Source organism: Mammaliicoccus sp. F-M27, assembly GCF_022387115.1.
GTDB lineage: Bacteria > Bacillota > Bacilli > Staphylococcales > Staphylococcaceae > Mammaliicoccus > Mammaliicoccus vitulinus.
Map to the genome: position 1 here is coordinate 1 of NZ_JAJNIE010000013.1, position 57,671 is coordinate 57,671.

47 protein-coding genes and 2 pseudogenes are annotated in these 57,671 nt (G+C 32.9%); 32 read left to right on the plus strand and 17 right to left on the minus strand.

The window, feature by feature from the left end; translation table 11 throughout:
- Window positions 1-57 precede the first annotated feature (57 nt).
- The 6 genes from LQ598_RS11365 (at window position 58) to melB (ending at window position 7,053) form a co-directional block, all read left to right on the plus strand.
- Window positions 58-732, plus strand: a complete 675-nt coding sequence (locus LQ598_RS11365) for an IS6-like element IS257 family transposase (protein WP_001105987.1) — start codon at window positions 58-60, stop codon at window positions 730-732.
- A gap of 205 nt (window positions 733-937) precedes the next feature.
- Complete coding sequence (locus LQ598_RS11370; protein WP_107510189.1) at window positions 938-1,792, plus strand: ABC transporter permease family protein; 855 nt, start codon at window positions 938-940, stop codon at window positions 1,790-1,792.
- Entirely contained in the window at window positions 1,789-2,679 is an 891-nt protein-coding gene (locus LQ598_RS11375; RefSeq protein ID WP_107510188.1) for an ABC transporter permease subunit, read from the plus strand. Before LQ598_RS11370 ends, LQ598_RS11375 begins: the two co-directional genes overlap by 4 nt.
- Before the next feature lie 542 nt (window positions 2,680-3,221).
- A complete protein-coding gene (locus LQ598_RS11380; protein ID WP_025904679.1) occupies window positions 3,222-4,106 on the plus strand; it encodes an AraC family transcriptional regulator in 885 nt (294 codons plus the stop codon).
- Between the two features lie 181 nt (window positions 4,107-4,287).
- Window positions 4,288-5,586: an alpha-glucosidase/alpha-galactosidase gene (melA, locus tag LQ598_RS11385; protein ID WP_107573076.1), complete on the plus strand. Its 1,299-nt coding sequence runs from the start codon at window positions 4,288-4,290 to the stop codon at window positions 5,584-5,586.
- A gap of 84 nt (window positions 5,587-5,670) precedes the next feature.
- Complete coding sequence (gene melB / locus LQ598_RS11390; protein ID WP_210142050.1) at window positions 5,671-7,053, plus strand: melibiose:sodium transporter MelB; 1,383 nt, start codon at window positions 5,671-5,673, stop codon at window positions 7,051-7,053.
- A gap of 70 nt (window positions 7,054-7,123) precedes the next feature.
- On the opposite strand, the gene LQ598_RS11395 is transcribed toward melB, so the two are convergent.
- On the minus strand, window positions 7,124-10,144 hold the full coding sequence (locus tag LQ598_RS11395) for a YhgE/Pip domain-containing protein (protein ID WP_218703019.1): 3,021 nt from the start codon (window positions 10,142-10,144) through the stop codon (window positions 7,124-7,126).
- 185 nt (window positions 10,145-10,329) lie between these two features.
- Between LQ598_RS11395 and LQ598_RS11400 the strand changes: the two genes are divergently transcribed.
- Together LQ598_RS11400 and LQ598_RS11405 are read left to right on the plus strand one after the other, a co-directional pair.
- The gene (locus LQ598_RS11400) at window positions 10,330-10,485 is read left to right on the plus strand and encodes a hypothetical protein (RefSeq protein ID WP_158011159.1); all 156 of its coding nucleotides are present in this window, start codon (window positions 10,330-10,332) and stop codon (window positions 10,483-10,485) included.
- A gap of 36 nt (window positions 10,486-10,521) precedes the next feature.
- On the plus strand, window positions 10,522-11,562 hold the full coding sequence (locus LQ598_RS11405) for an NAD(P)-dependent alcohol dehydrogenase (protein ID WP_107509833.1): 1,041 nt from the start codon (window positions 10,522-10,524) through the stop codon (window positions 11,560-11,562).
- 101 nt (window positions 11,563-11,663) lie between these two features.
- On the opposite strand, the gene LQ598_RS11410 is transcribed toward LQ598_RS11405, so the two are convergent.
- Window positions 11,664-12,644, minus strand: coding sequence for a tRNA dihydrouridine synthase (locus tag LQ598_RS11410; RefSeq protein WP_107509822.1), 981 nt, complete (start codon window positions 12,642-12,644; stop codon window positions 11,664-11,666).
- Window positions 12,645-12,742: 98 nt separating this feature from the next.
- Window positions 12,743-12,952, minus strand: coding sequence for a hypothetical protein (locus tag LQ598_RS11415; protein WP_411818328.1), 210 nt, complete (start codon window positions 12,950-12,952; stop codon window positions 12,743-12,745).
- Between the two features lie 898 nt (window positions 12,953-13,850).
- Here LQ598_RS11415 and LQ598_RS11420 point away from each other — a divergent pair.
- Together LQ598_RS11420 and LQ598_RS11425 are read left to right on the plus strand one after the other, a co-directional pair.
- Window positions 13,851-13,994, plus strand: a pseudogene (locus LQ598_RS11420) (IS3 family transposase); the annotation flags it as partial.
- A gap of 59 nt (window positions 13,995-14,053) precedes the next feature.
- Complete coding sequence (locus LQ598_RS11425) at window positions 14,054-14,761, plus strand: histidine kinase (RefSeq protein ID WP_133165630.1); 708 nt, start codon at window positions 14,054-14,056, stop codon at window positions 14,759-14,761.
- 83 nt (window positions 14,762-14,844) lie between these two features.
- On the opposite strand, the gene LQ598_RS11430 is transcribed toward LQ598_RS11425, so the two are convergent.
- Both LQ598_RS11430 and LQ598_RS11435 read right to left on the minus strand, forming a co-directional pair.
- On the minus strand, window positions 14,845-15,096 hold the full coding sequence (locus tag LQ598_RS11430; protein WP_025907174.1) for a precorrin-2 dehydrogenase/sirohydrochlorin ferrochelatase family protein: 252 nt from the start codon (window positions 15,094-15,096) through the stop codon (window positions 14,845-14,847).
- Window positions 15,071-15,817 (minus strand): sirohydrochlorin chelatase, encoded by a 747-nt coding sequence (locus LQ598_RS11435; protein ID WP_107509824.1) that lies wholly within the window; start codon window positions 15,815-15,817, stop codon window positions 15,071-15,073. The genes LQ598_RS11430 and LQ598_RS11435 overlap by 26 nt, the downstream gene beginning before the upstream one ends.
- Before the next feature lie 315 nt (window positions 15,818-16,132).
- Here LQ598_RS11435 and LQ598_RS11440 point away from each other — a divergent pair, with 315 nt between their 5' ends.
- The 4 genes from LQ598_RS11440 to ascB all read left to right on the plus strand — a co-directional run bounded on the left by LQ598_RS11440 (window position 16,133) and on the right by ascB (window position 21,925).
- A complete protein-coding gene (locus tag LQ598_RS11440) occupies window positions 16,133-17,491 on the plus strand; it encodes a YfcC family protein (protein ID WP_239745531.1) in 1,359 nt (452 codons plus the stop codon).
- Between the two features lie 122 nt (window positions 17,492-17,613).
- Window positions 17,614-18,459 (plus strand): BglG family transcription antiterminator LicT, encoded by an 846-nt coding sequence (gene licT, locus LQ598_RS11445; RefSeq protein WP_107509826.1) that lies wholly within the window; start codon window positions 17,614-17,616, stop codon window positions 18,457-18,459.
- Between the two features lie 176 nt (window positions 18,460-18,635).
- Window positions 18,636-20,510, plus strand: coding sequence for a PTS cellobiose/arbutin/salicin transporter subunit IIBC (ascF, locus tag LQ598_RS11450; RefSeq protein ID WP_239720171.1), 1,875 nt, complete (start codon window positions 18,636-18,638; stop codon window positions 20,508-20,510).
- Entirely contained in the window at window positions 20,507-21,925 is a 1,419-nt protein-coding gene (gene ascB / locus LQ598_RS11455; protein ID WP_239745533.1) for a 6-phospho-beta-glucosidase, read from the plus strand. Before ascF ends, ascB begins: the two co-directional genes overlap by 4 nt.
- Before the next feature lie 421 nt (window positions 21,926-22,346).
- Here the strand turns inward: ascB and LQ598_RS11460 are convergent, their stop codons facing one another.
- Both LQ598_RS11460 and LQ598_RS11465 read right to left on the minus strand, forming a co-directional pair.
- A complete protein-coding gene (locus tag LQ598_RS11460; protein ID WP_239732843.1) occupies window positions 22,347-23,327 on the minus strand; it encodes an alpha/beta hydrolase in 981 nt (326 codons plus the stop codon).
- A 14-nt stretch (window positions 23,328-23,341) separates the two neighbouring features.
- The gene (locus LQ598_RS11465) at window positions 23,342-23,911 is read right to left on the minus strand and encodes a sugar O-acetyltransferase (RefSeq protein ID WP_107566097.1); all 570 of its coding nucleotides are present in this window, start codon (window positions 23,909-23,911) and stop codon (window positions 23,342-23,344) included.
- 120 nt (window positions 23,912-24,031) lie between these two features.
- Here LQ598_RS11465 and LQ598_RS11470 point away from each other — a divergent pair, with 120 nt between their 5' ends.
- The 5 genes and pseudogenes from LQ598_RS11470 (at window position 24,032) to LQ598_RS11490 (ending at window position 29,364) form a co-directional block, all read left to right on the plus strand.
- Window positions 24,032-24,901, plus strand: coding sequence for a LysR family transcriptional regulator (locus LQ598_RS11470; protein WP_107566096.1), 870 nt, complete (start codon window positions 24,032-24,034; stop codon window positions 24,899-24,901).
- Window positions 24,902-25,344: 443 nt separating this feature from the next.
- Window positions 25,345-26,097: pseudogene (locus LQ598_RS11475) on the plus strand (YlbE family protein); the annotation flags it as partial.
- A complete protein-coding gene (locus LQ598_RS13900; protein ID WP_107566095.1) occupies window positions 26,094-26,885 on the plus strand; it encodes an oxamate carbamoyltransferase subunit AllH family protein in 792 nt (263 codons plus the stop codon). The pseudogene LQ598_RS11475 and the gene LQ598_RS13900, both read left to right, overlap by 4 nt.
- Window positions 26,878-27,840 (plus strand): carbamate kinase, encoded by a 963-nt coding sequence (arcC, locus tag LQ598_RS11485; RefSeq protein ID WP_204175155.1) that lies wholly within the window; start codon window positions 26,878-26,880, stop codon window positions 27,838-27,840. The genes LQ598_RS13900 and arcC overlap by 8 nt, the downstream gene beginning before the upstream one ends.
- Before the next feature lie 309 nt (window positions 27,841-28,149).
- On the plus strand, window positions 28,150-29,364 hold the full coding sequence (locus LQ598_RS11490; protein WP_239720150.1) for a CynX/NimT family MFS transporter: 1,215 nt from the start codon (window positions 28,150-28,152) through the stop codon (window positions 29,362-29,364).
- A 78-nt stretch (window positions 29,365-29,442) separates the two neighbouring features.
- Here LQ598_RS11490 and LQ598_RS11495 read toward each other — a convergent pair whose 3' ends face one another.
- Together LQ598_RS11495 and LQ598_RS11500 are read right to left on the minus strand one after the other, a co-directional pair.
- Window positions 29,443-30,669 (minus strand): pyridoxal-phosphate-dependent aminotransferase family protein, encoded by a 1,227-nt coding sequence (locus LQ598_RS11495; protein WP_239720147.1) that lies wholly within the window; start codon window positions 30,667-30,669, stop codon window positions 29,443-29,445.
- 183 nt (window positions 30,670-30,852) lie between these two features.
- Entirely contained in the window at window positions 30,853-31,851 is a 999-nt protein-coding gene (locus LQ598_RS11500; protein WP_025907159.1) for a M23 family metallopeptidase, read from the minus strand.
- A 413-nt stretch (window positions 31,852-32,264) separates the two neighbouring features.
- On the opposite strand from LQ598_RS11500, the gene LQ598_RS11505 reads away from it, so the two are divergent.
- A complete protein-coding gene (locus LQ598_RS11505) occupies window positions 32,265-33,203 on the plus strand; it encodes a TDT family transporter (protein ID WP_025907157.1) in 939 nt (312 codons plus the stop codon).
- 160 nt (window positions 33,204-33,363) lie between these two features.
- Window positions 33,364-34,854: an MFS transporter gene (locus LQ598_RS11510; RefSeq protein WP_239720145.1), complete on the plus strand. Its 1,491-nt coding sequence runs from the start codon at window positions 33,364-33,366 to the stop codon at window positions 34,852-34,854.
- Between the two features lie 116 nt (window positions 34,855-34,970).
- On the opposite strand, the gene LQ598_RS11515 is transcribed toward LQ598_RS11510, so the two are convergent.
- A complete protein-coding gene (locus tag LQ598_RS11515; RefSeq protein ID WP_037590263.1) occupies window positions 34,971-35,972 on the minus strand; it encodes a LacI family DNA-binding transcriptional regulator in 1,002 nt (333 codons plus the stop codon).
- Between the two features lie 181 nt (window positions 35,973-36,153).
- Between LQ598_RS11515 and purB the strand changes: the two genes are divergently transcribed.
- Both purB and LQ598_RS11525 read left to right on the plus strand, forming a co-directional pair.
- Complete coding sequence (gene purB / locus LQ598_RS11520) at window positions 36,154-37,512, plus strand: adenylosuccinate lyase (protein WP_119651114.1); 1,359 nt, start codon at window positions 36,154-36,156, stop codon at window positions 37,510-37,512.
- A gap of 18 nt (window positions 37,513-37,530) precedes the next feature.
- Window positions 37,531-38,802: an SLC13 family permease gene (locus tag LQ598_RS11525; RefSeq protein ID WP_119651115.1), complete on the plus strand. Its 1,272-nt coding sequence runs from the start codon at window positions 37,531-37,533 to the stop codon at window positions 38,800-38,802.
- Between the two features lie 85 nt (window positions 38,803-38,887).
- Here LQ598_RS11525 and LQ598_RS11530 read toward each other — a convergent pair whose 3' ends face one another.
- Window positions 38,888-39,637 carry a DeoR/GlpR family DNA-binding transcription regulator gene (locus LQ598_RS11530; RefSeq protein WP_119651116.1) on the minus strand — a complete coding sequence of 250 codons (750 nt, stop codon included), beginning with the start codon at window positions 39,635-39,637 and terminating at the stop codon, window positions 38,888-38,890.
- Between the two features lie 157 nt (window positions 39,638-39,794).
- Between LQ598_RS11530 and LQ598_RS11535 the strand changes: the two genes are divergently transcribed.
- The 4 genes from LQ598_RS11535 to LQ598_RS11550 are packed head-to-tail and all read left to right on the plus strand — an operon-like array spanning window position 39,795 to window position 43,655.
- Window positions 39,795-40,475 (plus strand): ribulose-phosphate 3-epimerase, encoded by a 681-nt coding sequence (locus LQ598_RS11535; protein ID WP_119651117.1) that lies wholly within the window; start codon window positions 39,795-39,797, stop codon window positions 40,473-40,475.
- 14 nt (window positions 40,476-40,489) lie between these two features.
- A complete protein-coding gene (gene hxlB / locus LQ598_RS11540) occupies window positions 40,490-41,047 on the plus strand; it encodes a 6-phospho-3-hexuloisomerase (RefSeq protein ID WP_119651118.1) in 558 nt (185 codons plus the stop codon).
- Entirely contained in the window at window positions 41,020-42,231 is a 1,212-nt protein-coding gene (locus LQ598_RS11545; RefSeq protein WP_239745535.1) for a mannitol dehydrogenase family protein, read from the plus strand. Before hxlB ends, LQ598_RS11545 begins: the two co-directional genes overlap by 28 nt.
- Window positions 42,231-43,655, plus strand: a complete 1,425-nt coding sequence (locus tag LQ598_RS11550) for a PTS mannitol transporter subunit IIBC (protein ID WP_275540382.1) — start codon at window positions 42,231-42,233, stop codon at window positions 43,653-43,655. Before LQ598_RS11545 ends, LQ598_RS11550 begins: the two co-directional genes overlap by 1 nt.
- A 121-nt stretch (window positions 43,656-43,776) precedes the next feature.
- On the opposite strand, the gene LQ598_RS11555 is transcribed toward LQ598_RS11550, so the two are convergent.
- The 3 genes from LQ598_RS11555 to LQ598_RS11565 form a co-directional block, all read right to left on the minus strand.
- Window positions 43,777-45,129 (minus strand): IS1182 family transposase, encoded by a 1,353-nt coding sequence (locus tag LQ598_RS11555; protein ID WP_239720132.1) that lies wholly within the window; start codon window positions 45,127-45,129, stop codon window positions 43,777-43,779.
- A 210-nt stretch (window positions 45,130-45,339) separates the two neighbouring features.
- Complete coding sequence (locus tag LQ598_RS11560; RefSeq protein ID WP_239745538.1) at window positions 45,340-48,222, minus strand: DEAD/DEAH box helicase; 2,883 nt, start codon at window positions 48,220-48,222, stop codon at window positions 45,340-45,342.
- 2 nt (window positions 48,223-48,224) lie between these two features.
- Window positions 48,225-48,617, minus strand: a complete 393-nt coding sequence (locus LQ598_RS11565; RefSeq protein WP_025905399.1) for a (deoxy)nucleoside triphosphate pyrophosphohydrolase — start codon at window positions 48,615-48,617, stop codon at window positions 48,225-48,227.
- A gap of 196 nt (window positions 48,618-48,813) precedes the next feature.
- On the opposite strand from LQ598_RS11565, the gene dcuS reads away from it, so the two are divergent.
- From dcuS to LQ598_RS11590, 5 genes are all read left to right on the plus strand, one after another.
- Window positions 48,814-50,421 carry a DcuS/MalK family sensor histidine kinase gene (gene dcuS / locus LQ598_RS11570; RefSeq protein WP_239720128.1) on the plus strand — a complete coding sequence of 536 codons (1,608 nt, stop codon included), beginning with the start codon at window positions 48,814-48,816 and terminating at the stop codon, window positions 50,419-50,421.
- A complete protein-coding gene (locus tag LQ598_RS11575; protein ID WP_239720096.1) occupies window positions 50,415-51,128 on the plus strand; it encodes a response regulator in 714 nt (237 codons plus the stop codon). The genes dcuS and LQ598_RS11575 overlap by 7 nt, the downstream gene beginning before the upstream one ends.
- A 135-nt stretch (window positions 51,129-51,263) precedes the next feature.
- Window positions 51,264-52,607, plus strand: a complete 1,344-nt coding sequence (locus tag LQ598_RS11580; protein ID WP_119593922.1) for a 2-hydroxycarboxylate transporter family protein — start codon at window positions 51,264-51,266, stop codon at window positions 52,605-52,607.
- A gap of 27 nt (window positions 52,608-52,634) precedes the next feature.
- On the plus strand, window positions 52,635-53,816 hold the full coding sequence (locus LQ598_RS11585; RefSeq protein WP_239745540.1) for an NAD(P)-dependent malic enzyme: 1,182 nt from the start codon (window positions 52,635-52,637) through the stop codon (window positions 53,814-53,816).
- A 138-nt stretch (window positions 53,817-53,954) separates the two neighbouring features.
- Complete coding sequence (locus LQ598_RS11590; RefSeq protein ID WP_103361036.1) at window positions 53,955-54,554, plus strand: hypothetical protein; 600 nt, start codon at window positions 53,955-53,957, stop codon at window positions 54,552-54,554.
- A gap of 116 nt (window positions 54,555-54,670) precedes the next feature.
- On the opposite strand, the gene LQ598_RS11595 is transcribed toward LQ598_RS11590, so the two are convergent.
- Genes LQ598_RS11595 through LQ598_RS11605 form a run of 3 tightly spaced genes read right to left on the minus strand, consistent with a single transcriptional unit; the run spans window position 54,671 to window position 57,568 of the window.
- A complete protein-coding gene (locus tag LQ598_RS11595) occupies window positions 54,671-55,654 on the minus strand; it encodes a FecCD family ABC transporter permease (protein WP_198054470.1) in 984 nt (327 codons plus the stop codon).
- Complete coding sequence (locus LQ598_RS11600) at window positions 55,651-56,649, minus strand: FecCD family ABC transporter permease (RefSeq protein WP_204173911.1); 999 nt, start codon at window positions 56,647-56,649, stop codon at window positions 55,651-55,653. The genes LQ598_RS11595 and LQ598_RS11600 overlap by 4 nt, the downstream gene beginning before the upstream one ends.
- The gene (locus LQ598_RS11605; RefSeq protein WP_239745542.1) at window positions 56,639-57,568 is read right to left on the minus strand and encodes an ABC transporter substrate-binding protein; all 930 of its coding nucleotides are present in this window, start codon (window positions 57,566-57,568) and stop codon (window positions 56,639-56,641) included. Before LQ598_RS11605 ends, LQ598_RS11600 begins: the two co-directional genes overlap by 11 nt.
- Window positions 57,569-57,671: the final 103 nt, after the last annotated feature.

A 57,671-nucleotide genomic window follows, 5' to 3' on the forward strand; every position in this document is an offset into this window, starting at 1 on the left:
AGGTTCTGTTGCAAAGTTGAATTTATAGTATAATTTTAACAAAAAGGAGTCTTCTGTATGAACTATTTCAGATATAAACAATTTAACAAGGATGTTATCACTGTAGCCGTTGGCTACTATCTAAGATATGCATTGAGTTATCGTGATATATCTGAAATATTAAGGGAACGTGGTGTAAACGTTCATCATTCAACGGTCTACCGTTGGGTTCAAGAATATGCCCCAATTTTATATCAAATTTGGAAGAAAAAGCATAAAAAAGCTTATTACAAATGGCGTATTGATGAGACGTACATCAAAATAAAAGGAAAATGGAGTTATTTATATCGTGCCATTGATGCAGAGGGACATACATTAGATATTTGGTTGCGTAAGCAACGAGATAATCATTCAGCATATGCGTTTATCAAACGTCTCATTAAACAATTTGGTAAACCTCAAAAGGTAATTACAGATCAGGCACCTTCAACGAAGGTAGCAATGGCTAAAGTAATTAAAGCTTTTAAACTTAAACCTGACTGTCATTGTACATCGAAATATCTGAATAACCTCATTGAGCAAGATCACCGTCATATTAAAGTAAGAAAGACAAGGTATCAAAGTATCAATACAGCAAAGAATACTTTAAAAGGTATTGAATGTATTTACGCTCTATATAAAAAGAACCGCAGGTCTCTTCAGATCTACGGATTTTCGCCATGCCACGAAATTAGCATCATGCTAGCAAGTTAAGCGAACACTGACATGATAAATTAGTGGTTAGCTATATTTTTTTACTTTGCAACAGAACCTAATTAAAGGTAGTCATTCAAGTAGAATTCCTGAAAATGCAGTAGGTATTTCTTTTTATAAAGGATAATAAAGAATTTTAAGTACAGCTTTTAAGATTACTTTGAATGCCTCCTGTTAATTTATTTAGAAAGTAGGTAAATATCTTATGAGAAAATTGTTCAATTACATGATGACAATTATTGTGTTCTTATTATTAGCGTGTTTGCCTGCTTTATTTGATGATCAACATTTTAGTTTTATGAACTATCTTAATGCGTTGAAGTCGACGTTTTTATACATATTTCATCCACAAGATATTATATTTACAAATAAAATATCACATGTTGAACGCAGTTTATTTCCGTTCTTTATTGAACCATGGTTGAATACTATCTTTATTTTATTTGCTGCGTTATTGTTAGCTTTTATCGTATCTTTATTATTTACTTACCTTCTATATGTTAATGAACATATTAAAAAATGGTATTTAAAAATTAATACGGTCCTATCTATTATTCCGGATATTTTTTATATACCTTTTTCAATTTCGTTGGTGATATTATTTTATAGATATACAGATATTCTATTGTTTAATGTAGCAGATAGTTTTGAGAACAAAGCTTTGTTATTTCCTGTTTTAGTACTATCCATTATCCCTTTAGTGAGTAGTGTGACATTTTTAAGTAGTATTCTAGATGATGTATCTCATACCGATTATATTGAATTTTCTAAAGCTAAGGGGTTATCAAATGTAGAGTTATATTTTAATCATATATTAAGGAATTTGTTTGCATCCTACTTAATCAATTTTAAACATATTATCTGGATCACGCTTTCAAGTTTATTACTACTGGAGAGAATCTTTAACATGCACGGTTTGTCATCATTTATATTTGATTACGGATCCCCAGAAGTATTATTTGTCACATTTATATTGATTTATATACCTGTATCTATCGCCATATTTATGAGTCATAAAGTATTGTTTACCATCACTGGCGTACAGGGAGGGTTATCATGAAGAAATTTTATATACTATTAACGTTACTTATCTTACCTGCCCTAGTGGGTGTCGTTTATTTTGATTTACTAAACATCACGCCTAAACCTATGAACTTTCTATACAATTCTAATGGGGATATTATCAAGAGTTCGCCATTTGCACCTAGCTTTAAAGCTTTGTTTGGAGTAGATGCTGCTTCTAAAAACATGTTATTTGAAGTGTTGTCTGGATATCGTATCACTTTACTGATTATCATGGTTATATCAAGTTTATCTATTCTTTGTTCAGTAGTAATTGGAACTTATTTAGCATTTAATCGTAAGACAACAAGTATTTACAGTATCTTTTCTAATGCTTTATTTTATATTCCTCAATCTATATTGGCATATATCTTATTACACCCTTTACTATATGAAACAATAGACGGCTTTACGACCAATACGCAATTTAGAATAATTTACAATATCATCATTCTGACAATCTTAATGACACCAACGACAACTATGCTGATAAAAGAATCAACCCAACACTTATTAAATCAAGACTATATCGAAGCTGCATATACCATTAGTCCTAATCATAAACATATTTTTATCAAACATGTATTACCTAACATACAAACTCAATATTTGATCATATTTTTGAGAATATGCTTTCAAACCTTGCTAGTTATGACACACCTAGCCTTCTTCAAAATATTCTTCGGAGGCACAAAAGTTTGCTATGGCCCTGCATGCGAAATTATAGAGCGACCAAGTATCAATGACTTAAGCAGTTTATTAGGCTTTCACTCAAACGAGCTAACAACAAACTGGTGGACATTTTATGCACCATTAGTTGGCATATTATATATATTCATTATTATTAATTTATTGTCTAATCTATTAAAAGTAATACAAAGATAAGAAAAGCAGCGCAAATATAATTAACCCAAAACGACCCCCAAATCCTGAACATGTTGAGACGTGTTCGGGATATTTTAATGTAAAAAGGAAGCGGAAAGGAACGTACCAGATAAAAATTGTCCAGTTTACTGTTGACATACCATATTTTTTTGGCTTTTGACAGTTTTAGAATTCTGTGGTTTTGGGTAAACTTGAGTGAGGTTTATTGGGATTAATCCCATTTTAGTACTCAGTAATTTTCAGTATAAGTTTAGACCCTCTACGCTTAATTGAACATCTTCTATGAATAGAAGTTTTGTTGAAATTAAGAAGGTAGGGGGTCTTATTATGAGAATAGAGCATACGGTTATGAATTCAAATAACAATTTAATACAACAAAAAAACGCCCGATCCTGTAGCTCACTGCTACGAATCGGGCGATTATTTTATTAAATAAAGCTCAAATTAAGATGTTCAAAATATAAATATGAAGTGATGTATATTAAAATTATTTATATAGATTAATTTGAATTAAAAAAACATTATTCTGGGGAGGTTAGACAATGGATGAATTTTTTTCTCATAATGCCTATGGTTTTAAATTTGCTGGTGAACATCAAAATAAGGTAGCTGGTTTATATTCAATTGGATATGAACTACAGCAAGAACATAGTTATCAATGGAATGGGCTAAAGCGAAATGAAAATAATATATTTATATTCCAATATACCTTGAAAGGTCAAGGTGCTATTCGTATTAAGGATAGAATATTCACTTTAAATGCAGGAGATGCTTTTTTTGTACAAGTTCCGAGTGATCATAAGTATTATTTACCACAAGGTTCGAATGAATGGGAGTTCATATATTTTACAGTATTTGGAGATGAAGCTAGTAGACTATTCCATAATATCACTACAAATCACGGGCATACTTTTAAATTGCCACTTCATTCAGAACCAATTAAACATATATATAAAACTTTAGAAACCATTGAAACGACAGGTATAACTAATAGTTATATCGGTTCTACTGCTGCTTATACATTTATTATGAAATGCATAGAGTATTTTGAATATGGTATAAAGCGACCTAACGATTATCCTATTTCTATAGCTAAAGCTACACAATATATTGAAAAAAACTTCAAACAAGACATTACTTTAGAAGATATTGTTGAGATTTCTAATCTATCCAAATATCATTTCACACGACAATTTAAAAAATATGTTAACGAAACGCCTATTAATTATTTAACAAATATACGTATCAATAACGCATTGCCTTATCTATCACAAAATAACGTCAGTATAGATTGGATTGCGCAAGAAGTTGGTTTCCGTTCAACTAATTACTTTAGTAAAGTGTTTAAAAAGAAAATAGGTATCTCCCCGAGTCAATATAGAAAAGATACGATTATGATGTCAGTAAATAAAATATTTACTGATTAAAAACAGCAATATTTTACCCTTTTCGAAAAAATTTACAGTTGAATAGTATTTAAATAATCTCTAACCTATAGATAAGCTATAGTTAATATTAAGTACTTAATTATTCAATTTTTTCATATGAATAAACTTAATATTTTAGAGATTCGAATCTATCACTAAATTACTAAAAGGGGTAAATAATATGAAAAAAATTACATTTCTAGGCGCAGGTAGTACGGTTTTTGCTAAAAATGTTTTAGGTGATTGTATGACAGTAGAAGCTTTACAAGATTTTGAATTTGCATTGTTTGATATAAATGAAGAGCGTTTAAATGATTCTGAAATGATGTTAAACAATCTTAAAGAAGGTATGAATTCCACTGTAACGATACGTTCATATAAAAATCGAAAAGAAGCATTAAGAGGAGCAAAATATATCATAAATGCCATTCAAGTTGGTGGGTATGATCCAGCGACGATTACTGATTTCGAGGTTCCTAAAAAATATGGACTTAGACAAACAATTGCTGACACATTAGGTATTGGAGGTATCTTTCGTAATTTAAGAACAATTCCAGTATTGCAAGAGTTTGCAAAAGATATTAAAGAGGTTTGCCCAGATGCGTGGTTTTTAAATTATACAAACCCTATGGCCGTATTAACGAATATTATGTTAAAAGAAGGCATAAAAACAGTTGGTTTATGTCATAGTGTTCAAGTTTGTGCTAGTGAATTATTAGAATCATTAGAACTACCTACTGATCATATACAGTCAAAAATAGCTGGTATTAATCATATGGCATGGTTACTTGAAATTACGCGTGATGGCAAAGATTTATATCCTGAAATTAAAAAACGTGCAAAAGAAAAACAACAATCTACACATGATGATATGGTACGTTTTGAGTTGATGGATAAATTCGGATATTATGTCACAGAATCATCTGAACATAATGCTGAATATCATCCTTATTTCATCAAAAGTCAGTATCCAGAGTTAATTGAACAATATAATATTCCTTTAGATGAATATCCGAGACGCTGTGTAAATCAAATTGAAGAATGGGAACATATGCGTGATGATATTGTAAACGACCAAAATCTTACTCATGAACGTACACATGAATATGGGTCATATATTATTGAAGCTATGGAAACAAATAAGCCATATAAAATTGGAGGAAATGTGTTAAATACTGGTGGTTTAATCAGTAATTTACCTAAAAATGCAGTCGTGGAAGTTCCTTGCTTGGTAGATGCAAGTGGTATTAATCCTACTTATATTGGAGATTTACCAGAACAACTGGCTGCACTTAATCGTACAAATATTAATACGCAATTATTAACGATAGAGGCTGCACTAACTCAACAAAAAGAAAAAATTTATCAAGCCGCTATGTTAGATCCACATACTTCGGCTGAATTATCTATCTCTGATATTATTTCGCTTTGCGATGATTTAATTGAAGCACATGGTGATTGGTTACCTACTTATAGCTAAAAGCAAGCAACATAGTTCAAACAAAAATTTCTCACACTATTTTGTAAGCGGTTTATATAGCGTGAGTATTAGGGGTGATTTTATTTGAAAAGACAGGTAACCCGTAAAGCAAAATATTCTTTTGGTATCGGAGCTTTTGGTAAGGATTTAGTTGTAGGTCTTACTGGTACATTTTTAATGTTTTATTTCACAGATATTTTGGGGATTGCAGCAAGTTTTGTCGGAACTTTATTTTTTGCAGCACGCATATGGGATGCTATTAATGATCCCGTTATGGGTATGATTGTAGATAAAACAAAAACTAAATGGGGAAAATTTAGACCATGGTTAGTTATAGGAACATTAATAAACGCTGTTGTGACAGTTGTTCTTTTTACAAATTTCGGTTTAACTGGTACAAGTTTATATGTATTTGTTTCTATATTATATATTTTATGGGGAATGACATATACAATGATGGATGTTCCTTACTGGTCATGGTTACCAAATTTAACTAATAATCCAATTGAAAGGGAAGAAGTTTCTATTATCCCACGTGTTTTTGCTAGTTTTGCCAATTTACTGGTTGGTACTATCGGATTAACTGCTGTGTTATATTTTGCTGATACATTTGGAAATGGTAATCAATCTACTGGATTCTTTATACTTACGCTCATTATTGCAGTTACATTTGTCGTTGCAATAATGATTACTGTAAGAAATGTATATGAAGCACCAACTAATATTGATACAGGTATTACGTTGCGTTTTAAAGATATATGGAGAATTTTATTCACAAATAAAGAGTTACTTGCATATATTGGTATACTCATGACGTTTTTCTTGAGTATTCAAATTTTAGGAAATGTGGCTATATACTACTTTAGTTACGTTGCAGAATCTAAGTTCCTGTTTGCTTTATATAATGGCATGGGCTTTATGGAGATTATTGCATTACTCATGTTCCCTAAAGTATCAAAATGGTTATCTCGTGAACATGTCTTTCCAATAGCAGCAACATCATTATCACTAGGATTGATTATTCTTTTAATTGCTAGCTTTTTATTCCCAACTGTTATGATTCCTGTAATTCTTGGAACTGCATTGATCAAAATAGGAACTGGACTAATTATGGGTATAATAACTGTTTCTATTGCTGATGTTATAGATTATAGTGAAATGAAATTTGGTCAACGAAATGAAAGTGTTATTACTTCCACACAAACATTTTTAATGAAATTAGCTATGGCAGTAGCAGCATTATTAACAGGTTGGAGTTTAGATATTTTCGGTTATCAACCTGGTCAAATACAGAGTGATTATACAAAGAATGGTTTGCGCTTTCTCATGATTGTACTACCTATAATCAGTGTTATTATAAGCTATATTATCTATAGATTTAGCTATAATCTAAAAGGAGATTATTTAAAAGATATAGTAGCTGTTTTAAACCTTAGAAATAGAAAAAAGAATCATAATGAAAATTAGTAATATTATATAATAAATAATTAATACCCCTACAATTTACTGATGTTGTAAATTGTAGGGGTAATTTTAATTATTCCATTAAGTAACTGTCTTCGGCGCGTTTGATTGTTTTCTTTTTCCATGGGTCAAGTATTGGTTTAACGATAAATCCTATTGTGAATATGACGACACCAAATAATACGAGACATATGAGATTGTATATGAGTATTTCTGGTACGACGCCTCCAACCGCTTCTCTTAAAGCATCTACAGCATAAGTAAACGGCAGGTACGGATGTATGGCTTGGAAGAATTTTGGTGTGACTTGTATTGGGAATGTTCCGCCACCGCCTGCTATTTGTAGTACCATAATGACAATTGCTAATGCTTTACCTACGTTACCGAATAGGGACACTAATGTATAGACGATGCTTATAAATACGATTGAAACGAGTACGGATAATAGTATAAATAATAATCTATTATCAATTGCTGCGCCTAAAATAAACATATCTCCTAGTGACACGATAATGGACTGTATGACACCTATAATAATAAATATAAAGCTCTTTCCAACGAATGTTTCTCTCAATGAATATTTCTGCTTAATTTCTGGATTTTTAATATCTGTTGTTAATAAGTTAGATAATAGTAAAGCACCTACCCAAATTGCTAAAGATGTATAGAATGGTGTACTTGCTGTCCCATAGTTTGGCACACTAAATAGTGATTCTTCTTTTAATTCTATTGGGTGTGCGATAATATCTGCTTGTTTCTTTAAATCATTTTTCAATAATTTAATCAGCTCGTGAACTGTATCATCTTTATCTATTTCTCTAACTTTCTTCGCTGCTTTCTTAATATCTTCTTCAATACCTGGTAAATCATTTCGCGCAAATTCTGCTAAGTCATGAATTTCTTTTTGAGCTTCTGGTAAGTTTTCGTCTATTAATTGAACAGCGCGATCGTATTTATCAATCATTGTCGGTAAATCATTATTTGAGAACTGTGCGAGCTTTTTAACTTCTGATTGAACATTTGGTAGTTCATTTTCAACGTAATAAGCACCTTTACCAACTTGCTCTTTAAATTTAGGGAAGTTTGTTTGAGCTACTTCATTAATGTTATTAAACTTTCTTTCAAGTTCAGGTAATTCATTGTTGATGCTGACTAATAAATCATGACCATTTTGTAAGGAACTTTTCCCAGTTTGAATTACATTATCTATCATGTTCATAGAACTTCTAATCTTCGAGATATCATCGATTCCTTTAGTTAACGCTTGATCGATTTGGTTAACGCCTTCCATTAAAGTCGTCTTAAAATCACTGCTCGTATACTTCAATAAATTGTCTAAAGATACAAGATTAGAATCTATTAATTTATCTAATGTTAAGACTTCTTCTTTCCCAGATTTACCGTTATTTAAAGCATTAATCAGATTGCTTTGGCCATTTATAACACTTTGCAAATCTTTGTTAGCTGATTCAAATTGTGAAATGGCTGATGAAGTATCAATACCTTCAGATTTCTGAAGTTCCTTTAAAATATCAATCATAGAATCATTAAAAGCGACACCTTGTTGTAAGCGTGATTGATTGTTTTTCACAGTGTCTGTAAGTTGTTTACTGTCTTGACTCATTAAGATACTTTGATTAATGGCTTGCATGCTTTCTAAATCTTTTTTGTTCATAGTTGCTTGTTCGTTACTATAGTCTGCGAGTGCTGTTAAAGATTCGCTCAGTGCAGATTTCATTTCATTTAATTCTTGATCAGTTAATACGTTTTTAGAAGCTTGGTCATTATTTTCGTTATTATCATTTTCTTCTTCATAAGCTTGTTGCGTTGTTACGATATTATTATCTTTCTCTTGTTCTTCAGTTGATGGTTTTTCTTCAGTTTCTTCTTTAGAAGTGTCGTCTGATTGTTCTTTATCACTTTCTTGTTCTTCAGCATTTTGGTCAGTATTATTGTCTTCATTGTTTTCTTCTGACGACTGTTGAGGTTCTTCTGTACTTTGTTCAGGTTTCGCTTCGTTATCTTTAGTATCTTTCTTGTCTTTCTCAGCTTCTGATTTCAATTTTTCGTTCGCTTTTTCAGTTTTTTCCTGAGCTTTTTTAGCATCTGCTTCATACCGATCTAATTTACGATTTAATTCAGGTAAATATTGTTCTGCTTTATTGATAGCTGCTAATGCTTTTTCAGTTGCTTCAATACCTTGAGGTACGCCTTTATTGATTTTAGGAAATTGTTGTTGTACTTTATTAGCTTTTGCTAATGCACTTTCGATTTCAGGCATTTTAGCATTTAGTTTCGTAATTAATTGAGCTGCTTGATTAATGTCACCCATTTTACTGTTGACTTCATTTATTTTCTTAACGCCTTCATTAATGTCGCCTTTGTAATTTCCTAGCGCTTCGAATTCATCTTTATACTTCGTAATGTCATCTTGATGTTCATCAATTTCTATCACTTTCTCTTTGAATTCTTCTATTTTAGGAAGATTATCTTCAGCAGTATATACAGCATTTTTAATTTTGCTTAAAGTAGGTAATTCATTTTCAAGGTCTAAACCGACTTGATTTGCTTCTTTTAATAATGCTTGCGTTGCATTCTCGCCAAACTCTTTATTTAAAGAATCTACAATGGATGATGCACCAGCGTTTGTCATTTTAGGTGCAATCGCATTTAATTTCTCGTTTACTTTGTAATCAATGACGGCTTTCTTTGGTTTCTTATGATAGATACTCGTGACTTCATCAGAAAAAGTCTTATGTAAATATATAGAGGCATAATAATCACCTTTTTCAACACCATCGTCAGCCTTCTTACGATTTACAAATTCCCATCCAAACTTATCGTTCTTCTTCAACTGTTCAACTAATTGGTCACCAACATTAATATGTTTACCTTCAACCTTAGCACCCTTATCTTCATTCACAACCGCAATTTTAATACCTTGCGTATTGTTGTAAGGATCCCACGTAGAACTTAAATTAAACCACGCATAGAATGATGGCAAAATAGAAAGACCTAATAATAATATAATCACAAACGGCACACGTCTGATATTTTTAATATCTTCAATAAAAATTTCAAATGGTTTCTTCAAAATCATAACTCCTTATCCATTAGTACATGACATGTACTATAAATATCAATACCGCTATCATACCCTATGTTCAAAATCAATTCAATCCCAATTTGTTATATAAGTATATTTATAAAGACTAATATACGACTAAAATAGCATGTTATAGCTATATCAGTATATTAAAATAGAAAATATTTCTATTTTTGGATATCGATAAAAAAAGCCCTCTTTCAATGACTGCAGATGTCATGTCTACATTGAAAGAGGGTGGAGTGAATGTTGTGGTGCTTAAAAGCAAGTCATATAAATTGACGATGATTACACACGAGTCTAATATTATCAAAGAAGAATACGAATGACTGTATTCTATCCAGTAAGTAACGGAGGAATTTATGATGCTAAATGCTAAAGCGAGAGCAGTAAGTAGTCCGGATTCTAATTTTTTTGCGACAGAAATTACGAGAAGAGATTTAGATAAACATGATATTTTGATAGAAATTAAATATGCAGGGATATGTCATTCGGATATTCACACTGCACATGGAGAATGGGGACCAGTGAACTATCCTTTAGTACCGGGTCATGAGATTGCGGGTATTGTTAAAGAAGTTGGTTCTGATGTGAGTAAATATCAAGTAGATGACCGTGTTGGTGTTGGTTGTATGGTTGATTCATGCGGTGAATGTGAACATTGTCAAAATGGCGAAGAACAATACTGCGTAAAAGGAATGGTTGGTACATATGCAGGTACTGACAGATATGGTGAGCCAACTCAAGGTGGTTATTCAACACATATCGTCGTACATGAAGATTTCGTACTACGTATTCCAGATAATATTCCTTTAGATGAAGCGGCACCTTTACTTTGTGCAGGTATTACGACTTATTCACCTTTAAATCACTGGAAAGCATACGAAGGTAAAAATGTAGCTGTTATCGGTATGGGTGGACTTGGTCATATGGCCGTTCAAATTGCACATGCAATGGGCGCTGATGTAACAGTATTATCACGTACATTAAATAAAAAAGAAGACGGCTTAAAATTAGGCGCTTCTCATTATTATGCAACAAGTGATGAGTCAACATTTGAAGAACTTGCTAACTCATTTGATTTAATCATTAATACCGTAAGTGCTAATTTACCAATAGATGATTATCTTCAATTATTAAGATTAGACGGTACACTTGTAAACGTAGGAGCACCAGCAGAACCCGTATCATTACGCGTAGCAAACTTAATCGGTCACCGTAGATCATTTGCAGGTTCAGCAATTGGTGGTATAAGAGAAACACAAGAAATGTTAGACTTCTGTTCAGAACATAACATTAGACCACAAATCGAACTAATTTCAGCAGATCAAATAGACGAAGCATATGAAAGAGTCTTATCATCAGACGTTAAATATCGTTTCGTAATAGATACAAGCACAATGTAATAACGAAAAAAGTGTCCATATGATGGGCACTTTTTTGTTTTATCTAACAAAAAATCCCCTGCTAACGATAACGTTAACAGGGGATGATTTATTGATTCACTTTAAGATTCTACGACGTCTTCCGTTTGGGCTTCGAATTCATCTAGTAATGCGCGTACTTCGTCTGTTGTTTCTGTACTCATTAATTGATGTCTTAATTCGCTAGCGCCTCTCATGCTGCGGACGTAAATTTTGAAGAATCTACGTAAGCTTTTGAATTGTCTTGTTTCACTAGTTGCGTATTTGTCGAATAATGTGAGATGTAATCTGAGTAGGTCTAATAGTTCTTTACTTGTATGGTCACGAGGCTCTTTCTCAAATGCAAATGGATTATTGAAGATACCTCTACCAATCATAACACCATCGATGCCGTATTTTTCAGCAAGTTCAAGACCTGTCTGTCTATCAGGAATATCACCGTTTATCGTTAACAATGTATTAGGTGCGATTTCGTCACGCAAATTCTTGATAGCTTCGATTAATTCCCAGTGTGCATCTACTTTACTCATTTCTTTACGCGTACGAAGATGAATTGATAAGTTTGCGATATCTTGTTCGAAGACGTGCTTTAACCAATCTCTCCATTCTTCTATATCATAATAACCGAGGCGTGTCTTAACACTTACCGGTAGACCACCAGCTTTAGCTGCTTGAATAATTTCAGCGGCACGTTCAGGTCTTAGTATTAAGCCGGAACCTTTACCTTTGCCTGCAACGTTTGCTACGGGACATCCCATATTCAAATCAATACCTTTAAAGCCCATTTCTGCCATTCCGATACTCATTTCTCGGAAATGATCTGGCTTGTCGCCCCATATATGTGCGACGATAGGTTGTTCATCTTCACTGAATGTTAAGCGTCCGCGAACACTGTGTATACCTTCAGGGTGACAAAAACTTTCCGTATTTGTAAACTCAGTGAAAAAGACATCTGGTCTAGCCGCTTCACTGACTACGTGACGAAAGACGATATCCGTAACATCTTCCATAGGTGCCAAAATAAAAAATGGACGTGGCAATTCACTCCAAAAATTTTCTTTCATAATATATTTTAACCTTCTTATTTATTAATTTATTAAATATTTATCCATGATGATATTACCATAAAAGTGCAACTTATACAAAAGGATATTTACTCATTTTAATGCAAATTATCTATCATAACATCTTGGGCTTCGAATTCATCTAGTAATGCGCGTACTTCATCTGTTGTTTCTGTACTCATTAATTGATGTCTTAATTCGCTAGCGCCTCTCATGCTGCGGACGTAAATTTTGAAGAATCTACGTAAGCTTTTGAATTGTCTTGTTTCACTTGTCGCGTATTTATCGAATAATGATGTGGTTATCACATAACCAAACACCTTCTTATAGAAGAACAAAGGTTGCAAGTAATTTATGGTTTAAATGTAGTTAAGGTGTATATTTTTTGGTAACAAATATGTATAGTTATAACTTACTTTTACTTGGAGTGTATTTGCGTTTTAAGAAATAAACGTGATTATACATTTAGAAAAGTATATAAAATTAGAGTTTGTTCAAAATACTCTCTTAAAAAGGAAATACATCTTTTTGATAATTTTTTAAAGATATTTATAAGTTTTAAAAAGGAAATACATCTTTTTGATAATTTTTTAAAGATATTTATAAGTTTTAAAAAAGAAATACATCTTTTTGATAATTTTTTAAAGATATTTATAAGTTTTAAAAAGGAAATACATCTTTTTGGAGAAAAAAATAAATATTTTGGATGATTGAACCTAAAAAGGTTCATAAGTTTGTGTTGTTATTTTTGGATTTTTTAGAAAAACGCTTGTTTTTGGTAATAAATAATTATAAAGAGTATTGGACCTTTTTGGGTTCAACACTCTTTGGTTTAAATTTGATGGTGTATTTGAATTTAACCCTTTTGTTGAATTCAAATTTAACAGTAATTGGGAAGAATATTTAAATTATTTGTAGTATGTCAAAAGTATTAATGAAAAATTAGGTTAAATATTATAAGGAGTGATTGTTATGGCTTATGATTTAAAACCGTTTAGAAGACAATTTTTTAGTAATTTTCTTGATGAACAAGGTATAAAAACTGATATTAGTGAAAAAGATGATAGATATGAATTAAAAGCAGAGCTCTAGGCTTTTCAAAAGACCAATAGATATTTCATATGAAAATGGTAAGTTAATAATTTTCGGAGAAAATAATCAGGTAATGAAGAAAAAGATGATGAAGGTAAAGTGATTCAAAAAGAAAGATCTTATAGAAATGGTGAAACACATAGATTCAATCAACAAGTAGGAAAACAATATTCCTACGGAAAAGGTATCGAAGAGTTAAGTACTGTTGAAACACTTAAAATTGAGTTGAAACGTAAAGAAGTAGAGATGAGATTGATGAATTAGGTCTATCTATTAATTTGCTAATAGATAGACTCAGTTATAAAGAAATAGAATTATTGGAAAGAACTAAGGTAGAGCAAAATCATATAGATCAAATATCTCATGATATCAACACACCATTAACTGCATTAAGGTTAGAACTATTCCATCTTTCTCAGCAATATGGAATAGAGGATGAAAATATTGAAGTGTCTTATGAAAGAATAGACTATATTTCAAAACTGATTAAAAATATTTCAATAGATCAGAAAGAGAATATTCAATATTTTTATACATTTAATCGTGAAGTAGATGTTGTAAGCATTAGTAAGAAAATAATAGATAAATGGCAATACCTTATCCAGAGGCAAAATATGAACATAAAATTAGAAGGTGTTCAGAACCAATTAATTTGGTCAGGAGAAGAATTGTGGTTTGAGAGATTATTTGAGAATATTATTTCTAATATATATGAACATTCCAATGCCAAAAATATTAAAGTTACGATAAACCAAAATCAAGTGTCTTTTGTTGATGATGGAATAGGATTTAAAGTTGATAATTATCAAGATAGTAAAGGGTTAAATATCATTAAATATACCGCATTCACTCCTGCTAATATAGCGAATACGATAGACAAAGTTAAACTCTCTATTGGCATTGTAAAAATTATTGCGAATAGAAGAATAACATTTAAAACCGTTGCCATAGTAAAATCATTATTTGAACTGTTCTTTTTTTTCATAATCGTTCCTCCTTATTTTTACTTATACCTGTTGTTTTAAAAATTTCTACCGTCTATTGATATCTATTCTCTATATGCTTCTTCTCAATAATATTGCCTTTCATGTCTTTTTTGTCGATGTATTCACTTTTCGGGCTGGTTCGTTGCGATAATAATTAAGTCTGCATGGGCAATATGTTCTCGTTGATAGTCCACTTGTATAAGGCAAATATGTTTCGTTAGTTGAATCGTATCAAAGTGCTCATGAAATTCACGTGCGATAACATCAATTGAGCAAGGCTCTGATTTCAATTTAGAGAACTTTCTCCATGCAATTTTGCCGCCAGCAATAATGACGACATGTTTACCTTTAAGGTTCAGTTGAATTGGATACATCCGGTATCGCCTCACACTCAGCAATTCTAAAATGTACAATGTCTTTTAATAACGGATGAAAATTAATGGCAGTCGTATATGTGATAGGGTTCGGTAAACCGAGTGATTCTATTTGACGTTTCGACTTGTTTACAAGGAAACCATCATAGAAGAAAAATGGAATAATTAATAATTTACGATGCTTCTTAGCGATTTTCGGTAATGTTTCTTTAAAGCGAAGTTCACCATAGACCATACTTGGATAACATGGGTTTTGATCTGTTGATAGTTCGCGACAAATTCGTCTAAGTGCAACATCCGGTTCATCAAAGCGTGCATTACCGTGAGCAAGTACGACAATGCCAGTTTCATCATCAATGTCGTCTTTGTAAGCTTCAAGTTGAGAAGCAACCCAGTTTGTCATAATCGGGTGTGTGCCTAAAGGTTTACTTAATATAAACTGCACGTTCGGATTATTTTCTTGAAATGTTTCATATAAAGCTTCGATATCTTCGTAATAATGAGAAGCGGTAAACAATAATAACGGCACAAGATGAATACGTGAATATCCAGCATCAACCGTTTGTTGAATCACTTCATCTAATAAGATCTCTTCACTTTCTAAAAAGGCCACCTCATAATCAATCTCATCACTATTAAAAGTTTGATGAATAAAATTTAATAACGTTTCATTTAACTTTCCCTTTCTCATACCATGAACAACTAAAATCGTCTTTCGCATGACAATCCCTCCTACATCTTTATTCTAAAACAATATAACGAAAGTTTGTGAATTTTTTCTCAAAAAGAAGAAAAATAGGGAGTTCCCTATATAATAACGTGAAAAATAATTTGTGCATATGATTTTTTGTAATAACTGACAAAAATATTTTTTAAATTTTCTGATTTGTATAATTATAAATTTTCCTAAACGTGATAGCATAAAATTGTTTATCAAAATAAGCAAAGGGGTAGTGCACATTAGTAAAGGAAAATGGTAAGGCAAAGAACGAAGATAGGTCGAACAAAAAGTTTAGTATGCCACATATATATATATGTGATTTTATTTGTTTTCGGTGTGATTGCAACTATTTCTACATATTTAATTCCATCAGGCGAGTTTGATAGGGTTAAAGGGCCTGAGGGTAGAGAAATGGTAGATGCAGATTCATTCCATTACATAGATTCAGCACCAGTTGGTTTAGTTGATTTTATTTCGATTATACCACGAGGTTTAATTGAAGCAGGAGAAATTGTCTTCTTTACACTTATCATCGGTGGGATGTTTATGGTGTTAAGACGTACAGGTATTATTGAAATTGGCGTGGATAAACTTGCACGTCAGTTTATAAATAAAAGTATTTTGATCATTCCAGTATTAACAACAGTATTTGCGATTATTGCTACATTAATCGGTACAGCAGAGTTGTCACTCGTTTATATTCCGGTTATTATACCGCTTATTATTGCGTTAGGTTATGACTCTATAACCGCTACATCTATTGCATTGTGTGGTACTGTAGTCGGCTTCACGGTCGGTGTGTTGAACCCAATCAATACCGGGTTAGCACAAAAGTTATCAGGAATACCAACATTCTCAGGACTTGGATTACGTTTAGTTATTTTTGTGATTGTACTATTTGTAACGGTATTATTTATTATGAAATACGCTAAAAAAGTTAAAAAAGATCCTTCAATTAGTTTGGTTTATCATGATGATACTGAGAAGCGACATATGTACAAAGATATTACGAATCAAGAACCACTCGTTGCGACTAAACGACAAAAAATTGGTATTGGCGTCGTGCTCTTATTCTTTATCATTCTTGTATACGGGGTTATTACACAAGGATGGTTTATGGTAGAGATGTCAGGTCTTTTCATAGTTATGGGTATTGTAGTAGGTCTCGTAACTGGATTGAATACACGTGAAATTTGTGAGTCTTTTAATGATGGTTTCAAAGATGTATTAATGGGTGCGATTATTGTAGGGCTCGCACGTTCAATCGCTGTTGTACTTGAAGACGGTAAAATTATGGACAGTATCGTTCATGGATTAGGTTCTGTTATCGATGGAGCAACACCAACAGTAGCAGTAGTCGGTATGTATATCGTGCAAGTGCTGATTAATTTTATTATTTCTTCAGGAAGCGGACAAGCCTTAGTGACAATGCCAGTTATGGCACCATTAGCAGATATGTTAGGTATAACAAGACAGACCGCAGTCTTAGCCTTCCAATTAGGAGACGGCTTTACACATGTCTTCTATCCAACAAGCGGGTACTTTATGGCAGCATTAGCAATCGGAGGCGTATCATATACAAAATGGATCCGATTCTTCTTCCCACTCTTTATCGTATGGGGTGTCATTTCAATCATTTCATTAATCTTTGCGCAGTTAATAGGTTGGTCGTAGGGAGAAAATTAATAAGTTGTAGTAGGAGATTCAAGTTTGAAAACTTGAGTCTCTTTTATTTATAGATTGATAATTATTATAACGGTGTGGCACAATGTATTTATTAATTAAAGGGGTGTCATATGAAGATAAATAGAGTCATCAATCATAATGTGATTAGTGTCACCCACAACAACCAGGAACGTGTTGTGATGGGGAAAGGGATAGGTTTTCAAAAGCAAGAAGGCGATATTGTGGAAGAATCAAAGATTGAAAAAATATTTGATTTAAGTAGCCAGGAAATTTCTGATCGCTTTAAAACGTTATTAATCGAAGTACCGATTGAAGTGGTTCAAGCTGTTGAGAAAATTATAGAAGTATCGAAGGATAAATATCAAAAAGATCTCAGCGATACTATTTATGTGGCACTGACGGATCATATAAATTTTGCTATTGAGCGTCAAAAAGAGGGAATGGCTATTAAGAATGGATTGCTATGGGAAACGAAACGTTTTTATCCGACTGAGTATGAAATTGGTCTGCAAGCATTAGATTGGATTACTGAAATTGTTGGTGTTCGTTTACCTGAAGATGAAGCGGGATTTATTGCAATTCATTTGTTAAATGCAGAACATAATAACTTAGCAGACTATAATCAAGTAACAGAAATGGTGCAAAATATTTTAAGTTTAGTGAAATACCATTTTAGATTAGATTTCGATGAAGAAAGTTTAACTTACTATAGATTTGTGACACATTTAAAATTTCTTGCTCAACGTATTTTCTCAAGTAACCCACTTGATACGAATGAAATCGAACTTTATGAGATAGTAAAAGAAAAATATAAACATGCATTTAAATGTGTGAAGAAAATTGAAGTATTCTTATTGAAAAAGTACCAGTATGAAATGACACATGATGAAGCATTGTACTTAACGATTCATATACAGAGATTAATTTCCAGAAATGAAAGCGTTGACAATAAATAATTATGTGATATATTGATGTTACGAAAACAAAATAAACAATTAATTGTTTAGGATTGTTACTGTTCGGCAGGCGAGACCTAAATCATTAATAGGTGAATTTATCTAGGGATAAGTCTATCTATTTATGATTTGGGTCTCTTTTTTATTGTTCTAAACAAGACGGGAGAGATATAAAGATGACAAACGAACAAAGGATGGCTGATGAAATACTTAAACACATTGGCGGTAGTGATAATGTTAAAAATTTAACGCATTGTATGACACGATTAAGATTTGTGTTGAAAGATGACAGTAAGGCTGATGATGATGCCATAAAAAATATTGATGGTGTTATGGGGTTACGTAAGCAAGGTGGACAATATCAAGTTATTGTAGGGAACAATGTATCACACACTTATACAGCATTGATGAAAAATGGCGTCAGTGGAGGCGCTAAAAGTAATGAACCAGTTGAAAAGAAAAAGTTAACATTTAAACAGGTGGGTATCAATATTCTTGATGCTATTATCGGAACGATGTCACCATTAATTCCTGCTATTATTGGTGGTTCAATGATTAAATTATTGGCCATGCTATTAAGTATGACTGGTGTACTATCAGAAAGCAGTTCAACGTATAATATTTTAAATACTATAGGAGATGCACCGTTCTTCTTCTTACCAATGCTTGTGGCAGTATCTGCAGCGAGGAAATTTAATAGTAACGTATTTTTAGCATTGGCAATTGCTGGTGTTATGGTACATCCAGTGTTTATGGAAATTATGGAAAAAGCAGCAGAAGGTAAAGAAGCAACTTTCGCATTTATTCCAGTTATGTCAGTGAAATATACTTATACGATTATTCCAGCAATCGTCATGACTTGGTTGCTGAAATATATTGAAGATTTTGCAGATCGTATTACACCAATTGTAATGAAGAACTTCTTGAAGCCAATGTTAATCTTATTAATTGCTGCACCAATAGCGATTATTATCGTAGGTCCTACAGGTATTTTGATTGGTACAGGTCTGTCTCAAATTGTCTTCTTTGTACATGATAAATTAGGCTTTTTAGCAGTAGCTATCGTAGGTGCCTTATGGCCATTATTAGTTATGACAGGTATGCACCGTGTATTCACACCAACGATTGTTCAAACAATTGCTGAAACAGGTAAAGAAGGTATGGTTATGCCATCTGAGATTGGTGCTAACTTATCATTAGGGGGCGTTTCATTAGCAGTAGCATTTAAAACGAAAAATAGAGAATTACGTCAAACGTCATTGGCAGCTGCATCATCAGCCATTATTGCAGGTATAACTGAACCAGCATTATATGGGGTTGCTATTCGATTAAAACGCCCAATGATTGCATCTGTTATTACAGGATTTGTTGCAGGTGCTGTAGCAGGACTTGCAGGTTTAGCAAGTCATTCTATGGCAGCACCAGGTTTGTTTACGAGTGTACAATTTATTGAAAAAGATAATCCAATGAGTATAGTGTGGATTATTGTAGTAATGATTCTATCGGTTGTTCTTTCATTTATCTTAACGTTAGTACTTGGATTTGAAGATATTCCAGAATCTGAAGATGAATTATTAGATTTAGGTTCTCAAGATCATCTAACAGTTGCAGCACCTGTTGAAGGACATATAAAACCAATTGAAAGTGTTGAAGATGAAGTATTTAGTAGAGAAGTAATCGGGAAAAGCATGGCAATTGAACCAACAGGTAATAAAATTTATGCTCCAGTAACAGGTACGGTAACTTCTGTATTTCCAACAAAACATGCTATCGGTATAACAGGAGATAATGGTGTTGAAGTATTAGTACATGTAGGTATTGATACTGTGAAATTAAATGGAGAACCATTTACATCAACAATTGAACAAGGTGATCATGTAACTGTTGGAGATATTCTTGGTACATTTGATTTAACACAAATTATTGAATCAGGTTATGATCCGACAACGATTATTGTCATTACAAATACAGATGAATATGAATCAATAACATCCTTTGATCACGCAGAGGTTAAAGCACAAACATCCATATTAGGAGTGGTTAAATCATGACAATAAAATATTTCCCGGAAAATTTTCTTTGGGGTGGCGCAATAGCAGCCAATCAAACAGAAGGCGCTTGGGATAAAGATGGTAGAGGAATCAGTAATATTGATTTAATTCCTCATGGTACGAAGAGACAAGATATAAAGTTAGGTTATAAAAAGAGTGAACTTGATCAGAATGAATATTATCCAAGTCATACTGGTATAGATTTTTATCATCATTATAAAGAGGATATCGCGTTACTTGCTGAAATGGGTTTAAAAGTATTTAGAACATCTATTTCTTGGAGTAGAATTTTCCCAAATGGTGATGAAGAAATGCCGAATCAGGCAGGTATAAATTATTACAAAGATCTATTCAAGACATGTAAACAACATGGTATGGAATTACTCGTTACACTTGCGCATTTTGATATTCCAATGGGGATAGTTGAAAAATATAATGGGTGGAAAAATAGAGAAACGATCGATTTATATATTAAATTTGCAGAAACATGCTTTAATAATTTTGGAGAATACGTCAATTATTGGATTCCATTCAATGAAATCAATGTAGTGTTACACAGTCCATTTTCAGGTGGCGGATTGTACTTTGATGATAGTGAAAATAGAGAAGAAATATTATATCAAGCTGCACATTATATGTTAGTAGCAAGTGCGAAAGCTGTTCGAAGTTGTCATCGTATTACGCCACACGCAAAAATTGGATGTATGATTGCTGGTGGTAGTTTCTATCCATACAGTTGTAATCCAGAAGATGTATGGCAGTCTATGAATGATGAAAGAACAAATACTTTCTTTGTAGATGTGCAAGTGAAAGGTAAATATCCATACTATATGGATTCATTTTTTAAGGCTAAAGGGATTAACATTGAAATGGATGAGTCAGATAAAGAAATACTGAAAGAGACGGTGGATTTTGTAGCATTTAGTTATTATGCGTCTCGAACATCTATTGCGGATATATCAAGAGTTGAAAAAAACGAAGGAAATGTAATTGTATCAGCCAAAAATCCTTATCTTAAAATGAGTGATTGGGGATGGGTAATCGATCCACTTGGTTTAAGAATAACGATGAATCAAATATATGAAAGATTTGAAAAACCACTATTTGTCGTTGAGAACGGATTAGGTGCTAAAGATGTGGTAGAAGCGGATGGTACAATTCAAGATGATTATAGAATAGATTATATGAATCAACATATAGAAGCAATGTACGATGGAATTCAAGATGGCATTCCATTGTTGGGATATATAAGTTGGGGTATTATCGATTTAGTGTCTGCATCAACAGGAGAAATGAGCAAACGATATGGAATGATTTATGTAGATAAAGACGATGAAGGAAGTGGGACACTCGAACGTCGAAAGAAAAAATCATTTGATTGGTATAAGCAAGTCATACAACAGAATGGAATATAAATAGAAAACGCTGGGACATTTCTTCTGTCCCAGCGTTTATCATATTGGAAAGAAGTATATAGAGGGTGGGCTAATTATAGAGAGCGGCTCGAATGTTGCAAGTGGAGTGCGACAAGCAATGTTGGAGCCTTGAATGTTGCAAGTGAGGTGCGACAAGCAATGTTGAAGCCTCGAATGTTGCAAGTGAGGTGTGACAAGCAATGTTGGGAGCTCGAATGTTTCAAGACAGGACAAACAAGCAACATAGAGCCATTGTATGTTGCAAGACTCATCAAACAAGCAACATAGAGACGTTGTATGTTGCAAGACAGGGTAAACAAGCAACATAGAGCGTTCATATATTGTAAGACAGCCCAAACAAGATAAATAGCAGCCTTGTATTTATCAAGACTGCCCAAACAAGATAAATACACCAACCTTTTTACCCGAGATGTTTTTTGAAGAATTGATTTATTTTATCAAATGGTATGACATCTTCTTGGTCGTATAAGTCTGTATGCACTTTTCCAGGGATAAGATGGAGTTCTTTATTATCTCCAGTTAACTGTTTATATGCATCTTTACTAAAGTATGTTGAATGCGCTTCTTCACCGTGAACTAATAACACTGCGCTATCGATTTCATCAATATATTGTAGTAATGGCATATTCATAAATGAAAGTGGATTAGTTATTGTCCAACCTCTGTTTGAATTTAATGATCTTGGATGATAGCCTCGATTTGTCTTGTAGTAATCATAATAATCTTTAACAAATTGTGGGGCATCATCTGGTAATGGATCAATAACACCACCTGCTAGAACTGGATCTTGTGAAGCGTAATCTTGTGTTCTCTGTGCATTTAACGCATGTTTCTTCTTATATCTATCATCTTTACTATCTTCTTCATCAAAATAACCATTAGCATTGATTCTACTCATATCATACATAGTTGAAGTGACTGTTGCTTTAACACGAGTATCTATTGCAGCTGTGTTAAGTGCCATACCGCCCCAGCCACAAATGCCAATGATGCCTATTTTCTCTTTATCAACGAGATGATGATTACTTAAAAAATCTACTGCTGCCTGAAAATCTTCAGTATTAATATCTGGTGATGCAACGTAACGAGGAAATCCTGAACTTTCCCCTGTATAAGAAGGGTCAAATGCGATTGTAAGGTAACCTTGTTCAGCCATTTTCTGAGCATAGAGTCCAGAAGATTGTTCTTTCACAGCACCGAAAGGACCACTTACAGCTAAAGCTGGCAATTTATCTTGTTCGGATTCTTTAGGTATATACATGTCAGCAGCAAGTGTAAGACCATATCGATTGGTGAATGTTGTTTTTGTATGATTAACCTTTTCACTTTGTGGAAAAACTTTATCCCAAGTTTCTACTAAGTCTAATTGAGTTTGTTTCATTTTATATGCCTCCATTAATTTTCTTTTATATTTTTTACAAATTGTGCTGGGCTTCCAACTACAACTGTATTGGGTGGTACGTCTTTCGTAACTAATGAATTTGCGCCAACGATTGAATTTTCACCGATTGTTACGCCCGGTAAAATTGTAGCGGCTGCCCCGATCCAAGCGTTTTGTTTAATCGTAATGGGTTTAACTATTAATCCGCGTCTTTCTTTGGGGTTTGTTGGATGATTAACTGTGAGCAAGTTAACACGAGGACCAATCAACACATGGTCTTCTAATGTAATGCCGCCCAAGTCTGTGAACATCGTATTACTATTGATAAAGACCGACTTACCGATTGAAATATGTTTGCCGAAATCTGTGTATAACGGCAAATTTATACTGACGCTTGAATCTATAGGTTGGCCTGTAATTTTGGATAAAATGTCTAACGCTTCATCATTGGTATGGTATGAACTATTAAGTTCGTGGACGAGAGGTGCGTTCTTGTTTACGATATCATGTATTTCTTTAAAAACAGGTTCATCTTCTGCGACAGTTCGATTCCATATGCTTTGATTGAGTACACTTTTAAACAATTTTTAACCTCCTTTGGAACGATAATGTGTATATGTATCATGTTATGGTATATTTATTATGATTACCAATACCTATAATAAATAGTTAAGTATGTGTTTTAGGCATAGGAGGATGACGTTATGGAAAATAGAGTGTTAAGGTATTTTTTAGCAGTCGTATCAGAAGGAAATTTAACCTCAGCAGCTAAATTATTGCACATTACGCAACCCACACTTTCAAGACAAATTAAAGAACTTGAAGAAGAACTTTCAGTGACGCTTTTTAATAGAAAAGGAAAATATATGGAATTAACGAGAGAAGGTTACTATTTAGCGAATAAAGCACGAGACATAATAAATTTAGTCGATCAGACCACATCGAGCATCAAACATAAAGAAGTATATGGCGAAGTATCTATTGGAATGGCTGAGTCTAAGAGCATTAAACAAATTGCAAAAGCAATGAGAGCAGTAAGACAAGAACAAGACCAAGTTTATTTCGATACTTTTAGTGGGAATGCTGAACAAATTTTAGAGAAAATTGATAATGGTGTGATAGATTTCGGTGTTATTGTAGAACCTATTAATAAAGTTAATTATGATTCCATATCATTGAATGAAGATGATACTTGGGGTGTCTTAACAACGAAGACTTCAGAACTTGGTCACCTCGAGCAAATAAGTGCGAAAGATTTAATTGCTAAGCCTCTTATTATTTCAAGACAACAAGGCGTACAGAGGATGATAGCTAATATGCTGGATTTGGATGATGCAGATTTGAGTATAATTGGAAAATATAATTTGCTATATAATGCATCATTGATGGTCAAAGAAGGCGTTGGGCATGCAATATGTTTAGAAGGTATCATTAATACAAGTGAAACGAACTTGAAATTCATCCCATTTGAAGAACAAATCACATCAAGTTTAAGCTTAATATGGAAAAAAGAAAAATCACTATCAACACCAGCACAGTTGCTGTTGAATAAAGTGAGAGAAAACTTAAGATAATAAGAAAACGCTGGGACAGAAGGAGTGTCCCAGCGTTTATCATATTTGAAAGAAGTATATAGAGGGTGGGCTAATTATAGAGAGCGGCTCGAGTGTTGCAAGACAGGCGTGACAAGCAATGTTGGCGCCTCGAATATTGCAAGTGAGGCGTGACAAGCAATGTTAGAGCCTCGAATGTTGCAAGTGAGGTGTGACAAGCAATGTTGGGAGCTCGAATGTTGCAAGTGAAGTGTGACTAGCAATGTTGGGAGCTCGAATATTGCAAGTGAGGTGCGACAAGCAACATAGAGCCGCCGTATATTGCAAGACAAGGCAAACAAGCAACATAGAGCGTCCATATATTGCAAGACTGTCCAAACAAGATAAATACACCCGCTCATTTTTCCAACTCCACGCCATCAGCCAATAAACAAAAGCAGTAGTGGACGTCACGGCCACTACTGCTTTTCCTTTTAATCGCTAAAGCAATTGCAATGGGTGATGAATTCCACCAACGTAACATCGCAGCATCATTAGCATTCTTAAAAGAAGTGACACCTATCATTGCGTCATTAGAAGATGTAGAACCTGAGAAACGTACAGAAGTATTACAATTCTTAGCTGATACAGATCAATTCTTCTTAAATATCGCGATGGCTACAGGTAAAGCGATGATGGACGCTGCTCGTCAAATCGAACACGGTACAGTTGTAACAGCAATGTGTCGTAACGGTGAGAACTTCGGCGTACGTATTGCAGGTATGGGTGACGAATGGTTCACAGCACCTGTTAACACACCTCAAGGTTTATATTTCACAGGTTACTCAGCAGATGATGCGAATACAGATATCGGTGACTCAGCGATTACTGAAACAATCGGTGTTGGTGGTATGGCAATGATCGCAGCACCAGCTGTTACAAGATTTGTTGGTACTGGTGGATTTGATGATGCATTACAAATTAGTAATGAAATGACTGAAATTTGTATTGGTGAGAACCCTAACTTTGCGATCCCAACATGGAACTTTAAAGGCGCATGTTTAGGTATCGATGCACGTAAAGTTGTAGAAACAGGCATTACAACTGTTATCAATACAGGTATTGCGCATAAGATTGCTGGTTACGGACAAATTGGTGCAGGTACAGTACATCCACCAATCGAATGTTTCGAAAAAGCGATCACAGCGTATGCTGAAAAGTTAGAATTTAACGCGTGATTCTTCAAGCAACTGCAATAGGACAGGATGCTAAGAAACATTTAGAACAACATAAACAATTTTATGTGCATAGCATATTTAATAAAGGTTTCAATATCGTCAATGAATCGAATGACCTTATCTTTATAGGTACAGATGAAAATGGAACATTTCCTTTTGGTATATTAGTCGATTCACAAACAAAGCAAAGTTTATTTAACGAAATCGAATTAAATCAACACATTATAGTGGGACCTACTGCTATCCAAATAAGTAAGACATGCCAACTCGTTTGGCATGTTCCAACTTTAAAGGCATCTGACTTTTCGGAAGAGACTGATATACAAAAGCTTAAAGAAAATATCGCATCTTATGACTTTGCCATGTATAAGCAAGGCGATTTTAACAAAGAGAAGATGCAATACGTATTAAACGCATTAGAATTTGGAAATGATGAACAAGTTGAGGACCAATACCGATATCTGATTGGTAGAGGACAAGGTTTAACACCGTCCGGAGATGATATGCTGACAGGTATTTTATTTATTCATTTTATCCATCCTTTTATTAACAATAATCATTTAGAACAATTAAACATATTACTGCAATCATCTCTAACCACACTTGTAGGCGAAACATTTTTAAAATGTGCTTTGCAAGGTCAATTTAGTTCAAAAATTTCTAACCTACAACATGATCCATCAATCGCGCGTCTAGACCAACTTTTAAAAGTTGGTTCTTCATCTGGAAGAGACACGTTATATGGCATGTATGTAGCATTAACATTAAGGAGTGAGACGTATGGGTAAGCGGGTTATACTTGCACTAGGTGGTAATGCGATATTACAACCTAATCAAGAAGCGTCATACGATAATCAATATAACAACGTGATGTCTGCTACACGTAAAATGGCAGAATTGAAAAAACAAGGACATAACATTGTGATTACACATGGTAACGGGCCACAAGTCGGGAATATTATCGCTCAAAACGAAGCGGCGAAAGATATTGTGAACCCACTTCCAATTAACGCATGTAGTGCTGAATCTCAAGGATTTATCGGCTACATGATGGAAGAAGCTATTAAAAATCATTTAAACGATTTAGGTATTAGTAGTGATGTATTAACATTATTAACAATGGTAGAAGTAGACAAAGATGACCAAGCATTTAATAATCCAACTAAACCAATTGGTGTATTCTTCAGTGAAGAAGAAGCTAAAAGATTAGAAAAAGAACATGGCTTTGTCATGGTAGAAGATGCTGGTAGAGGTTACCGTCGTGTTGTACCTTCTCCAGAACCACTTGTTATTCATGGTGTAAACCAAATTAAGAAATTAATTAATCAAGCGATTGTGATTTCTTCAGGTGGCGGTGGTATACCTGTTTACCGTGATGAGCATGGTGATATTAAAGGTGTAGAAGCTGTTATCGATAAAGACCGTTCAGGTTTGAAACTAGCTCAACAAGTTGAAGCAGATACATTTATGATGTTAACAGACGTACCAAATGTGTGCGTGAACTTCGGTAAAGAAAACGAAGAAAAGCTTAAAACAATTTCAGTTGAAGAAGCTAAACAATACGTAGCAGAAGATCAATTTCCAGCAGGAAGTATGTTACCTAAGATAGAAGCGGCTATTCAATTTGCAGAATCAGGTAAAGAAGCTATTATTTGTTCATTAGATGATGCAATTGATGCATTGGAAGGAAAAGCAGGCACACGTATTTTATTAGATCCTTCAGTAAAACCAGTTTCTTGTTAATATGAAAGATTTGATTGTGTGTTAGACATGGTTGTTAGAAATTCTAACGTCCAAGAATGCAAAACAAGATCGTTAGCCGACATACTAAACTTTATAAACCGAAAATAAACCCATCCCCTATGGCTAACGATCAAGTCACTCATTTTAGCAGCATTGCACTCAATCATATCTCTGATATACTATTAAAAAAGTCTGGGACAAAGTGTTGTTCTAGACTCTCATATTATATACACTTCAATATGAATGAACTATACTAATGTTGCGTTGATGGTTTTATAAGAAAAATTTTTAGAAATAAGGTGGTATAAGATGATTGAACCCTATAATACACATAGAATTCAAAAAAATTGGGGCATCATAATTGCGATTGTATTTATCGCATCTACGCTACGTGCACCACTAACATCAGTAGGTCCGGTAGTTGATGAAATTAAAGATGTTATGCAAATTAATAACAGTCTTGCTGGTTTTTTAACAACAATACCACTCATTATATTTGCAGTCGTTTCGCCATTAGTATCTAAAGTAACTAAACGTTTGACGATGTCTAATACAATTGTACTATCAACGATATTAGTAATTATTGCTTTGTACATACGTGTTGCAGGTGGTTTTAATTTATTTATTATTGGTACAGTTCTACTAGGCATTGCGATCGCATTTGGTAATGTTGTATTACCAAGTTATGTGAAATGGTATTTTCCATTACAAATTGGATTAGCAACAGGTATTTATAGTGGGACAATGAACTTTACTGCTGGATTAGGTGGGGGACTAAGTTTCCCAATGTCTCAATCTCCATTAGGATTCAGACTGTCCCTTGCTTTTTGGATTGTACTAGGAATTATCGCATTAATTTTATGGATTCCAAAAGCAAGTAAAGGCGCTAAACTAGAACGCCAAGATAAACTATCAGAAGCACAGAATCAACATACAAAATTAAACATTACGAAGTCTAAATTAGCGTGGTTAGTAGCCTTAACGATGGGATTCCAATCAATGGTATTCTATACGGTTGTTGCTTGGGTGCCTTCTATATTAGTAGATAGAGGTCTAGGCCCATCAACTGCAGGTTATTTACTTATGCTTAACCAATTTTCACAAGTGCCAATGACATTTACATTCCCGATTATTGCGTCTAAATTAAAAGACCAACGTATATTAGTTGTGATTATAACAATACTATTCTTAGTTGGATTCGGCTTATTCTTTACGCAATCATTAGTATTACTCGTAATCGGTATTATTATTGCAGGTTTAGGTATGGGTGCATGCTTTAGCTTATGTATGACATTCTTCTCAATACGTGCACGTACGAGTGACGGAAGTATCGCATTATCAGGATTCGGGCAATCTATCGGCTATTTAATAGCTGCCATCGGACCATTCTTTATTGGATATTTACACGATGCGACAGACAGTTGGATATCAGGCATCATCGCCTTAATCGTTATGTCTATTCTGTTCTTTATAGTAGGCTATCCAGTATCTAAAAATAGAGTCGTAGAAGATGAAACGATATAAAAAATACAAAAAAGTCTGAGACAAAGTTACTGTCTCAGACTTTTTTAGTTTTTGTATTTATATATCATTCAAGAAATACTAGATTTCATTTTGTTCATAATAGTCTAATAATGTCTTGATAGATTCTGCGACGTTAAGGTGTTGCTGGCTGTCATGTGATACTAAATATGTTGCGAAGATTGATAAGAATGTTAGGATGTTTTGTTTTTGAACGCCGTAACCCATAATACCAATTCTCCATATTTGTCCTTGTAAGTCTCCGAATGATCCGGCAATTTCTACGCCGTAATTTTGTAATAAGCCGTTTCTAAATGCATTATCATCGATACCTTCTGGAATTTTAACGCAAATGACCATTTTCATTTCGTTAGATTCGTCACCGTAAATTTCTAATCCAAGTGCTTTTAAAGCTGTTTTTAAAGCTTCTTGATGATAGCTATGTCTTTTAGCACGTGCTTCGATGCCTTCTGATAGTGCTAATTTTAATCCGGTATATAATGCATAAACAGATGTTGTAGATTCTGTGTGATGATTAAGGCGTTTAGGGCTCCAGTAGTCTTGTAACTGTGTTAAATCTAAATAGTTACTGCTAATGAAATGTTCTTTTTCGGTAGATTCATTAGAGCGAATGCCTAATTCTACACGTTTGCGTTTATTAATTTCTTCGCTGAAACGCTCGTTAAACGTAATCGGTGTAATACCTGAAGGAATAGATAAACATTTTTGAGCACCACCAACGACAGCATCTAGTTCCCATTCATCTACAGGAATAACCATTCCTTGATAAGTTGCGACCGCATCTACTACTGAAAAGATACCTCTTTCTTTACAAGCACGTCCTAATTGATCGATAGGTTGCAATCTTCCTGTTGATGTTTCACCATGTACAATCGCAAGTACTTTAGGTTTATATTCATCTAAAGCTTCAATAATTTCTGCTTGATCAAACACTTCGCCCATCGGTTTATGTATATTGTGGACGATACCTCCTGCACGTGTTACGAGTTCAGTAAATAAATAACCAAATCGACCAATTACAGGTACGAGTACTTCATCACCAGGTTTCACGATATTTGATATAACGGCTTCTAAGCCAGCACGGCTTGTTCCATCAATTGGGAAAGCCCATTTATTTTCTGTTAAGAATGACTGACGAATTAATGACATTGTTTCATTCATGATATTTACAAATTCATAATCGAATTGACCGAGTATAGAATTCGACATTGCTTGAGAAACACGTGGATCTACACTTACAGGTCCAGGTGTCATAATTAATCGTTTGTTCACTTTTAAAGTATCCACATTGCTAACCTCTTTTTCTATAAATTTTGTCATTATACATTATATCTTAGATTTTCAAACAATTATTCGTCAAAAATGCTGATTATTTTATTACTTTTTGTCAGAATATTACAAAAAAGATGCGTAAAATAAGAGGCTGAAACAATATTAATTGTCTCAGCCTTTTTTACGTAATAGATTATCTTATTGGTTGTTGTTAATGTATGAATCTGGGTTTACTGAATATTCGTTACCAACGCCGCCTTTCATACGTTGGAAATGTAAATGAGGTGCAGTTGAGTTACCTGTACTACCAGACTCACCAATTTGTTGACCAGCAGTTACTGAATCACCTTTTTGAACATTTAATTTGTTCATGTGCATATACCATTGGTAATAATCACTATTTTTTTCTTTGATTGTTACTTGGTTACCACCACCGTAATTGCTCCAACCGCTTTGGATAACAGTTCCATCAGTTAGTGAATACACTGGTGTATTTTCTTTCATAGCATAATCGACACCATAGTGAGCACCGCCACCGTGATATTGACCATATTCTTGTAATTTAGTGTTCTTAGTTAACCAGTTTGAAGAAGCTTGTGCTTTACCTTCTGACTTTTGAGAGCTTGCACTTTCATTGTTATTTGCTTGCGTTGTTGTTGCTTCGTTGTCATTTAATTGTGCATCTTGTGATGTTGTATTATTTTGACTTTGGTTATAAGTTACATTGTTGTCTGAAGCTTGTGTATTTGAACTTGCATTAGTGTTATTAGTATTTTGTTTAGATGATACATCTGTTGAATCTACTTTATTATTTTGAATAGATGTCTTATTTGTTGATTTAGCGTTAGAATTTTCTACGTTGTAACCATGTTTTTGAATTGAATCGTGTGATTGACTTGGTGCATAACTTTGTCCACCTTTAACGAAATAATAATAGTGGTATGTACCGTTAGCATCGATTTCGTATGATTTATATTCATGGTTATCAAACATGGCCTGATTCCATTTACCGTCTAATGTATGATGATAATTCCCGTTATTATCAATTGTATAGTATGAACCATTTGCGTAACCTGTTGTACCTTGAATAGTTGATTGTGTTGCAACGTTTTGTTCTGCAGCATTTGCCTCATGATGAGCAACACCCATTGTAAGTAACCCTATAGTTGCGATAGAGCTTGTTAATAATTTCTTCATTATGTCTGAACCTTCCCTTTCCTATATGTCTGACATTAAATTATCATGACTTTTAATAAAAGAAAACAGTTGTAATTGTTTTGTTTGTTTAAGTTAATAACGTGTAATATTTGGATAATAGTAATACAGTTTTCGGAAAATTCATTTATAAGGAAGTCACTTTGTCCATGTTCTGATTGTTTCCATACTTTAAACCTTACCAAAAACATATTATTTATATAACGATGTATTTTATGATGAATAATATATCTAATTTCGTGATATCACAGTTCATGAAACGCAATTGAATGTCTTGCTTATGATGTCATGATCAAAGAAATGTGATTAAACAAAACGACAAACAATGGTATGATTTAAAGAATACGTATAGAAGCATAAACTTTAGAAAAATATAGAAAGAAAGGCTATTCAATATGTTTATAACAGCATTAAAAAGAACGCCAATCGCAATAAGCGGATTGGCAATAGGCATCATGGCATTGAGTAATGTATTTTATCATATTAATTTTAAGACGCTCGGCCTATGTAGCTTTATTATTTCCTGTGCAATCATTTTATTATTTATCATGAAATGGATCATTTATCCTAGTATGTTTCTGAAAGAACTCAAAAATATCCATACATTTGCAATATCACCAACATTTCCTATGACATTGATGATACTTGCATCCATTATAAAACAGGAATATACCGTACAATCTCAGTTGTTAAACGTGCTATGGTATGCAGCCATTTTATTACATATAAGTTTGATTATTATTTTTATAAGTCGCTATGCATTTAGAAATTTTAAATCATGGCCAAACACAAGTTGGTTTGTGATGTTTGTCGGAACAGGGGTTATAAGTGAAACATCAACAGCATTTAATGAAACACTCGGACATGTATCAACAATCTTTGGAACGGTATGCCTAGTGGTGATTTTAGCGTATGTACTAATCAGCAAGTCGTGGCAAACATATAACCAAGAACAATTTCCGATGGTGATTATTATGAGTGCACCAGCAGCACTTTGTTTAAATGGTTATATCTTAAACAATACAACTTATTCAAATGTATATGTTATCGTCTTATTAATACTTTCCCAAGTGTTGTTTATATTTACATTAATATTCTTACCGAAAATACTACAAAGAGGCTTCAAAGTATCCTTTTCAGCAATGACGTTCCCATGGGTAACAACAGCCGCATCACTTTATAATGTCACTCAGCATAGTCATGCAAGTAGTAGCACCATCACATTCGGAACAATACTTTCTGTAATTGAAATCACATTGGCAGCAATTATCGTATGCTACGTGTTATATCAATATGTCGTATTCCTAACAACAAAAGACGTAGAGTATAGTTAGGATGTAGAAATATGGACCGATAAAAAAGATTATCGGTCCATATTTGTTATTTCTGGACCGATAATTCGCTCGTAATCCAGTATATACTTGGTTAAAAAGTTTGTGTTTGACTATATAGTAACTATACACCTTACCATTATTTGAGTAAGGAGGATTTATCATGAAATTTAATAAATGGTTCTCGTTGATATTGGTTTCTAGTGCGTTATTTTTGATTGTTATAGATATGACTGTTTTATATACTGCTTTACCTACGATAACGTATGAGTTGGAAGCGAGTGCTTTTCAAAAATTATGGATTGTAAATGCGTATCCGTTAGTTGTTGCAGGGCTCTTACCTGGTTTAGGTACGTTGGGTGATAAAGTAGGACATAAGAATATGTTTTTATCTGGTTTAGTAATCTTTACTTTAGCATCAGTTGTGGCAGCTTTTTCTCCAACATCTGGCACTTTAATTATGGCTAGAGTTATATTGGCTATTGGTGCAGCAACAATGATGCCATCAACACTTGCTATTATTAAACAAGTCTTTGATGACAAAAAAGATAGAGCACTTGCGCTAGGTATTTGGTCTTCTATTGCATCAGCAGGTGCTGGTTTAGGACCTTTAATAGGTGGTTTATTATTAACTAAATTTTGGTGGGGATCAGTATTCTTAATTAATGTTCCTATTACGATACTTGTTATTATCGTTGCTTTTATACAAATTCCTAATATTAAAGGAAACAAAGATAAAAAATGGGACATCACAAGTTCAATTCTCATTATGATAGGGCTTATAGGGACTGTCTACGCTATAAAAGAAATCACAAAAGAAAATCCTTCAATTGTACTGATTTTACTGACATTAGCAATTGGATTATGGTCGTTGAAATTATTTATTAGTCGTCAAAAACGTCTATTAAATCCTTTAATTAGTTTAGATATATTTAAAAATAAATACTTTTTATCAGGTGTGATAGCTGCATTTACATCAGCATCTATATTAATTGGCTTTGAAATGATTTTATCTCAAAGATTACAATTAATTTTAAATCTGACACCTTTAAAAGCAGGGTTAGTCTTAATGTCGATGGCAGCAGCTGCTTTTATAGGGGCAATTGTACAGGGAAGTATCTTAACACGATTTGATAGTATCAAAATACTTATTTATAATTTAATCATTTCTTTAATCGGTATTGTAGGATTCACAGCATTTCTACACAATGATTTATGGATTCAAATACTGTTCCTTAGCATCGCAGGATTAGGGTTAGGCGGAGCAATGACTGTAGCATCAGATGCAATCATGACAAACGTTGATGATGATAAAGCAGGTATGGCAGCATCTGTAGAAGAAGTGTCATATGAACTCGGAGGGTCAATCGGTATAGCTGCACTTGGTGGCGTATTTTCATTTACTTATACTTATTTAATGGAACGCTCAATGTCGATAGCAGAAATACCAGCAAAAGCAAAAGGCAGTTTTGAAGAAACGATGATCGTAGCAGAAAATTCAAATAGCCTATTAAAAAGTAAATTACTAGAATTAGGCACAAATGCATTTGATGACGCATATTCATTAATCCTAATCATAACAATCACAATCATCGTTGCAATTATCCTATTATTGTGGAGAATATTAGCAGAAACAGGTAAGAAAATAACATAAAAAAAGACTACTTATTTCCCAGAAAATAGAGAGATAAGTAGTCTTTTTTTGGTGTTGAAGTGGAATTACGTGCAGAGATAATTTGGTTAATTTATCATATGACTTTACTAATATAATTAAATTTTAAATTCTGCTGTACTTTCACGCTTAATTAATGAAGCGCCATGGATTATTTTACCTGGTGATGCTTGTTTATCTTCGATGTTTTGGAGAATACTTTTAACTGAGTTTACGCCTAATTCAAATAATGGCATTTGGATAGTTGTTAGGCTTGGTGAGAGTATTGATGTAAAGTAAGTATCGTGTAATCCAATTATTGAAATATCGTCAGGTACTTTTATTTCATGTTCTTTCATTGCCTTTAAAGCACCAAGTGCAATAAGTATATTTGCTGCAAAAATTGCTGTTGGTAAAGTATGATTTTTAATGATTTCTTTCATTGCTTCATAACCTGAATCAATTGTATATTGACTCTCAATTACATTTGCAGATTTGAAGTCATAATTGTTTTGATGCAGTGCTTCTCGATATCCTTGCAATCGCTGAATTGCACTATCAGCATATATAGGACCAGATATATGGGTGATATGTTTATGCCCAAGTTCAATAAGATGTTCTGTAGCTAATTTTCCAGCTGCTTTATCATCTAATACAACATAGTTATCGGAACTAGAGTGTTTTCCATTAACGATTACAAATGGTTTTTTTGATGATTCTAGTTCTAATATAATCTCGTGTTCAAGTTCATGTGATGCTATTAGTAGTCCATCTACATGATTATCTTTAATTAACTTCAAAAATTCATTTTTCTTCTTATTATGCTCACTATAAATTAACAAACTATACCCATTAGCATTTGCTTCTGATTCAGCACCTTTAATAATGTCTGAATACACTGGATTACCAATGTCAGGTATAACGATTCCTAACATATTTGTCTTATTCATTTTTAAATTTCTAGCCATTCTATTAGGTTGATAATTGAGTTCTTTAACTGTTTGCAATATTTTTTTTCTAGTTGAATCTTTAATTTTTAATGTCTGATCATCATTTAACACCCGTGATATAACGGACGGGTGAACACCGACTATTTGAGAAATTTCCTTTAAAGTTGCCATCATTTCACCTAGCTTTATTTAGTAATTATATTATATATGATTTTTTGTAGATATTAAAATTTACTTGACTAAAAGCGCTTACAATTATAATATGTAACTTAAGAAAAACGTTTTCCTTATTAATTATAGTTATATAAGCTTTATAAAAGAAAAACGTTTTAATTAAAAGGGGGATAAATTTATGGCATCAAATCCTATAGATTCAAAATTATACGGTCAATTATATACAACGGATGAAATGAAAGAGGTATTTTCTGATGAATCGCTTCTTCAAAAATGGTTGGATTCTTGGGTTTCATTAGCAGAAGCAGAGGAATCATTAAAAGTTATACCTGAAGGCATTTCTAAACAAATCAAAGAAAAAGCAGATTATTCATTATTTGATATGGATGTAATTAGTAATGGCATTATTGATACAACACATCCTTTAATAGTTCAAATAAGAGAGTTTGAGAAATTGTTATCACCTGAAGCGGGTGGATATATTCATTGGGGTGCGACAACTCAAGATATTATGGACACAGCTGTAGTTCTACAAATTAAAAGTGCCCAAGACATATTAGAAAAACAAATACATGATTTTCTTAGATTACTTTTAAATTTAGCTGAAAAATATAAAGATGTTGTAATGCCAGGTAGAACACATGGTCAGCATGCGTTACCCGTGACGTTAGGATATAAAATTGCAATTTGGGCTGATGAAATTGGTGAACATCTAACAAGGTTAAATGAAGGTAAGAAACGATATTTACTAGGTTCATTTGGTGGCGCTGCTGGTACATTAGCATCACTAGGTGAAATTGGGTTTGATGTTCGTCGTAAATATTGTGAAAATCTAGGATTATATGAACCACTTATAACATGGCATGTACAAAGAAGCGGCTTTGCTGAATTCTCTAATATTGTCGCGATGATTTCTAGTACTTTAGGTAAAATTGCGAATGAAATTATTAATTTACAAAGATCTGAAATTGGTGAAATTGAAGAAGGACATGTAGATGGTCAAATTGGAAGTAGTACAATGCCACATAAACGTAATCCTATGATTTGTGAATATGTGGTTGGTCTTACAAGATTGGTCCAAAGAAATGCAACTTTAGGTCTTGATGCAATGGTACAAGAACACGAAAGAGATATGACATTCTGGACGACTGAATGGAGCTATATCCCACAAATTTGCATTTATACAAGCAGTCAAGTTGATAAAATGCATAAAATACTTTCCAACATGATTGTTCATGAAGATAAAATGGAACGAAATCTATATTTATTAAAAGGACTCATCGTATCTGAAAACTTAATGTTAGAGCTCGGTAAATATATAGGTAGACAAAAAGCACATGATGTCATTTATGATATCTCGATGGAAGCTTTTGAAAAAGATGAAAAGTTATTAAATATTGCTTTGAAAAATAATACAATTACACAACATATGTCAGAAGAAGAAGTTACGAAACATTTAGAACCATATTCATATATTGGTTTAAGTGAACCATTTATTAAAAAAGTACAAGAAAGATGGACTGATATTACATTCTAAAAATGAGAGGTGTCAAATATGTCATCTGCAGTTTTGACAATTATTATATTAGTAGTAGCAATAGTATTATTTATAACTGAAAAATTACCAATAGCTATTACAGCACTTTTAACATCTATATTGCTTTTTGTAACCGGGATTATCGATAGTAAGACGCTATTCTCAGGCTATACAAATGAAGTCGTTATCTTAATCACAGGTATGTTTGTTATTGGTGGCGCTTTGTTTGAAACAGGTGTTGCTAAGAAGGTGGGTAACTATATTTCTAAATATGCAAAAACTGAGCGTCAATTGTTATTAGTCGTCATGCTTATAGCTGCGGGACTATCAGCATTTTTATCAAATACTAGTACGACAGCAGTCTTATTACCAGTTGTTATAATGCTAGCGGATAAAGGAAACTTTTCAAGATCTAAGTTGCTTATGCCACTAGCATATGCAACATCACTAGGTGGCATGATCACACTGGTTGGAACTAATGGGAATTTAGCGGTGCAAAGTGTTATGAACAATGCGGGTGTTAAAGAGTTTGGCTTTTTTGAATTTGCTTGGATTGGTATACCTTTAACAATCGTAGGTATTTTATATATGTTAACAATAGGATACAAACTCATTCCAGATAGAGGTTTAGTAGTAGGTGACGATGAATATACAGATAATGAAGAAAATAAAGATAATCAAACTTCTATCAAGCAGATTATAGCTGTATTAGTATTGTTAGGTGCCATTATATTCATGGTCTTTGAAGAACAAATTGGTGTTCCATTACATATAGTATCGATAATTGGAGCATTGATACTTGTCGTAACAAGAACTTTAACAGAAAAACAAGCATACAAATCTCTAGATTTATCTACTATTATTCTTGTAGCTTCAATGATGCCAATGGCTACAGCTTTAGAGACAACAGGAGCAGCAAAAATGATAGCTGATTATGTTGTAGGTTTTGTAAGTACTAATAGTGGTCCATATATTTTAGTAGGTATCATTTTCAGTATTACCACAATCTTAACTTCAGTAATGTCTAATACCGCTGCAGCAGCCTTGATGGCGCCTATAGCACTCGTCATATCGAATAATATGGGCATCGATCCAAAAGCTGTACTTATGACAGTAGCAGTAGGTGCATCAGCAGCATATGCGACACCAATAGGAACACCACCAAATACGATGATTTATATCCCAGGAAATTATAAATTTATGGATTATGTAAAATGTGGACTACCTTTTTTAATCATTCAATTGATTATATGTTTAGTACTCATTCCATTAGTTTGGCCATTTAGTTAGATATCAATATATATTAGGAAAAGAGCAATACTAACTTAATTATATAAGTTGTATTGCTCTTTAATATTAAAGTTGAAAATAAATTCTAATCAACTAATACAATATTCTTTTGTTCAAAAGCAGTCTTAGTAGCATCTGAAAATTTTGTTGAAACTAAATATGAAATATCATCTGTTTTAGTTGCAATATGATTACTTATAGTACCTATTTTGTCTTGTGTTACCATTGCTAATACTTCGGTTGCTACCTCAGACATTGCTTGTTTTATTTCAGCTTCTTGAATTGTAGGAACACTTGTACCATGTTCTACATCGATATTATAAATCCCCATAATATATAAATCTACATGCAATTTTTGTAAACTTTTATAAGTTTCAATACCAACATTGATCATTGACTGTTTATAGAAAGTACCTCCTAAATTTATTACATTAACATTTGGGTGATGAGCAAGAGAAATTGCTATTGGAGGACTATTCGTGATAATTGTACATTTAAAATCAGATGGTATTTGTTTAACTAATTCTAAGTTAGTAGTACTACCATCGATAAGGATACAAGCATTTTCCTTTAGAAAAGGCAGAGCTTTTATTGCGATTTCATTTTTGGATTTCTCGGAAACAGATTGTCTATTAAAGAAATCTGTGACTGGAGGTCCTATTTTTAAGGCGCCTTTATGGACACGTTTAATTAGTTTTTGTTCAGCTAATTCTTTTAAATCTCTTCTTATTGTATCCTCAGAAACTTTAAATTCTTGACTTAAATCACTCGCTAGTACTTTTTGTTCAATGTTTAGTTTATCAAGAATTTTTTGTTGACGTTCCTCTTTAAGCATATTAAAGCCCCCTTTTATATTTTAATTTTACATAAAAATTTCTTATCGTCAAATTACAAACATGCATAAACAAGATTGATAAATGACGATTTATGCATGTTTGTGTTGACTTGTTTGTTACAAGCGCTTACAATATTAAAAAAAGGAGTGGTTTTCAATGAAAGATATTATATTGTCACCTTCAATTATGTGTGGAGATTTAATTAATTTAGAAAAATCAATTAATGAAATTGAGCAAAATGGATTAAATAATCTACACATAGATGTAATTGATGGATCGTTTAGTCCTAGTATGCCACTAGGCCTAGACACTATAAAAGCTTTAAGAAAAAAGACGAATTTAAATTTCGATGTACACATCATGTCAGATAATAATGAATTTTTTATTAATGAAATTATTAATATTGGTGCAGAAAGTATTACATTTCATCTAGAATCCTCAAAACATATTGATAGATATATAAAACTTATTAAAGAATCTGGTTCTAAAGTGGGTGTAGCACTTAATCCTTCTACTCCTTTATCATCTCTTGAATATGTAATTGATCAAATTGATATGGTTTGTTTAATGTTGATTAATCCGGGATTTGCTACAAACAAAAATGAAAAGCAAGTAACATATGCGAACAGAAAAGTTTCTGATTTAAAAAATATGATTGATGAACGTGATTTAGATGTCAGCATACAAGTAGATGGAAGAGTCTCAATGGAAACAATATATAATTTGGTTTCATCTGGAGCAGATAATTTGGTGTTAGGTAGTACAAGTTTATTTTTAAAAGGTCATACATTAAGTGAAAATAAAAATACTATTTTGGGTTTATTACCGAATATTTAATGAGGGGGATTATTATGGATTATATTGAAGCTAAAAATGATATTGTCAATGAAATAAATAAAACATTGACAGTTGTAAATTATGAAGAAGTTGGACAGGTAATTCAGGAAATAAATTCTGCACGAAAAGTATTTTTTGTTGGTGTAGGTCGTGTTCTTCTATCTTTAAAAGCAATTGCAAAAAGGTTAGCACATATTGGTATTGATACTGTAATTGTAGGAGAAATAACTGAACCGGCAATTACAGAAAAAGATTTGTTGATTGTTGGATCTGGCAGTGGACAAAGTGCCTTTCCATTAATAATAGCTGAAAAAGCCAAAAAATATGGAGCACGAGTTGTACATTTTGGTTCAAATCCAACAAGTTCAATGAAAGAGTTTACGGATGTATTTATAAGAATACCGGTACGTACTAAATTAAATTTAGATGATGAAATAGAGTCTGTTCAGCCAATGACAAGTTTATTTGAGCAATCTTTATTAATATTAGGAGATATAATAGCGCTATTAATCATATCAGATAAAAATATAGATATAAAAAATCTTTGGCAATATCATGCCAACCTAGAGTAGGTGATAAAATGTTAGCAGTTCATTTTGGAGCGGGCAATATAGGAAGAGGTTTGATTGGAAATATACTAAATAGCAATGATTATAAAATTTGTTTTATTGATACAAATAATCGCGTAATAGAAGATATTAATAAAAATAATAGTTATAAAATAGAGTTATTTAACAATGTTGGAAGTTACATTGATATTACAGAAGTTACTGCGATAAATAGTATTAATGAACCAGAAAAAGTTAAAGAATTGATAGAAAAAGCTGATATTATTACAACATCTGTTGGTGCAAATAATTTAAGTAAGATAGCACATACTATAAAAGAAGGATTATTGATTAGAGAAAAGTCTAAAAAAACTATTAATATTATAGCTAATGAAAATGTTATAAATGCTACTGATCGATTAAAAAACGAAATAATTAAAATCTCAACAAAGAATGAGATTAATAAGATTCAAGAAATAGCCTACTTTGCTAATTCCACAATAGATAGACAATGTTTATCTATTGAAAGAGAAGGAGAAATAATTGCCTCAGTTGAACCTTATTATGAGTGGGTTATTAATAGAAAAGAATTGTTTCAAGCTGAGAAATTCTTTTCTGACAATGTTCGCCTTGTAGATAATTTAGAACCCTTTATAGAAAGGAAATTATTCCTTGTAAATGCTGAACATGCAGCCTTTGCATATATTGGACACTTATTTGATTATCCTACAATACAAGAAGCAGCTAAAGATAAAAGAATTTATGAATTAGTCATTAATTACTTATCTGAAAATAAAAACTATTTTATAACTAAATATAAAATGGATGAAGAAGAGTTACAACTGTATATTAAAGAAACTGTCAAGAGACATACTCAAAATGGCATATCAGACAGTGTAAATAGAGTTGGAAGGGATCCAATTAGAAAATTACAATCTGATGATCGATTAGTTGCACCAGTTAAAAAGTTAAACAATATGAATTTAGATAATAGTATCGGCAAAAAAATCATAGCATCTGCATATTTATATGACTCCAAAGATGATGTAGAGTCACAATCCATTCAAGAGTCGATAAGTAGAAACGGGATAGAAAATACGGTTAAGCAAATTTCGAAATTAGATGATCTGCTAGCAAAGGATATCACGAATATCTATGAAAGCATTAAATATAATAAAGAAAAAATATTTGAAGATGTGGGGAGATAATCATGAATAGTGAGAAAAAATCATTATCTTTAAGAGCTCGTGTCCAAATGTTTGGTGGATTTTTGACTAATATGGTGTTACCTAATATAGGTGCATTTATAGCTTGGGGATTAGTTACTGCTTTGTTTATACCAAAGGGATGGTTTCCTAACAAAAATCTAGCAATGTTAGTTGAACCTTCTATAACTTATTTATTACCTCTATTATTGGCATTTACTGGTGGTAAGATGATTGGTGGACATCGTGGAGGGGTTTTAGGAGCAATTGGGACAATGGGACTTATAATTGGTACCGATATTCCGATGTTTCTAGGAGCAATGATAGTTGGACCAATTGGTGGTCTTATAATGAAGAAAACAGATAAATATTTAGAAAATAAAATACCAGCAGGATTTGAAATGGTAGTTAATAATTTTTCAATTGGTATTATAGGTTTTTTACTAATGATTTTATCGTTTCTATTCATTGGACCAGTCATTGAGTTATTAAATGGATTAATTACAAATTCAATAGAATTTATAGTTAATGCTGGAATGTTACCATTAGTAGCTATTATTAATGAACCAGCTAAAATTTTATTCTTAAATAATGTTATAGATCAAGGCGTATATTATCCATTAGGATTACAGAACACCTTAGAAAACGGGAAATCTATATATTTCATGGTAGCTTCTAACCCTGGAGCTGGATTAGGTTTGTTACTTGCGTATTCAGTATTTGGTCAAAAAGTAGCAAAACGTACCGCTCCTGGTGCAGCTGTAATACATTTTATTGGTGGTATACATGAGTTGTACTTCCCATATGTATTAATGAAACCACTAACACTAATACCGATGATATTGGGTAGTATGTCTGGTATTATTACATTTAAATTATTCAATGTGGGATTAGTTGCTGGACCTAGTCCAGGATCAATTATTTCATATTTAATATTAACACCTAAAGGTAATTATTTAGGGGTAATTGCAGGTGTATTAGTTGCCACTATTGTCACATTTATTTTTACAGCAATTATTCTAAAATACGATAAAAAAGATATGGATGACTTTTCATTTGAAGAAAATATAGAGAAATCAAAATCTATGAAACAAGAAGGCAAAAAAGATATTAGTAATGAAAATATTAATTTGAATAATACTTATGATAAAATTGCTTTTGCATGTGATGCTGGGATGGGAAGCAGTGCAATGGGAGCAACTACATTTAGAAGGAAACTGCAAAAGGAAAATGTTAATGATATATTTGTAAAACATTATAGAATTGAAGATGTACCCCAAGATACAAATATAATAGTTGTACACCAAGATTTACTTGATAGAACAAAAAAGGTTCATCCTAACACGCGTATTGTACCTATTAGTAACTTTTTGAACGATTCCAAGATAGATGAATTAATAAATGAGATAAAAAGCAGCAAAAAGTAGAATCCCTTATGGGGAATTCTACTCAGACTGTGGACAAACTGAACTTAAATTTATAAGTTCAGTTTGTTTTTTTATATGGATTAATATTTTCTACTAAAATCATGATTAAACTACGTTTAATCTAGGCTATTTGTGGCTCTTTTACGAGCCACATTGCCAACTTTTTAAGATTCATGGCAGCACAAATAAGCGTGGTGTCCATGGAAACTTTTTTAATTCCTCTATATCTAGTCCATCTCATACCATGCTGTTCTTTTGCATCACCAAATCGTCTTTCTACTGTTTGGCTTCTTAGTTTATATGCTTTTTTAATAGTATCTACAAATCGTAAATCTTCGATTATATCTAAATCGTCTTGCCAAACATGTCTTCGAATTTCTCTAGTATAGTTTCTGTTTTCTGTACATTCATTTAATAGTGGACATGTTTTACATATAGTAGGATCAGATTTGTATAATCTATGCCCTGTCGGCATAGTTCTCTTAAAAGTAAGTAATTCATCATTTGGACATATGTAACTATCGTAATATTCATCATAAATAAACTCTTTGGATTTAAATATGCCTGGCTTTCCTTTTGGTCTTGTACATGGCATTGCAGGTACAATCGATTTCTCAAGTAAATAATGCGCATTGAATGGCGTTTTGTATCCAGAATCTACTGCTAATGTGATTGGCAACATATTTTTTGCTTCTAATCTTTCAACCATAGGTTTCAACTGTGTACTATCGTGAACATTTCCAGGTGTAACATGTTGATCAATTATAAAACCATTTTTATCTACACAACTATGTAAGCTATACGCAAATTGTTTCTCTCTTTCACCTTTAACATAGTAGCCAGCTTCTTGGTCAGTAGTACTGACTTTCTTATTTTTATATTCCTCCTTTTTCTTATTTTTTATGGGCTTTTTTCCTTGTGCTAACCTCTGTTGATTAATTTCATTATTAAGTTCTTCTTGGAAGTGTAATGTATCTTTTTTAACAACTCGGTTAATATATTTATTTTTGTTCGCATTAGCTTTTATATGTGTTGAATCAATGAATAACGTTGAGTGATCAATTAAATTATTCTTAATCGCAATTTGTAATATTCTTTCGAATATTTGTTCAAACGAGTCAGTATCATGGAACCGTCTTGTATAATTTTTACTGAATGTACCATAATGAGGGACTTTATCAAGAAAGCTAAACCCTAAATACCAACGGTAAGCTACGTTAGTCTCAATTTCTTTAATAGTTTGTCTCATTGATTTTATGCCAAATAGTCTTTGAATAAGTAAAATCTTAACTAAGATAACTGGATCAATAGAAGGACGTCCGTTATCTAAACAGTATTTATCTTCAACAAGTTCATAAACGAAGTTTAAATCTAATACCTTATCTACTTTTCTCAACAAATGATCTTTAGGGACCAATTCTGAAACAGAAATCATTTCATATTGGTCACGTTTATCTTCAGCTTTATTTAACATAGAATCAACTCCTAAATAAAATTTCATCTATATTATAAAATAGTTTGTTAATATTTGGTATTTTTTTAGCGCTGACTCCTGCGGGAACAGCATGATTCGAAGACTACAGGCTGAGAACATGCCCGCGGAAAGCATGCGCATAAAAAAATGCCGGCAAAGTCTAAGACTTTGTCGACACTCTGAGACCCCCAACAATAGTTGGGGGTCTTACTACGCCTCTATGATATATCTATATATTTCGTCTTTTACAGGTGATTCCATAGATAATGTCATTGTGACGATATTTTGTTGTTTAGCGTTTGGCATGATTGTTTGTTCTGCTGAATCTTTAATGTAGTGGGCTTTTCCCAGGTAATAAAATTCTTTCCCGTCTGCCACGTCTTCTTTCTTTACAAAGATATACATATCTACATTATTTTCTTGATGTGCTATGATTTTTTGGACTTCTTTTGATTCTAATGTACGATTACTTCTTGTAAACCATTTGAGTTCGTCGGGACTTAGAAATTCATCTTCGTACTTTGTATTATCACTGATATCATCTTGTTTATGATATGTAATGAAAATTGGTAAAGTATTATTTCCGAATTTATAGCTGTTAATTGTCCCGGACTCATCAGATTTCCAGTTTAGTAATTTAACGAAGTCTTTTCTTGTATATTTGTTATACAGTAGTAGGCCGTTTTGGCTACCGTGATGAACCATATTATTGTATTTAGCTAATTCGATAATGTCATCAACGTATGTTTTGAACTCTGTTTTTTCTAGTGCTGCTGAAAATGTATCGGTCAGTCTAACTTCATCATCGATTATGTTGATAATAGGGTTACCATACGTTTTGTTTATTGTAACGCTAAAGAAACGATGGTCTAAAATTTTCAAGGTTGTTTGAATGTCATCTTTAGTAACGTTTGAATCAATTTGTTGTGCGATTGGTAGTAGCTCATGTATTTTATGAGGTCTACTCATAATAGCTTCTAAAATTGTATAATCAACGTTTTTTAAGCCTGGAGCGATTTCTCGAGACAAGAATGTTAAGTTGAGACTTTCATTTTTAGTTAATGTGTCTTCAATTTTCTTGAATCTGACCAAAAATTCATGATAGTTATTATAAGTACTGTCACTAGAATATATCACGCTAGGATCTATAGAGTTCTGTCTAATGAAATCCATTAATAATGGCGTTCGACCAATTCGTTGTTCAACTTCATTAAAAGCCTGTTTAATGTGAGCTGCTGAACTCAAGTTGACTTGTTTCAGTGAATCATATATTTGTTTCTTAGCTACTTCTTCAAAGTTGATAGTAGAAACACCTGTTAATGCAGTATTATCTGCTATAAATCTTCTGTAATTATCTTTATTTTGTGATTGATCACCCGATAATGCGACTGGAATGAGGTAGTTTTTCTTATAGTTACCTATGAAATCAATAACCGTTAAATATTCTTTGTTTTCCGCTTTTCTTAAACCTCTACCAAGCTGCTGAATAAAGATAATACTTGATTCTGTCTCCCTTAACATGACAATCTGATTTACAGGTGCGATATCAATACCTTCGTTAAATAAGTTAACGGTAATAATGTAATTGATTTCTCCTGATTTTAGTTGTTCGATTGCTTCTTGTCGTTTATCCATATTATCTTCACCAGTTAATGCAAGCGAAGGTACGTTAAGAGCTGTTAATTTTTTAGCGAGTTCCCATGCTTCGTCTTTTCTACTTACGAAAATAAGTCCTTTAAGCGTATCACCAGAATAGCCATAGTATTGAGTCTTTTCTAGAATATGTTTAACTCTTTCATCAGAAGTTAAATCTGTTAAACTACTGAAGTCATCTGTAGATTGACCATTAAGCACATAGTCTGTGACACCGAAATAATGGAACGGGCATAGTATTTCACTTTCCAGCGCTTTTTGTAATCTAATTTCATAAGCAATGTTGTAATCGAACATTTCAAATATATTTAAATTATCGGTTCTTTCAGGTGTTGCGGTCATACCAAGCACAAAATCAGGTGTAAAGTAATTGAATACTTTTTGATATGATGAGGCAGCAGAGCGATGCGCTTCATCGTAAACGATATAATCAAAGTACTTTTCATCAAACTGCATAAAAACATCTTCTTTAGATAATGTTTGAATCGTTGCAAATAAATATTTAGCATTAGTATTCCTTTGTTTCCCTGTTAATAATCCAAAGTCCTCATCTTGTGCGAATGGCAGTACTTTTTTAAATTCTTGAATGGCTCTTTTTAAAATGCCTTCATTATGAACGATAAATAGAAATTGATTAGGATTGTAACTTCTCACATCTAATGCAGAGAGAATTGTTTTCCCTGTACCAGTAGCTGAAATAATCAGTGCTTTATCTTTATGCTCTTTTCTGAGTTCAGCTAATGAGTGTAAAGCTTCTTTTTGCATAATGTTAGGTTCGATTCTAACTGCTTCATCAATATTTTTTTGGATTTCATTTTGTTGCTCGGTAATACGATAGGCTTCTTTTAAATTACGCGCATCGTATGTCTTCTCATAATCTTGAATCCATTCATCAGAAAGAGGCGTACTATTATGCCATAGTTCGTCAAATTGAGCTTTAACATTATAAACGAGATCGCCATTCTTTTGTGTAGAAAGTAAGATATTATGTTCGTAGTTAACTTTTAAAGCGTTAGAAGTTAAATTAGAGCTTCCGACAATCATGGAAGAATAATGTTCATGGTCAAATACATATCCTTTTGCGTGAAATCCACTAACACCAGTTAATTTTACATCTACATTTTTAAGCTTTAATAGTTCTTTATACATTTTAGGCGTGTTGAACCCTAAATAATTCGAAGTAATAATTTTACCTCGAACACCTTTTTTGTCTAAATCATATAGATGCGATTTTAAACTTGCTAATCCACCTTCTGTGATAAAAGCGACTGAAATCGTGAATGTCTTACATTTATGTAGTTCATTAATAATAGTTGAAAGTACATTTTCTTCATTATTATTGACCAATAATTTAGGCATGAAATTACCTTTATGTGAAATTGTACGATCTATAAACCCTTTGTGTAGCGACTGATTAAAGTCTTCTAATAAATTGTTCATATTTATACCTCATCTACAATGATTTTGACTGCAGGTATATCAGCTGGTGCCCATTCTAAAGTTTCAAGATCTTTAACATCAAGCCATTGAATACTTTTATGTTCAGTAAGTGTAGGCATTTTTTCTTTCAATTTGCATTTATATGTATGAAGGTTAACGATTCCAAAGTCATATTCATAAGAAGTAGAAGTAACTTTATCACCAACTTCAAGATCACATAACATTTCTTCACTGATCTCACGTTTTAAAGCTTCTATTTCAGATTCACCTTTTTCTATTTTACCGCCAGGGAATTCCCACATAAGAGGTAAACTCATATTTTCATTTCTTTGTGCACAAAGTACCTTATCATCATTAAAGATAATTGCACCGACAACTTCGATTTGTTTTTTCAAAATATTACCTCCAAAAATTATGATATTTGTCTATATTTTATCAAAAATTGTTCTCAAGGTTAATAAAATGTAAAATTACGATCCATAAAAATTCAACTTTAGATAATTTCCTATGATTTATTATATGAAAACTAAGAATATGATATATTCTTAATAATTAATGACATTTGTAATGTTTACTAAAGGCGGTTATGTTTTGAAGAAGCAAAGATTAAAGTTGAGTACGCTTGTGATTATTGTGGTTTGTATTGTGGTGTTATTTTCTTTATTAATTACGTGTTTATTGATCAGTAATACGATTAAGGATACGATTCATAGTACGACAAAGGAGAAGGCGGAGGTTATTGGTAAGGCGATTGCGGGTTCTGAGGTTGTGCAGAAGTCTTTGGCTGAGGATAGTGATGATCATAAAATCCAAGATTATACGTCTAAGATTCAAAAAACAACGGACGTGAGTTTTATTGTTGTCATGGATATGAATGGCATTAGAAAGTCTCACCCGAATGAGAAGTTGATTGGTAAGCATTTTAAAGGTGGCGATGAAGGAGAGGTCTTACATGGTAAGTCTAGTTCTTCTATTGCGAAAGGTACGCTTGGTTTAACGATGCGTGCTTTTACGCCTATATATGCTGATGGCAAACAAGTTGGTGCGGTATCGGTTGGTGTGCCTATGCAGACGGTATACGAGGCTTTGGCAGATGGTAATAAGAAAATTATTATTGGATCTGTGATTGGTTTAATTGTAGGTGCAATTGGTGCGTATTTATTATCGATTTATATTAAGCGTATTTTGTTAGGACTTGAACCTTCTCACATCGCGAAAATTCTAGGTGAACGTAATACGATGTTACAGTCTGTTCATGAAGGGATTGTGGCAGTTGATAAAGAAGGTAAAATTAATCTGGTTAATAAGTCTGCAATGGACATTTTTAAGAAAGCAGGTCTTAAAGGTGATCCTATAGGTATGCCAATTAATGATTATATGGCTTCGACGCAATTGCCTAAAATTGTTGAACTTGGAAAGCCTGAACTTGATAAAGAGCAAGATATTAATGGCGTGAAGATATTGGTGAATAGAGTACCATTAATTGTGAATAATGACATAGTAGGTGCGATATCAACGTTCAGGGATAAGACAGAAGTACATAAATTATCAGAGCAGTTGGTAGGTGTTCGGACGTATGCAGATACGTTAAGAGCCCAGTCGCATGAATTTAGTAATAGATTGCATGTGATTTCTGGTATGTTGCAAATGGAACATTACGATGATTTAAAACAGTACATACGTGAAATTGTTGAACTTGGTAGTCAAGAAAGTGGAGATATCACATCGAAAGTTAAAGATGCTGCACTAGCTGGTTTCTTAATTGGTAAACTTAGTTTGGCGCGCGAACAACAAATCAAGCTTTCAATTGTGAATCATGCTACGATACCAGAACCGAAAGATTCACATATTACGCATGAAGTGATTACAATTATCGGTAATTTAATTGATAATAGTATAGACTCATTAGTATCATCATCACTTAAAAAGAAAACAATTGACGTACATTTGAACTATAAACAGGGTCAATTAATGATAGATGTGATAGATTCAGGCGTAGGGCTAAATCATGAACTAGATGAACATATATTTGAAAAAGGCTTTTCTTCTAAAGGCGAGAATAGAGGGTATGGTCTACACCTCGTTCAACAAAGTGTTGAAAAGCTTGATGGTCAAATATCAATCAATGCGCATGAAGCAGGAAATGTACAGTTCTCAGTTGTTATAAACTATCCGAAAAAGGACGAAGATAAATGTTAAATATACTTATAGTTGAAGATGATCCAATGGTTGCGCAAATCAATAGTCAATTTATAGAAAAAGTAGATCCTGAAGCGTTAGTTAATTTTGCACAGAATGTAACAGAAGCAATGGAAGTCATTCAGTCAAAGACAATCGATTTATTATTGTTAGATATATACATGCCAGAAGAAAATGGATTAACTTTTTTGAAATATGTAAGAGAGCAAGGTTATCAAGTAGATGCGATATTGATAACAGCTGCTACAGATGCTGAAGATATTCAGACGGCGTTCAGATATGGTGCGGTAGATTATTTAATTAAACCATTTGAATTTGAAAGATTTAAGCAGTCATTACTTAAATACAAACAAGGACAGACTTTCTTTAAAGGCAATCAGCAAATTAAACAAGCAGATATTGATGCAGAGTTCTTGAATAAACAAGTTGTTACAGATGATTCAGAACTGAAATTGCCAAAAGGCGTTACAAAAGAAACATTACAAAGCATCATTGAGAAGATGAATGACTTTGAAGATCATGCATTTTCAACAGATGATATTTCTAAAGCAGTTAATATTTCAAGAGTATCTGTAAGAAAGTATTTGAAATTCCTAACAGATATTGAAGTGCTGGAAGAGTCTTTAACATATGGTATTGGCCGACCGATATACTTCTACAAGTTAAACAAAGACAACTTAAAATATTTACAAGGCTATATGTCATGATATAACTAAATTAAAAACCAAACGATTCGGTTCGTTTGGTTTTTTTAATTACATAAAGATAATTAAAATTTCATAAGCTATAATTTTTGGTTGCGTTTTCATAAAATGAGTTTATATCAATTAAGGGGGATAAAAATGAATACGAAGACCAATTTGGAAGCGGTTACCGAGAATGAGTTACCTATCCAAAATAATATAAAAAGCTTATGGGAAAAATTAATGAAAGCTAAAGTTGGTGTATTACCATTACCGTTATACATTGTCTTAGCTGCAATTATATTAACAGCATCTGTATATAATACGTTACCAGCAGATATGATTGGTGGATTTGCTGTCATTATGATTTTAGGAATATTGCTTGGCGATTTAGGGCAGAGAATTCCTATATTAAAAGAAATAGGTGGACCAGCTATATTAGCATTGCTTGTACCTTCTATTTTAGTATTTTTAAACGTGATTAATACCTCTTCAATGGAAGCCGTTACGACTTTGATGAAGACATCTAATTTCTTGTATTTCTATATTTCTTGTTTAGTAGTCGGCAGTATTTTAGGCATGAATAGAAAAATGTTAATTCAAGGTTTCACACGCATGTTTGTACCTTTAATAGTGGGTACAGTCTTAGCTGTCGTAGCAGGTATGTTAGTTGGATTGTTGTTTGGATATGATTTACAACATACTTTCTTCTATATCGTTGTTCCAATTATCGGTGGTGGTATTGGTGAAGGGATACTTCCATTATCTATTGCATATTCATCTATTTTAGGTGGATCAGCAGAATCATTCGTATCTCAAATGATTCCAGCAGCTGTTATTGGGAATATTTTTGCAGTTGTTAGTGCGGGGCTTATGATGCGTTTAGGTGAAAAGAAAAAGCATCTTTCAGGAAATGGGAAGTTAGTAAAATCTGAAGATGGTAATGAAGTTCATGAAGAGAAAGAGAAAGTCATTGATTTCTCACTAATGGGTGCAGGGTTACTCATTGCTTGTACATTCTTTATTGTTGGTACACTTGGTCAGAAATTCATTGGTGTCCCAGGACCGGTTATTATGATTTTATTTGCAACACTAATTAAGTGTCTTAAAGTGATGCCACACAAAATGGAAGACGGTGCGCATAATTTATACAAATTTATTTCAACAAGTTTAACTTGGCCATTAATGGTCGGTCTCGGTATGCTTTATATTCCTTTAGAAGATGTTGTGAAGATTGTAACACCAGCATACGTTATCGTATGTGCGTCAGTTGTATTTGTCATGATATTATCTGGATATTTCGTAGGAAAATTAATGAAGATGTATCCTGTTGATGCAGCCATCGTAACAGGTTGTCATAGTGGCTTAGGTGGTACAGGAGATGTTGCGATATTATCAGCGTCTAAACGTATGGCATTAATGCCGTTTGCACAAGTTGCTACTAGAATCGGTGGTGTATCTACCGTAATCTTAGCATCACTTTTATTAAAATTATTAAGCTAAATATAAATAAATAAGGAGTAATTAAAAATGACTGAAAGTAATGAATACGGTGAATCTATAAATTTACATCAAGAACGCGCAGGTAAAATTGAAATCACGAGCAAAGTAGATGTGACTTCAGAAGAAGACTTAAGTGTTGTCTATACACCAGGTGTTTCTGCAGTATGTAGAGCAATTGCTGAAGATGAAACAAAAGTAAATACATTAACTGCAAGAGGTAACATGATTGCAGTTATTACAGATGGGACAGCTGTAATAGGTTTAGGTGATATCGGTCCAAAAGCAGCCATTCCTGTTATGGAAGGTAAGAGCATTCTCTTTAAAAAACTTGCGAATGTTGATGCTTTTCCAATTTCATTAGACACGAAAGATACTGAAGAAATCATTTCAATTATTAAAGCGTTACAACCTAATTTTTCAGGTATCAATTTAGAAGATATTTCAGCACCTCGTTGCTTTGAAATAGAGAAGCGTTTAATAGAAGAATTAGATATACCTGTATTTCATGACGATCAACACGGAACAGCAATCGTCGTACTTGCAGCATTAATCAATGCACTTAAAGTTGTAGATAAAGCGGATAAAGATGCGAAAATCATTATAAATGGTGCAGGTTCAGCAGGCATTGCGATTGCGAAATTATTGTTAGAAGCGGGTTATCAAAACATTACGCTCGTCAGTCTAGAAGGTGTCTTAAATAAATCAGAAGAATGGTTGAATGATGCACAAAGAGAAATTGCTGAATATACAAATCTTGATAATATCCATGGAACTTTAGAAGATGTTATTAAAGATGCTGATGTATTTATCGGCGTATCAGGTCCAAAAGCATTATCAAAAGAACATGTTCAATCAATGAATAACGACCCAATTATCTTTGCATTAGCGAATCCAACGCCAGAAATATATCCGGAAGAAGCGTATGAAGCGGGTGCAGCAATCGTTGGAACAGGTCGTTCAGACTATCCAAATCAAATTAATAATCTATTAGCATTCCCGGGTATATTTAGAGGTGTATTAGATGCCAAGACACAACATATCACAACTGAAATGAAAATAGCAGCAGCAAAAGCCATAGCAGCAACAATTAACAAAGACGAACTCAATGCGAATTATGTCATACCAAATTCATTAGAAAAAAGAGTCGTCGATCAAGTAGCAGCATCAGTCCAACAATGCGTAGAAAATAAAACAGAAGTGTTGGTGTAAGGTATATTTAGAAATAGTTTAAAAAGAATAGAGAAATCTATTCTTTTTTATTTTAGGTTACTATAGAAAGTCATTTTGATATGAATTACAATACATTTATAAACTTTTTTATGAAAATTACAGTTCGGAGGAAGGAATTTGAAACAGATATTTTCGGGAATGATATTAGTATTACTACTTTTAATCGTTGGTGTATTTGGTTTCATTGCGTATCAATTTATTGCTGGTGATAATCGTATTGAATTTTCTAGTAATCAACAAACAGCTGATAAAGAACCGAGTAGTGAGGAAAGTCATGACAAAGAATCCAGTGATGATTCTGAGGAACCAGAAGGCGATCCTCCAAGCATCGATGTCCAAACGACTCAATTTAGCCAAGGCTTTATGAATGCTGATGTAAGAAGCGGGTTTTATGGAGTAGGTATTGGATTGTCGCGAGATGCCATTGAAAAGAAATTCGGGAAGTCAGATGGACGTATAGAAGCTGGACAATCTCATGCTGAAAAATATGGCAACGTAGCTGTAAAATATAATAGTAAAGATAAAGCAGAGCATATATACGTAGCACCAACAAATGTAACAGTAGAAGCATTTAAATCCGTTCACGGAACACCAACGATAGAAAATAGCGATGGGTTAGTTTATGATGATAATCCAAACAATTCCTTCTCAATATTAATAACGACAAAGAATGGCAAAATAACAGCCATTGAAAATGCCGATCAAATACAAAGATAAGATAATGCCAGCTATGATGATGTAGCTGGTGTTTTTATAAATTTAATTGAAAGCATATAGACAAATTAACAAAAAGGACTAGAAAATTTTCTAGTCCTTTTTGTGGTAGTTATATATCATTTCCTACTCTTGATTAATAAATACATAAAGAATGGTGAACCGATGAGTGCGGTAAAGATTCCGGCTGGGATTTCTTTTGGTAAGAAGAGTGTTCTACCGATTAAATCACTTAATAATAGTATGATGGCACCGATTATGGCACTATAAAATATTCGATTTCTAAATTGATGTGCACCGAGTTTAAGTGCGATGTGTGGTGCGATTAACCCAACAAATTGTATGCCACCTACATAACTCATAGATATACCAATTAAGATACTCATTGATATAAATGCAATGACAGATATGTGTTGATAAGGATTGCCTAATGCTAATGATAAATTTCTACCTAAGTAATGAATATCAAATGAACGTGCATAATATGTCAGGACAAACATAACGATAAGTAAGATGCTTCCTACTATCATAACTTGTTCATATTCTGCTTGATGTACGGATCCTGTAATCCAAATTTGTGCTTGAGCACTGCGTTTATTTGAAGTTAATATTAGGAACATCACAATCGCTTGGCAAAGTATATTAAAGCTTATACCAATTAATATGAGACGATCACGTTTGTAACTTTTTCGCATAGCTAAATAATATAATAATGCCGTAATAATTATTGCACCAAGCATTGAAAAGATTGGCTGATAAGCTATTGGTAATAATAAAGCTTCGGTACTTGTTGTTAAGACAATAAGAAATACTAATGAACCAACATTAGCACCTTGTGATATACCAATCACATCAGGAGAAGCTAATGGATTCTTCGTAATAAATTGTAAGACACAACCTGCAATGCCAAGTGCTGCACCCATAACAATTGCTAATAAGACTCTCGGCAGTCTTAAAGTAATAATGACTAAGTTTGTATAAGGATCACCAAGTTTAAATAAGCCACTTAGTACATTTTGAGGTGCGATAAAGCTATCACCTAACATGAGTGTGAGTAAAGTCGTTAACATGAGCATGATAATAAGTATGATAAATTTCTTCATTCTGTTAACTCCTTACGATTAAGAATTAAATAAATGAATATTGGTGCACCAATAAGTGCAGTTGTAATACCGACTGGCAGTTCTCTCGGCATTAATAAATATCTACTTAAAATGTCGCTTAATAATAGAAGACAACCACCTAGAACACCTGATAAAGGTATGACGATAAAATGGTTATGAGATTTACATAACAATTTCGCAATATGAGGTGTAATCAGTCCTATAAAGGCAATCGGACCAGCTAATGCCACGGCAGATCCACTTAATAGAACAACAGCAATCATCGTAAATACTTTAATGGATAATATTTTAGCACCAAGTCCTTTTAATGCATCATCACTTAGCATATAAAGATTAAGCGGCTTGGCCATGTAAATAGATATGATTAATCCAAAGATTATAAATGGCCATATGTACATTAAAATATTAATATGTTTATTCGCTACCGAACCATTTAACCAATATATCAACTCTTCTATAGCTGATTCATTATAGATAAGTAGACCTTGAGTAATAGCCATACAAAAAGCACTAATACTTGCTCCAAATAAAGTTAATTCCATCGCATTGAATGGCTTAAATGGTAATGTTGTGGCTAATATAATTAAAGTTGCAATGATGATAGTACCGATAAAAGCCATAACGGTTTGTTGAAATGCACCGTTCATACCAAACCCAACAGTCGCAATTACAACCATTAAACTAGCACCACTGTTAACACCCATAATACCAGGACTTGCGAAGGGGTTTCGTGTAATGGTTTGGATCATTACACCACTAATGCCCATTAAAACACCGACAACCCCGCCCAAAATTGCGCGAGGTAGTCTTAATTGTGTCAGTACACGTTGATCTTTAATTGTTTCTCCATGAATATAATGTTGCCATATATCTGAAAAGGTAAAATGTTTATAGCCAAGCATCATACTTAATATGAATAGCACGACAAACATACCTGAAAATAGGAGAAACAACCAAAGATATTTATTTTTCATTCAATTTTTCCTTTAAATCATCAATCATCATATTGGCAGATAATACACCACCTGAAGTGTTCCAAACAGCATCATCTACTTTATAAACATGACCTTTTTTAGATGCATTTAATGCTTTAAAGGCAGGATCATTTACCCATTCTTTTTCTAATGCTGAAACTTTCTTATCATCTTCTTGGAAAGTAAAGTAGAAGATATAATCTCCGTCCATTGCATCAATACGTTCTTTTGTAACACCTTTTTCTGCAAAGTCATTCTTACCTTGACCTTTAGGACGTTTAATACCAAGTTCGTCTAAGATAACACCTGAGAATGTATCTTTATGATAAATTCTTACATCACCTGGCATAAAGCGAACCATTGATACTTCTGAGTTTGCTTTATCTCCAATTTCTTCTTTTGCTTTTTTAACGTGATTATCGTAATTCTTTAAGACTTCATTTCCTTTATCTTCTTTATTTACAGCTTTCGCGTATAATTTAAAGTTGTTTTTCCAGTCGCCACGTAGTTCTTTAGAGAATACAGTAGGTGCTATTTCAGAAAGTTTCTTGTATTGTGCTTCTTGTCTGAATTTATTACCGATAATTAAATCTGGTTTAAGTTTTGCAATTTTTTCTAAGTTGATTTCACTTTCTCCACCAACAGGTTCAATGTCTTTATATTTCTTCTCTAAATGCTTATACCATGGATTACCAGCATATGAATTAGCGGCACCAACAGGTTTAACGCCCATTGAAACGAGTGCTTCTGTACCTTCATTAGTTAATACAACAACGCGTTTAGGATTGTTAGGTACTTTAGTCGTTCCCATCGCATGTTTCACTTCATGCGTATCTTTGTCTGAAGATGCCTCTTGTTTATTACCACAAGCTGCGAGCATTACAACAAGTACTACTATAACTGATAAAAGCTTTCTCATTTCTTTAACCTCTTTCTCAAGTTGAATTATGATAATGATTTTCATTTTCAATTATAAATTATTACCTTTTTTTGTAAATATATTTTTGGAATATACTTTCAGT

Coding starts and splice junctions, on each gene's coding strand:
- LQ598_RS11580 (WP_119593922.1), top strand. CDS start 51,264: ATGAATACGAAGACCAATTTGGAAGCGGTTACCGAGAATGAGTTACCT.
- LQ598_RS11505 (WP_025907157.1), top strand. CDS start 32,265: ATGTTTATAACAGCATTAAAAAGAACGCCAATCGCAATAAGCGGATTG.
- LQ598_RS11405 (WP_107509833.1), top strand. CDS start 10,522: ATGCTAAATGCTAAAGCGAGAGCAGTAAGTAGTCCGGATTCTAATTTT.
- LQ598_RS11410 (WP_107509822.1), bottom strand. CDS start 12,644: ATGAAAGAAAATTTTTGGAGTGAATTGCCACGTCCATTTTTTATTTTG.
- LQ598_RS11575 (WP_239720096.1), top strand. CDS start 50,415: ATGTTAAATATACTTATAGTTGAAGATGATCCAATGGTTGCGCAAATC.
- melA (WP_107573076.1), top strand. CDS start 4,288: ATGAAAAAAATTACATTTCTAGGCGCAGGTAGTACGGTTTTTGCTAAA.
- LQ598_RS11430 (WP_025907174.1), bottom strand. CDS start 15,096: ATGTATCCAATTCAACTGAACCTTAAAGGTAAACATGTCGTCATTATT.
- LQ598_RS11585 (WP_239745540.1), top strand. CDS start 52,635: ATGACTGAAAGTAATGAATACGGTGAATCTATAAATTTACATCAAGAA.
- LQ598_RS11560 (WP_239745538.1), bottom strand. CDS start 48,222: ATGAACAATTTATTAGAAGACTTTAATCAGTCGCTACACAAAGGGTTT.
- licT (WP_107509826.1), top strand. CDS start 17,614: ATGAAGATAAATAGAGTCATCAATCATAATGTGATTAGTGTCACCCAC.
- LQ598_RS11530 (WP_119651116.1), bottom strand. CDS start 39,637: ATGCTTAAAGAGGAACGTCAACAAAAAATTCTTGATAAACTAAACATT.
- LQ598_RS11490 (WP_239720150.1), top strand. CDS start 28,150: ATGATTGAACCCTATAATACACATAGAATTCAAAAAAATTGGGGCATC.
- LQ598_RS11600 (WP_204173911.1), bottom strand. CDS start 56,649: ATGAAAAATAAATATCTTTGGTTGTTTCTCCTATTTTCAGGTATGTTT.
- LQ598_RS11375 (WP_107510188.1), top strand. CDS start 1,789: ATGAAGAAATTTTATATACTATTAACGTTACTTATCTTACCTGCCCTA.
- LQ598_RS11535 (WP_119651117.1), top strand. CDS start 39,795: ATGAAAGATATTATATTGTCACCTTCAATTATGTGTGGAGATTTAATT.
- LQ598_RS11365 (WP_001105987.1), top strand. CDS start 58: ATGAACTATTTCAGATATAAACAATTTAACAAGGATGTTATCACTGTA.
- arcC (WP_204175155.1), top strand. CDS start 26,878: ATGGGTAAGCGGGTTATACTTGCACTAGGTGGTAATGCGATATTACAA.
- LQ598_RS11470 (WP_107566096.1), top strand. CDS start 24,032: ATGGAAAATAGAGTGTTAAGGTATTTTTTAGCAGTCGTATCAGAAGGA.
- LQ598_RS11510 (WP_239720145.1), top strand. CDS start 33,364: ATGAAATTTAATAAATGGTTCTCGTTGATATTGGTTTCTAGTGCGTTA.
- LQ598_RS11380 (WP_025904679.1), top strand. CDS start 3,222: ATGGATGAATTTTTTTCTCATAATGCCTATGGTTTTAAATTTGCTGGT.
- LQ598_RS11595 (WP_198054470.1), bottom strand. CDS start 55,654: ATGAAGAAATTTATCATACTTATTATCATGCTCATGTTAACGACTTTA.
- ascB (WP_239745533.1), top strand. CDS start 20,507: ATGACAATAAAATATTTCCCGGAAAATTTTCTTTGGGGTGGCGCAATA.
- LQ598_RS11605 (WP_239745542.1), bottom strand. CDS start 57,568: ATGAGAAAGCTTTTATCAGTTATAGTAGTACTTGTTGTAATGCTCGCA.
- ascF (WP_239720171.1), top strand. CDS start 18,636: ATGACAAACGAACAAAGGATGGCTGATGAAATACTTAAACACATTGGC.
- LQ598_RS11515 (WP_037590263.1), bottom strand. CDS start 35,972: ATGGCAACTTTAAAGGAAATTTCTCAAATAGTCGGTGTTCACCCGTCC.
- LQ598_RS11435 (WP_107509824.1), bottom strand. CDS start 15,817: ATGCGAAAGACGATTTTAGTTGTTCATGGTATGAGAAAGGGAAAGTTA.
- LQ598_RS11500 (WP_025907159.1), bottom strand. CDS start 31,851: ATGAAGAAATTATTAACAAGCTCTATCGCAACTATAGGGTTACTTACA.
- LQ598_RS11460 (WP_239732843.1), bottom strand. CDS start 23,327: ATGAAACAAACTCAATTAGACTTAGTAGAAACTTGGGATAAAGTTTTT.
- LQ598_RS11555 (WP_239720132.1), bottom strand. CDS start 45,129: ATGTTAAATAAAGCTGAAGATAAACGTGACCAATATGAAATGATTTCT.
- LQ598_RS11525 (WP_119651115.1), top strand. CDS start 37,531: ATGTCATCTGCAGTTTTGACAATTATTATATTAGTAGTAGCAATAGTA.
- purB (WP_119651114.1), top strand. CDS start 36,154: ATGGCATCAAATCCTATAGATTCAAAATTATACGGTCAATTATATACA.
- LQ598_RS11370 (WP_107510189.1), top strand. CDS start 938: ATGAGAAAATTGTTCAATTACATGATGACAATTATTGTGTTCTTATTA.
- hxlB (WP_119651118.1), top strand. CDS start 40,490: ATGGATTATATTGAAGCTAAAAATGATATTGTCAATGAAATAAATAAA.